Below are 57,671 nucleotides of genomic sequence, written 5' to 3' on the forward strand. Positions count from 1 at the left end.
TTGTCGCTTTCTTACTAGACCCTCTTCACCAAATTCTTGATAGGCATTGATCCAGCGCTTCACTTGTGATGGAGCCTTAATGGAATACTTCTTTGCCAGATAATCACTTCCGCCTTTACCATCCAAATAATCATGAACGATCTTTAATTTAAGTTCAAAAGTATACTTAGCCATAAAAAATACCGACCTCCAAAAGTTAGATTTTTTGGTCTAACTTTTGGGGGTCGGTACACACGATTTTTGTCACAGCCCTTTTTTTGCGAACATTCATTTAGCAATTTTTAGAAACTTCTGCCGCCACCGCCAAAAGTCCCGCCACCGCTAGAATGGGTAGTACTTCCGCCACCGCCGCTTCCAGGAGGTGGGCTTTTGGGGATTCTTCTTGTCGTGACAAAAGAATTTGTCAGACGATCGGTTTTTTCAGTTAATTTGATACTGGATTTTTCTCGGAATGGATATTTGTAGATGCCTGATTTCAATTGATAACGCGAAACAGTCACAAAATAAAAGACAAGACTAAGGATAAGAGCCAAAACAACAGCAATGATGATTTCTACTGTCGTCAAAACCTTATAGCGTGTAATTTTGCCAGTTTCTTCGTCTACACGATAATGTCCTCCTGGAACTCCGTCTTCCACATATGTTGCTGATTTAGACAGGTAAGCTTTTGCAGCATTGTAATAGGCAGCATTTGTCATCTGATCATAAACATCATCTAAGATCGAATCGATTCTGCTGTCAGTCAAATAATCGATCATATTACCAGAAGTCGAAATGTAGATTTCACGCTGTCCCATATCTAATAGCAATACTGAGCCATTTTGATCATTTCCGACTGCGTCTCTTAAGTAATTATCAGCAAAGTCTCTTGGTTCTTCTGAATTAGATGTAGTCGTTACGATCAAGACTCGTCCTTTGATTTTTTCATTCAGCTTTTCTGCCTGTTGTTCCAAAGATTGGATTTGATCTGTTGTAAATAACCCAGCCTCATCATTTACCGTAACTGTATCTGCATGAGTAGCCACCGGCCAGCCAACACTTACTAGCAAAAGAAAGAATAAAAAAATTTTTTTCATCATATCAAGTAACCTCCGATCAGAAAGAGGATCGCTAGCCCAGCGAAAATCCCAAGAGCGGTCAGTCCCAATTTTTTCTGGCTGATCGGCAGGACACCGCTGACCTTTCCTGTTTGTCCATTCATTGCATAGTAGTAGACTTTTTTACTTGAGTCATTGCTTCGATAAGTAACAAGCCATACCGGCAGTAATACGTAATTATTTACTTCGTTTGTGATTGAAGCAGAAGTTCGCACACCGGTCAATGTTGTATATCCATTTGCGGTATCTTTTAACAGCTTCTCTGAATAGTCTTTTAATTCAGATTGAATCTGTGATTTGATTGCCTCATATTCGATATCTCTTTTTTCTGCTTGGAAACCGGCTAAATACTGGCTTTTAAAATCAATTGCTTTATCTAACGGGAAAGGTTGCACGCCTTCGACCATCTTTTGTTGCGTATTTTTTGATAAGGCATTTTTTACTAGTTCTTTAAAAGAAAGCTTGCCTGCTCTTGAAACAGCAAATTGCTTCGTTTCTGTGTATTCGATGTCACCTATCCGCCATATGCGGATAACTGTACCATTCGCCTGCATGGCACCATCTACTTCAGCATCTGTAGCCCAATAAGGGAAATATACACCTGTCAACTTATCGATTTGATCCTTATTGAAAAAAGCTTTGGGAACAAACCATTTTTTCTTGGTCCAAGCGAGAAATCTGTTGATTGCTTCTTCTTTCTCGACAGCAAAAGGAAGTACTTTATTTGGCAAGAATTCTCCGCTTAAACGTCCCGATAGTACGACGGGATTATGGCAGTAGTAACAATAAGTCGCAGCAGTTGTCGCATCAGTCACGATCTCTGCACCACAGTTGGGACAAAGAAAAAGATCCATCGCTGCGGTATTATCTGCAGATTCGTCCGCTGTATCTGAAAAACCGCCTGCCTCGTCAACCGCTTTGCGCTCGGCTTCATTCATATCGGCAAGCTGTTCTTGAGCTGTAAAAGTAAAATCTTCGGTAGGTGAAGGTTCTTCTTTGCTTTCTTCGCCAGCCATACGCGCTTCTTTTTGCTTTTGCTCATATTGGCTGACTTCTTCTTCTGTATAGATATTCAGGCAGTATTCGCAATGAAATTTTTGGTCTTTGGGATCAAAAGTCAACGGACCGCCGCAATTAGGACATTTATGTGTAAGAACATCCATCAGCTGCACACCTTTCTAAATAAATTAATCAACGGGGATTCCTTTAAACGGTTTACCACAGTTTGGACAGAATTTAGGGATGCCGTTGGAAAGATCCACGATCTCATTGCATTCACTGCATCGCATTTGCAGCTTAGGCTGAACGTTTTCTACAGGTTTGGCAGCTCCGCAGTTGGAACAGAATTTTCCGGAATTTTCTGTCCCGCAAACTGGACATGTCCAAGTATCCGCATTTCCTTGTGCAGTTTGTTGATTTTGTTTTTCTGCTTGTTGTTTGATTTGTTCTTGGTTATTTTGAGCTGCTTGAGAAAGATAAGAACCATTTGCATTCATTCCCATACCTACACCCATAAAGCCGGTCATTGCTCCTGCTTCATTTTTTCCGGCTGCTTCCATACCACGTGCAATGGAACCTTGCACGTATCCTTCACGTACGCTAGGATCACCTAGCATCGCCCCTTCGTTACGCATATTGATCAGTTTCACAGAATCATCGGTGTAAGAAATGCTGGCTACAGCCACAGAAACAATCTCCATCCCACGTAATTCACGCCAAGAATCATCCAATGCAGTATCCATGTATTTGCTTAATTCCAAACTCTTAGATGGTACATAAGAAATCCGTTGACCATCTGCAGACATCTGATTGATTGCTGATTGCAGCGCTGTTAGGAATTCAGCTAAATACTGCTCATTGATATCATTGATTTCCACTTGTGTTTTGTTTTTAGGGATTGCGTTTGTATAAAATAAAATCGGGTCAACGACATGAATAGAATAAGTGCCATGTGCCCGTAAGAATAATTCTGCGTTATAGAAATTGTCAAAGTAGTTCAACGGCGCGCTTGTACCGAATTTGATTCCCTTTATTTCTTGGAGATTGATATAAAAAACTTGTTGTTTCTGCGGTGTGACGCCGCCAAATTTAAATCGGTCAAAAGTTTCAGCAATTGCTTCTTTCAGTGTTCCGTTGAACATGGAAGGAGCTGCGTCATTTTTAATGGTGTAATAACCTTCCTCAGCGGTATAATCGATGATTTTTCCACCATCGACCAAAAGCATCATCATGTTTGGATAGACATGGACGACTGTTCCGTCTGTTAAAACATCTTCTGTTCCTTTACGATTGGAGCCACGTTTGTCATCTTTGCGGACTTTGACACCTTTTGTCATGACCGTTGTATCACTCATATTGTCTGGTTCGATGACTTCTAGCCATTGATCTGCCAGACCGCCGCCAACCATACTTGTTGCTGCTTTGATAAGACCCATAAAAAATTCCTCCTCTGATTCAGCTAATGCCAAACAATTATTGTTTATTTATTATACCATAGGAAGATGTGAAACTTCTCGGACTAGAGACGGAATTGAAATGGAAAATTGCGTATTGTTTAAATACCTGAAAAAGCCGAGAAGGATAGTAGTTTTTTTACCTAATATCACGTATAATAAGAGATAGTGAATTTTTTAAAAAAGGGGGATCCTTATGGCATATCAAGCACTTTATCGAGTCTGGCGTTCGCAGCGTTTCGAAGACATCGTTGGACAAAAAGCTGTGACACAGACACTAAAAAATGCTATTGTTTCCCACAAAACCTCACATGCCTACTTGTTTACAGGACCCAGAGGAACCGGAAAGACGAGTGCAGCAAAGATTTTCGCAAAAGCAATCAACTGTCCGAACAGTAAAGACGGTGAGCCGTGCAACGAATGCGAAATGTGTCGATCAATTACTGCTGGCACGCAAGAAGATGTGATCGAAATCGATGCTGCCAGCAATAACGGAGTCGAAGAAATCCGATTTATCCGTGATCGGGCAAATTATGCGCCTACAAAGGCAGCGTACAAAGTGTACATTATTGATGAGGTACATATGCTTTCAACAGGAGCTTTCAATGCCTTGTTGAAAACATTGGAAGAGCCAAAAGAAAGTGTCATATTCATCTTAGCAACGACCGAACCTCACAAAATACCAGCTACGATCATTTCACGGACTCAGCGATTTGATTTTAAACGGATCAATACGGCAGATATTGTCGAACATCTTGAATTTATCTTGAAAGAATCGACTATCAGCTATGAACCAGCTGCATTGAATGTGATTGCCCGTTCTGCAGAAGGCGGGATGCGGGATGCATTGAGTATTCTTGATCAGGCAATCTCGTTTAGTGAAGGAACAATTACTTTAGATGATGCCATGCAAGTGACAGGTAGCTTAACTGACGAAATGATGGACAGTTACTTGAGTGCTTGCGTGAAAAAAGAAGTACCAGAAGCATTGGAAACATTGAACCAAATTCTCGCAGCCGGTAAAGAATCACGTCGCTTTCTAGAGGATATGTTACAATACTGCCGTGACTTGCTGATGTATCAGCAAGCACCTAATCTAGTTGAGGAACAATCGAGTACGATCAGAAGTACATTTACAGAATTGGCACAAACTGTTTCAGCGGATCAGCTGTTTTCAATGATAAAGATTTTGAGCGATACTCAAAATGAAATTCGTTTTACCAATAGTGCCGCTATTTATTTGGAAGTCGCTACAGTCAAACTTGCACAGCTACCGTCTGCTTCTGTTCCTTCAGCAGATGTAGCATTTGCAGATGATCAGATAGTAAAACAGCTACAACAAGAGATTAAGGAACTAAGAAACGAAATCAAGGAACTACGCAGTAATACAGGAATTGAGAATACAAAAGTACAGCCGGTACAGCAAACAAATCATAAAAAACAGACAAGTACCTATCGTGTACCGACGGAACGAGTATATAAAGTTCTGCGGGAAGCGACAAGACAGCATCTGAACCAAGTAAAAGAAGTATGGGAAGACTTACTGATGAGTCTATCTGTCACTCAGCGAGCAATGCTTAAAGCAAGCGAACCAGTTGCAGCTGGACCTACAGGACTAGTGATTGCGTTTGATTATGAGATTGTTTGTCAAAGAGCAGCAAATGACGAAGAATTGCAGCTTTCGGTACACAACAACTTAAGCCGAATGATCAAAGATTATGCGCCTGATCCTGTTTATATTACAAGAGAAAGCTGGCCAGAACTTCGAAGAAATTATTTGACGCAGGCACAAGAAGAGGGAACAGAAAACTCTTTTGCTTCTGAAGACTCAGAAGGAGAAATCGAGTTGCTTCCTCAAGAACAAGAAGTACCAGAAGAAACATTTGTAGTAAAAGCAGAGGAACTGTTTGGCTCCGAAGCTGTTACAGTGGTAGATGATTAATAAAAAGGAGTAGATAATTATGATGCGTGGAATGGGCAATATGCAAGGCATGATGAAACAAGTACAAAAAATGCAAAAAGAAATGGCAGAAGCACAAGAGCTGCTAAATAAAACAGAGTTTACAGGTAAAGCCACCAATGAATTGGTCAAAGCGGTTTTTACAGGCGATCGTCGCATGAAAGATATCCAAATCAATGAAGAAGTCGTTGATCCTGATGATATCGAGATGCTTCAGGATCTTGTCGTAATGGCAGTCAATGATGCGATCGCACAAATTGATGTGGAAACTGAGAAAAAATTAGGGAAATACGCAAAAGGTTTACCAGGATTTTAGTTTTAAACTGAAGGAGTAATGAATATGCAACATCCAGAACCAATTGCGAAACTGATCGACAGCTACATGAAACTTCCAGGAATCGGTCAGAAAACAGCGACAAGACTCGCCTTTTATACGATCGATATGAAAGATGAAGTAGTAAATGAATTTGCTAAATCTTTGTTAAGTGTAAAACGCGATTTGCATTTTTGTAGTATCTGCGGAAACATCACAGAAGAAGATCCCTGCGAAATATGTAGAAATCCTTCACGTGATCGAAGCGTTATCCTAGTGGTCGAAGAGCCGAAAGATGTAATGGCAATGGAAAAAATGCGAGAATATCACGGACTTTATCATGTTCTCCATGGTGTGTTATCACCGATGGAAGGGACAGGTCCAGAAGACATCAATATTTCTTCTCTGTTGCAGCGGCTGCATGATGCAGATGTAAAAGAAGTGATTATCGCAACAAATGCAACAACAGAGGGAGAAGCAACAGCTATGTATCTCTCACGTCTGATCAAACCCGCAGGTATCAAAGTGACTCGTCTAGCACATGGTCTGTCTGTAGGTTCTGATATCGAGTATGCAGATGAAGTTACTTTATTGAAAGCTGTCGAAGGAAGACGTGAGTTATAAATTTCTAATTAAGTGTTTTTTCAGATACAATATAAAAGCAGCACAAGAGATGGGGGCAACAATGTGAACGGACTATTTATTACAATCGAGGGGCCTGATGGTGCAGGAAAAACCAGCATCTTGAATGAACTTTACCCTCTTTTGAAAGAAGTAGCAAAAACAGAAATCATTCAAACAAGAGAACCAGGAGGCATTCCGATTGCTGAAGAGATCCGAGCAGTGATCCTTGATCCAAAAAATGATCGGATGGATGAACGTACGGAAGCACTGCTTTATGCAGCGGCAAGAAGACAACATCTAGTCGAAAAGGTTCTGCCTGCTTTGGCAAAAGGGAAAATCGTTTTATGCGATAGATTTGTCGACAGTTCTCTTGCTTATCAAGGTGCAGGCCGACGCATCGGCGTTACCGAGATTGCTCGGTTGAATGAGTTTGCTACAGAAGGTACTACGCCGGATTTTACCCTTTATCTTGACGTAGATTCAGACACCGGATTAAGAAGAATCAAGAAAAACAGACAAAATCAAATCGACCGTTTAGATTCGGAAGGTTTGGAATTCCACCAGCGTGTACGTCATGCCTATTTGAAGCTGGCAGAAGAGAATCCGGAAAGAATCCACAAAGTTGATGCAAGAAAAAGCTTTGAAGAAGTGCTGCAAACAAGTTATCATACAATTATTGAACAGTATCCGCAATTTTTTGAAAACTAGGAAGGTGAACGTTTATGAAAATTATTTTAGCGATTATCCAAGACAAAGACAGCAACCGTTTATCAAATGAATTGATTGATGCAAATATCCGTGCCACAAAACTATCATCGACAGGCGGCTTCCTTAAGGCTGGAAACAGCACGTTTATCGTGGGTATTGAAGATGACCGTGTAGAAGAAGCATTGGAAATCATCAAAAAAACGTGTGAATCAAGAAAGCAATTTGTATCTACACCTGTTACACTGGATATTTCGATGGATGGGGGCGTCCCTTATCCAGTAGAAGTAGAAGTAGGCGGTGCCACAGTCTTCGTCTTACCTGTTGAAGGATTCCATCAATTTTAGGAGGAGCTGAGCTATGAATCAAGAAATAAACTTGGCTCAAATGCAACCGATCGTGTATCAGCAGCTTCAACGGAGTTTTGAGCATGGGCGTATCGCTCATGCTTATCTTTTTGAAGGGGAGAAAGGAACAGGAAAACATGAAGTAGGTATATGGCTTGCACAGCACCTGTTCTGTACCCAAATGAAAGACAATCTGCCTTGTGGAAAATGCAACAATTGTCAGCGGATCGAAAAGAAAGAACATCCAGATGTTTTGGTTATTGAACCGGAAGGACAAACCATCAAAGTCGATCAGATCAGACGTTTGCAGACGGAATTCAGTCGCAGCGGTTACGAATCAAGAAAAAAAGTTTTTTTGATCAAAGAAGCTGAAAAAATGAATAGCAGTGCTGCAAACAGTTTGTTGAAATTCTTGGAAGAGCCCCCTGGAGATTTTTTAGCGGTGTTAGAAACAGATGCAGTAGGAAGAATTCTCCCTACTATTCAATCTCGTTGTCAAGTTCTGCATTTTCAAGAACTTTCGAAAGACGCACTGATCCATCGATTGCAAGAAGAGCAGATTCCATTGGAAAAAGCAAAACTTTTGGCTTTCTTAACAAACAGTTTAGGAAAAGCAGTTGAAATCTCTCAAGATGAATGGTTTAATGATGCTAAGGACTTGATTTATCAATGGTTCGTTTACTTGCAAAAGCAAGATACTCAAGCCTTTATCTATGTCCAAAAAAAATTGGTAAAATCATTTAAAGAAAAAACACAACAGTTTACAGGATTATCTGTCTTGATGTTTTATTATCAGGAAGCACAGCGTCAAGCAGTAGCAAACGGCGAATATGGCAAAGTGAAACAGATAAACCAGATAATTGAACGGATATTGATCGCAGAGCAGAAACTACGCAGCAATGTCAGTTTTCAGGCTGTTGCGGAACAGTTCGTTTTGCATACGATTTTTTAGCTTGCCGCAAAGGATGATGATCAAGGAGGATGGAAATGGTAGAAGTAGTAGGTGTCCGATATAGAGATGCAGGTCATATCTATTATTTTGCACCAGGAGACTCTGAATATGTTTATAATGACAAGGTATTAGTCGAATCTCAGCAATCCTTACATATTGCTACTGTTGTCCTTCCTAAAAAAGAGATTGATCCCAATGACCTTCCTGAAGCTATCCGTCCGATCTTGCATAAAGCGTCACAAGCTGAATTAGAAAAAGACAAAAAAAACAAAAAAGATGCTCATGATGCATTGAAAATCGCAAAAGAAAAAGTGCAGTTGCGTGAGTTGGAAATGAAAATGGTCAAAGCTGAATACACATTTGATCGAAATAAATTGATTTTTTCTTTCACAGCGGACGGGCGAATTGACTTTAGAGAATTGGTAAAAGATCTGGCCGCTGTATTTCGTACTCGTATTGAGCTTCGACAAATTGGTGTCCGCGATGAAGCAAAGATAATAGGCGGAATTGGTCCATGTGGGCGTCCATTATGCTGTTCTTCTTTTTTAGGCGATTTCGTGCCTGTATCAATCAAAATGGCAAAAGATCAAAGTTTATCTTTGAATCCAACAAAAATTTCCGGTTTATGCGGACGCTTGATGTGCTGTCTGCAATATGAGAGCGAAGAATACGAGACAGCGAAAAAAGAACTCCCTGACTTTGGAAAAGTAATTGCTACACCTGATGGTAAAGGGAAAGTCGTAGGGTTGAATCTGCTTAGCCGTATCGTTAGTATTCGGCTGACTGGACGGGAAAATCCTGTCGAATATGAATGGGATGAATTGAAAGAATTTATCCAAGTAGGTGAGATGAATGGATAAGAGATCATTATACGACGGATTGAATCAATTAGAATCAGAGTTGAGAAATACATTAACAGAACTTGTTGAAATGAAGCATGCTTTGCATGAGATCGTAGAAAAAAATACAACTTTGGAGATGGAAAATCAACGTCTGCGGGAACACCTGCGGGAATTGAACCAAGTTGCACAAGCTCCAGCTGAAAATGTGAAGCAGGAACTTTCTAAGTCTCGTATGAATCTTGAAAAAATTTATGAAGAAGGATTCCATGTCTGCTACGATTTATATGGATCAAGAAGGGACAATGACGAGCCTTGTGCGTTTTGTCTAGAAGTGATCTATCGCGAAAGCGGTCGATGACCAATAACAAGAGGAGACTGGAGCGGAGAAATACTGCTCCAGTCTTTTTATTAAGGAGATTGTGACAGATGTATAATCAAAAAAGTTTCAAGGGAAATCCGGTATATGGGGATTTATATCTTGTACCGACGCCAATTGGAAATTTAGAAGATATGAGCTACAGAAGTGTTCGTATGCTGCAAGAATCCGATCTTATCGCAAGTGAGGATACGCGTAATACACAAAAGTTATTGAATCATTTTGAAATCCATACACCCCAAAAAAGTTTACATGAACATAATTATAAAGAACGTGTCCCTCAATTGATTGCTTTGTTAAAAGAAGGAAAAACGATTGCTCAAGTCAGTGACGCAGGAATGCCTTCCATCAGCGATCCTGGACATGAGCTAGTTTTAGCCTGCATAAAAGAAGGGATTTCTGTGATCTCTATCCCAGGACCTACAGCTGGGATGACGGCTTTGATTGCTTCAGGGCTAGTGCCTCAACCATTTTTATTTTATGGCTTCCTTCCACGTAAGAAAAAAGAACAGAAAGAAACATTGAAAAAGCTAAAAGAACAGACAGCTACGCTGATTTTTTATGAGTCACCTTATCGGATCACTGCTACATTGACGAATTTCTTAGAAATTTTTGGAAATCGCCAAGTCGTTTTGTGTCGGGAATTGACAAAGGTCCATGAAGAATACCTTAGAGGAAGTACGGAAGAGCTACTCGCTTATATCGAAGAACATCCAGTAAAGGGTGAATGTTGTCTGCTTGTAGAAGGGAATTTGTTCGAAACGCCAGTGACGGAAGTTGATGAAGAGTTGGGAACGTTAAAGGAACAAGTAGAAGCAAAGATCGCTTCAGGCGAAAAACCAAATGCTGCTATCAAAGCAGTAGCGCTGAAAAATGGGCTGAAAAAACAAGAAGTCTACCGTCAGTACCATGAATTAGACTGAGATAGTATAAGTTGTCTATAATGAAAGACTAATGAGGAAATCAGCTACTAACTTTTCAAATCTCTTGAACGCGAACTAATGTTCTTGTATAATAAATAAGAGGTGAGGATGATGGAGCTGCAATTTCCTTTACATAATGATACATCAAGAAAAATCATTCATATTGATATGGATGCTTTTTTCGCTTCGGTTGAAGAACGAGATCATCCTGAGTTTCGCGGACATCCATTAGTAATTGCCAGACACCCCAGTGACACTGGTGGGCGTGGAGTAGTGACTACAGCAAATTATGAAGCAAGAAAATTCGGAATTCATTCAGCAATGAGTGCACAAAAAGCGTATGAGCTTTGTCCGCAAGCCATCTTTAAGCCTGGCGACCATCATAAATACAGCGATATTTCCAAACAAGTACGGGAAGTATTCTATCGTTATACAGATATTGTGGAACCAGTTAGTATCGATGAAGCGTATCTTGATGTGACCGAAAATAAAATCAATTGCAAGTCAGCCATCAAAATCGCCCGAATGATCCAAGCAGATATTTGGGAGAGTGTCCAGCTAACATGTTCTGCGGGAGTAAGTTACAATAAGTTTTTGGCCAAATTAGCATCAGACTATCAAAAACCTAGAGGAATCACGGTAGTTGCCCCTCAAGACGCTGTGCCATTTTTAAAAGCTTTGCCAATTGAAAAATTTCATGGGGTAGGGAAGAAAACTGTACCTAGAATGCATGAGCTAGGGATTTATACAGGAAAAGACCTATATGAATGCACAGAAATGATGTTGATTCGAAATTTTGGAAAAATGGGCTATTCTCTTTATCGTAAAGTCAGAGGAATCCATGATTCTCCAGTAAACGTTACAAGAGAGCGAAAATCTGTGGGAAAAGAGCATACTTATGGGCAGCCATTGCAAACGGAAGAAGCAGTGCTGACTCAGTTGCGCCAACTAGCTGAAAAAGTAGAAGAAGCACTGAGAAGAGTCCAAAAACATGGGAAAACAGTAGTTTTGAAGGTCAGGTACACGGACTATTCTACTGTGACCAAAAGAGTGACATTGCCAGAATATATCTATAAAAAAGAAGCACTCTTTTATCAAGCAAGCCTTATATGGGAGGAAATCTTGGGAGTAGAAAAAGGGATCCGATTGTTAGGGATTACTTTGACGAATCTGGACCCGATGACTTATGAAAACATCGTCCTTCCATTATGGGAAAATCAAGAAATATAAAAACAGCTTTGAGAGTTGAAAACGGAAATCCGTTTTCTCTCCCAAAGCTGTTTTTATATCAAGTCTTGCTTTTTGATTTGTTCATAGGTTTCTGTTGCATCCGTACATTTTTCCCAAATCACAACTTGATTGGATTCTAAAGATTTTTGGACGTCAATGATCCGCTGGTTGCTACTTCCGCGAAATTGTAGTTTTAGGTCACGTTTGCTTAATTCAAAGCGTCCGTCAACAAGGATATCGATTTGCGAAAGGAGTTCTAATTTATCTTCTGAATCTTGTAGCAATTCATCAAAGGTATAGCCTGTCCATGACCAGATATCTTTTGTCGTACCGAACTCTTTTCGGATACGTCGTACGACTTGCAGACAAACATCTGTATTCAAAAAAGGCTCGCCACCAAGTAAAGTTAATCCTTGCACGTAATCGTTGCGCAAGTCAGAAATGATTTGTTCTTCTAATTCAGGTGTGAATGGTTTGCCATATCGGAAATTTTGTGCAGCTTTGTTGAAGCAGCCTTCGCAGGCAAATAAGCAGCCACTAACGTAAAGACTGTTGCGGACACCTTCACCATCGACAAAATTAAACGGTTTGTAGTCAGCAATATAGTTTCGGCTGTAGTCTTTTGCTAACCATTCTTTTGGTTTTGGATTTCTCATAAAAAAACTTCTTTCATTTAAGGTTCAAAGATATAGCTATTGAAGATAAAATCTACTCGACCACATAAATAAGAACAAACTGACCTAAATCCATTGTTCAAGAAAGCTTGTTCTTATTTTGATAGAGGGCGTTCAAAGATACAAAGCCATCGAAAGAGGGTGGTGAAAAAAGACTTGTCACAGCCTCTTATTCTGAATAAACGGTGTTCACAAGCTTGCATCTGCAGTAATAAGCCCAACTAAACGAAAAATATGAGGAGCTATTTTTGTTTAGCTGTTCTTATTACTTGATGCAGAACAGCTTTTTCACAACCTCATTTCATGTGTTTCACACGTGAGGAAATTTCTTTATGGCGGCCATGTACCATCGGACGAGCTTGCGGATTTCCTAAATAGCCACAAGTACGTTTGACTACATCACATGTTTTTGGATCATGATTTCCACATTCTGGACATTCGAATCCTCGTTCTGTCGGTTTGAAATCACCTTCGAAACCACATTGATAGCAATGATCGATTGGCGTATTCGTACCAAGATACCCGATTTTGTCATATGCAAAATCCCATACAGCTTCTAAAGCTTTCGGATTTTGTTGGAGCATAGGGTATTCACAGTAGTGGATGAATCCACCTGAACAATATTTTGGATAATCCTTCTCAAATTCCAATTTTTCAAATGGCGTTGGGTTTTTACGCACATCATAGTGGAAACTGTTTGTATAATATTCTTTATCTGTGATATTTTCGATGATGCCGAATTTTTCTGTATCCAAACGGCAGAAACGGTCAGTTAGACTTTCACTTGGAGTTGAATAGACACTGAAATGATAACCATATTCATCCCCCCATGCATCTGCATTAGCTTTTAATTCTTTGACGATATCAAGTGTGAAAGCTTTTGCTTCTGGGTTTGTTTCCCATTCGCCACCGAAGAAAGCTGAAGCAACTTCATATAATCCAATGTAGCCTAACGATACAGTAGCTCGACGGTTTTTGAATAATTCATTGACAGAATCGGTACGTGAAAGACGTTTCCCGAAAGCACCATACATATATAAAATTGGTGCATTTGCAGGAATGGCTTCTTTACAACGTTCTACACGATAGAGAAGAGCATCTTTCATGATTTCTAAGCGGTCAGACAGTAACTGCCAGAATTTATTCTGATCTCCTTTTGATTCGATCGCGATTCTTGGCAAATTCAATGTAACAACACCTAAATTCATTCGTCCGACATTTACTTCTTGACCATTTTCGTCTTTCCACCCTTGCAAGAATGAACGACAGCCCATAGGTACTTTGAAACTTCCAGTTAATTCAACGATTTTATCGTAATTCAGAATATCAGGATACATTCTTTTCGTTGCACATTCCAATGCTAGTTGTTTGATGTCGTAATTAGGATCTTCAGGGTTTAAGTTCACACCTTTTTTCAAAGTGAAGATCAGTTTAGGGAAGATAGCTGTCCGCTTTTCACTCCCTAATCCATTGATTCGAATCTGTAAAATTGCTTTTTGAATTTCTCTTTCAAACCAGTTTTCTCCTAGTCCAAATCCTAATGAAGTGAAAGGAGTTTGTCCATTTGAAGTAAATAAGGTATTGATTTCATATTCCAAACTTTGCATAGCATCGAAGATATCTTTTTTGGTTTTTGCTTTTGCATATTCTTTTTGTCGTTCTGGCGAATCGATCCATTCTTCCGCATCTTTTAGATGTTTTTTATAGTTCAATTCTGCAAAAGGAGCAAGCAATTCATCTGTTCGGTCGGCAGAACAGCCACCATATTGACTTGACGCTACATTGGCAATAATCTGTGAGATTTGTGCTGTGGCGGTCTGGATAGATTTTGGCGATTCGACTTCGGCATTGCCGATTTTGAAACCATTGTTCAGCATGCCTTTGAAATCAATCAAGCAGCAATTCGTCATCGGTGTATAAGGATGATAATCCAAATCATGGTAATGGATATCGCCTTTTTGATGCGCATTTGCTATATGTGGTGGCAACATTTTCAGTCCGATTGATTTTCCAACGATCCCGGCTGTCAGATCTCGCTGTGTATTGAAAACATTACTGTCTTTATTTGCGTTTTCGTTCACGACAGTTTGGTCCTTGTTGATTAGCTTTTCAATCGAAAAGTTGATATCTGTTGCTTTACTGCGAGCAAAATCTCGTTTGGTACGATAATTGATGTACTCTTCTGCTAATTCATATTCGTTTTTTTCTAGTAATATATGTTCCACGATGTTTTGAATCTCATAGATTTTGACATTTTCAGCAAACCGGCTTTTGATTTCTTGGACAACCAAGTCTGCAATCATTTGAATTTTTTCGTAAGTAAGTGGTGATAATGAGCCGTGAATTTTCTTTTCTGCTTTGATCAGTGCTTCATTGATCTTTTGTTCATCGAAATCAACATGGCGGCCATCGCGTTTGATGACTTTCATCTGGGATGTCTCTGGCTGCTGAGTAACGACAGTTTTTTCTTCATAATTTACTTTCATTATCTTCAACTCCTGCTAAATTGTTCTTGTCTATCATAAAACAAAATCTGGGAAGGAGCAACTAAATATCGGCTATATATAGTATTCAATGTGCTGTATAATTGGATTTCTATACTATATGTAGTGTATATTTTATTGTGAAAAAAGGTGAAAACTTGTAGCTGGTGGATTTGTTTTTTGCATATTTAATTTTGCTGAATAAAATAATTGAATAAAATTTTTTATTCAGTCCAAGTAAAAGTGACAAAAACATAAGAGCAAATTATTCGTAGATATGCTACTATGCAAATAAATAGAAATGAAAAATGAAAGAGGAGGAGAAGAATTGGAAAAGATGATCGAAGTGAAACATCTAAGTAAAAGCTACGGCAGCAAACTTTCTCCCGTCAAAGCCTTAGATAATATCTCATTCACAGTAGAAGAAGGCGAGTTTGTTGGGATTATGGGCCCAAGTGGTGCAGGAAAGACAACGCTGATGAATATCTTGTCCACGATCAATTTGCCTACGATGGGCAGTGTCTCGATCCAAGGAAAAGAAATCACAAAAATGAAAAACAGTGAGCTCAGTGACTTTCGTCGAAAAAAACTAGGATTCATTTTTCAAGAGTTCAATTTGATCGATACCCTAAATGCAAAAGACAATATCCTATTGCCCCTAGCAGTTGAACGGATGACTAAAGAGGAAATGGAAAAGAGAGTAAGACATGTAGCTCAATTGTTGAATATAGAAGAACTGCTCAAACGGTATCCCGATGAACTTTCTGTCGGACAGAGACAACGAATTGCAGCTGCTAGAGCACTTGTTGTTCAGCCACAAGTGATTTTTGCAGATGAACCAACTGGCTCTTTGGACTCGAAGTCGGCTACAGAATTGTTGAACTACTTGAAGACCATGAATCAAAAAGAAAAAGCAACGATACTGTTAGTCACCCATGATCCATATACAGCAAGCTACTGCGATAGAATTTTATTTATTAAAGATGGTGTGATTTTTTCTGAAGTTGTCAGAAGAGGGACAAGAAGAGAGTTCTTTGAGAAAGTAATAGACATGCAGGCGACGATTGGCGGAGGAGGAAAAATGAATGCTGTATAAACTAGCCGTTAAAAGTTTTTTTCGGCAGTCACGAGGCTATCTTGTTTATTTTTTCAGTTTGACTTTATCCGTAATGATCTATTATTCCTTCAGCGCAATGACCTACGATCAATCTTTAGTCAGAAGAGCAAGTCAAGATACTTCAATAGATGGTGGATTGAGTTTTGGCGGATTTATCATTACTGTTGTTTTGCTTTTTTTCGTATTCAGTGCCAACCGATTTTTCTTGAATAGAAGGCAAAAGGAAATAGGCATCTATCAGCTTTTTGGTATGAATAAACTGCAGATATCAGGTATATATGTGTTAGAAATCATGATAATTGGATTGTTCGCCTGTATTTCTGGGATATTACTCGGTATTATTTTTTCCAAACTCTTTTCAATGATTTTGGTTCGAATGATGGATATGGATCTTACTAGTCCATTTTTTATCTCCATTCCATCAGTAGTAGATACTTTATTTGCTTTTTTCATCATCCTTTTAGCAGTATCTGTATATTCAATATGGAAAATATGGCGCTATCCAATGATTCGAAGTTTTGGAGAAAAAGAACAAGCAGATAGTTCAACAATGCGCTTCAGGACAAGGCACCGATTACTCGCAGTCATCGGGTTACTGCTTTTAACGAGCGGATATTTTGGAGCTAGTCATTTTAGGGAAATCACTTCATGGATGATCAGTTATCATTATCTTGATACATTAGTTTTCTTTTTTCCTTTTTTAATTTTTTTCGTTTGTGTGGTCGGTACTTATTTGTTTTTCTGTTATACATTTCGGTTATTTTTGATCATATTGAGTAAATGGAAGATTTATTACTATGGTATCAATTTTTTGATAATGGGTAACACGCAAGTTCATTTGCTCAAAAGTTGGCGTACAAATTCTCTGATTACAGTCATTCTCGGAATTTCTTTAATGACAATTGGCGGCACGGCTAGTATCTCTACTATTTTATCCTACCAGGAGAAAGTTTCCTCCCCGATGGACTATCAGTTTGATGTTGAGACAGAGAAAAAAATCAAGCCGATTCTAGCAGAGGAAGGGCAGAAGATAACTAAAGAAATCACCTTGCATTATAAAGTCATTGGGAGTATCTATAGTCAAAATCTCGAAGAACCTATGTTTCTAACTGCTAATCTGATCACGGAAACACAATATCAAGCCTTCAGAAAAGTTAATCCAGATTTGCCGAACATTTCTTTGAAATCTCCTGGTCATACTGTTTTGCTTGATCAAATGCAAACTCTTTTTCGGAATATTTCATTATATGGATCTAGTATTGGACTGCCGGATAATCAAGAATTGAAGATTCAACAAATGCTTCCAAGTGTATTAGGTGACAAAACAATGGTATATCTAAGTCCTGTACTGATTGTAGATGATACCGTTTTTGAAAAAGCAAAAGGTGTGGATTATCAAGTAGTCAATGTAGATGTATCAGGTGGAAATAATGAAAAAATAGATGAACGACTGAGCAATGACCTGTCGATAAAGTGGCTCAATGCTGTTTATTATTCTTATGATATCGTAAATGGAAGTCTACAAGGAGAAATTAGCACAAAGAAACTTCCGGATGACCAAATGAAGGAAGCACAATTTAGCCAAGAAAGCTCTCGTTTGAATTTCTCTTCCAGCTATTCGAAATTGCGTGCAGTCAATCGGCGAATCGGTATCAATATTTTTGTCACACTATTTGTCGGGATGATCGTGATTATTGCTACTGGTAGTATTTTGACAGTTCGGCAATTAGCAGAAGCAGAGGAAGAAAAAGAAAATTATCACCTATTGACTAAGCTGGGGATTCCACAAAGAAGGATCAGACGGATGATCTTCGAGCAAAACGCACTTACCTTCTTTCCACCCATGATATTAGGGATCACTCACGCAGTATTTGCAATCAATGTCTTCACTCAGTATATAAAAACTGCCGATTATTGGTTGGCTTATCTTGTGAGTGGCTTATTGATCCTTATCTATCTTTTGCTTTATGTCATTACGAGTCAGTTATATTGTCGGATTATCGAGGAATGATATACGGAATAAGACAAGATAATAAATAGAACTATATTTTGAATACCATTTATTTGGAATAAGAGGTTGTGACACGATTTTTGTCACAACCTCTTTATTTTTTATATTTTTTAAAAGTACGAGAAATTATAAAGAAAAAAGCAGTGATTTGATGTGCTATTTTTATAAATGCTATGTGACAAAACTGTTAGTAAAAAAACGGTTTCTGTAAGCTAGACACATGTTTCTTTTTGTCAAAATTAGTTACACTTTGTGTGAGGTTATATGAGGAGGGAATCCAATGAACAAATGGCGTTCTAATCCAAAATTGAATTATTGGGGAAAATTCATCATTCGAACAATTTTTTATAGTGCAGTACTGCTGTTCCTGATTTATCTGTATCACTATAAAAATATTCAAGGAGGAACTTTTATCTATAACGAATTTTAGGAGGAAGAGTATGGAAATCAAAACGATTATTGAAGCAATCGATGATTGGGGAATAAATGAACCTGATCGAGTTGCTTATCAGGCGGATGAGACGCATACTTTTGGTGAATTGAAACAAGCATCAGACGCACTTGCTTATTATTTAGAAAAAAAGGTAGAAGGTGATGGACCAATTGTCGTTTTTGGCAATTTGGAGTTTGAAATGATTGTCTCATTTCTAGGGGTTGTCAAATCTGGCCATGCCTATTTGCCGATTGAAGAGCATACACCCAAGGAGCGTATCCTGTCGATCTTTCGGGTGGCTAAACCATCTATGGTCATCAGTATCGGGGACTGGATAGAAGATATTCCTTCGGTTCCTGTCATAACAAAAAAAGAATTTCAAGAAATCAAGAAGATACCAGTAGGATTTTATCCCAGAAATAGCGTAAAAGGTACAGAAAATTTTTATATTATTTTTACTTCTGGTACTACTGGAGAACCAAAAGGCGTACAAATCAGTCATGATAATCTAGTCAGCTTTGTTCAATGGACGATGGAAGACTTTGGGATCAAGCCTGGTATGCATTTCTTAGCCCAGGCGCCATTTTCTTTTGATTTATCGGTATTTTCTATTTATCCTGCATTAGTTTCTGGCGGAATGCTGAAGCCGTTAAATAAAGCAGTTGTTCAAGACTTTCGTCAATTATTCGCGACATTGCCAGCCTTGAAGTTGAATGTGTGGGTTTCTACTCCATCATTTATGGATATTTGCTTGATGGAACCTACATTCAATGGAGAAAATGTGCCGGAATTGGACATGTTTTTATTTTGCGGAGAAGAATTGACGAAAAAAACTGCAGAAAGTCTACTTGATCGATTCCCAAATGCACGGATATATAATACTTACGGTCCAACAGAAGCAACTGTAGCTATTTCAAGTATTCAGATTGACCAGCATGTACTAGATAGTTATGACCGACTACCGATTGGCTACGTAAAAAAAGACACGAAAGTTTCTATTGTCCAAGAAGGCAAACCTGTTTCAAAAGGAGAAACGGGTGAAATCATTATTGCAGGACCAAGCGTATCAAAAGGTTACCTGAACAATCCCGAAAAGACAGCTGCTGCGTTCTTTTGTCAAAATGACTTAGCAAGTTACCATACAGGGGATGCAGGTAGACTAGATGAAGATGGGCTTTTATTTTATGAAGGACGTATGGATCAGCAGGTCAAATTACATGGATACCGGATTGAACTCGGGGATATCGAACATTATCTGCTCCAAGACAACCGAATCAAACAAGCTGTCGTCGTACCAAAATACCAAGGAACAAAAGTACAGCAGCTGGTTGCTTTTGTCGTATTAGAAGACAAAACGAAACAGCCGGATTTTCAGTTGACTAAATCTATCAAAGAACAATTACTAGAAGTTGTGATGGATTATATGATTCCTCAGAAGTTCCATTATGTCGATCTGCTGCCTCAGACAGTTAATGGAAAAATCGATCGAAAAAAATTAACAGCTGAGGTGAATCCTGAATGATGTTACCTCATATGATCCCTTATGCAGAGCCGTTTTATTTTTTTCTTTTAGCCATTGCGCTTGTACCGATCGTTCTATCTTTATTGATATGGGAAAAAAGATTACCAGTTTATCAATCAGCAGTGACACTTTTCTTTTTATTTGTCAGCTTTGGAGGTAATTATTGGCAACAGGGAGCGGCGCTGATTGGGTATGTTTTGTGGCAGACGATACTTGTATGGGGCTATTTTGTTTATCGGCAAAGGAAAAATCAGACAGGATGGTTTTTTGCCGCCGTTATTTTAGCGATAATTCCACTGTTTTTAACGAAAGTGACTCCTTTTTTTGAACATGGAAAAGCATCGTTACTTGGTTTTTTAGGAATCTCTTATTTAACCTTTAAATCTGTACAAATGATCATGGAAATAAGAGATGGCATGATCAAAACATATAAGCCATTTCGTTATATCCAGTTTCTGCTGTTCTTTCCAACAATCTCTTCTGGACCAATCGATCGCTATAGGAGATTTGAAAAAGACCAGCTCCATCCGCCTGTTCGTGATAAATATGTTGATCTTTTGGGAAAAGGCGTCCAAAATATTTTTGTCGGTTTTTTATATAAATTCATTATCGGCTATTATTTTGGTCAAGTACTGCTTCCTGTAGTGGGACGCATTGCCTTACAGCATGGTGGTATTTCATGGGCATTAGTAGGTTATATGTACGTGTACAGCATGTATTTGTTTTTTGATTTTGCTGGCTATAGCTTATTTGCAGTCGGTACAAGCTACATGATGGGATATCAGACACCAATCAATTTTAATAAACCTTTTTTATCATGGAATATCAAAGAATTCTGGAATCGTTGGCATATGACGCTGTCCTTTTGGTTCCGTGATTATGTATATATGCGATTGATGTTCTTCATGATGAAGAAAAAAATTTTTAAAAGCAAGATCGTAATGTCAAATATCGGTTATTTTGCTTTGTTTCTTCTAATGGGTGTATGGCATGGATTGACGTGGTACTACATCGTATATGGACTGTATCATGCTTGTCTGATCTGTCTGACAGATGCATGGATCCGATTTAAGAAGAAGCATAAAGAGCAGTTGCCTTCTAACAAATTTACGCATGGCTTAGCCGTATTTTTGACATTTCAAGCAGTATGTTTTAGCTTCCTGATTTTTTCAGGATTTTTAGATAAACTTTTTTTAGCTAACGAATAGTGACATATTAATTTATATAACAAAGGAGAAAAGGAAAATGGAAGAACAAATTTTATCAATCTTAGAAGAAATAACAGGAACAGATGAAGTAAGAAAAAATCGTGATATTGATCTATTTGATGAAGGGTTGCTTGATTCTTTAGCATCTGTTCAATTATTAGTCGAGCTAGACGGAGAGCTGGATATCCAAGTCCCTGTATCTGAATTCGAACGAGAGGATTGGAGCACACCGAATAAAATCATTCAACAAGCAACTGCATTGAAGGGTTGAGTATGAAAAAGAAACTTTTTGCTATTTTCGGCCCGGTTGTTTTAGCTGTTGGCTTACTGTTTGTGTTTTTTACCTCCTCCTATCAAGTAGATATCTCTAATCCAGAAACGATTAGACGTGCCTCTTCTTCCATGTCAGTGAACGTGTTGAAAGGAGATGCGATAAAAAATTATGCATTATCTGAAAAACAATATATTCCTTTTTTTGGCTCAAGTGAATTAAGCAGAATCAGTCCATTTCATCCGTCTGTTCTGGCAGAAAAATACCAGCGAAACTATCGTCCATTTTTGCTGGGAGCACCCGGGACACAATCGTTAAGCCAATATATGATGATGCGTTCTGCAGGAGATGCTATGAAAAACAAGAAAGTCGTCTTTATTATTTCTCCTCAGTGGTTCGTTAAAAATGGTGTAAAAACTGATTACTTTAATACGTATTATTCTGAACTTCAAACATACGACTGGTTGTTTTCAATGAAGAAAGTAACGCCTGCTGATCGCTATTTAGCTAGAAGATTATTAACTTTCTCAAAAGTAAAAGAGAATGATACGTTGACGGCGATTCTGCAAACGATCAAAAAAGGGAAGCTACCTTTACCTGAATCTTTGAATCAGCTGCGCAGCCAATGGAACATGCTGAAGAGAGAGGATGAAGTATTCAGCAATATTGGGTTGAAAGATCGACAGCAAAAAATCGATCATGAGTCAAAACGATTACCAAAACAATACCAAGAAACAGAATTATCCATTTTAGCAAATCAAATTGGAGAACGAGAAACGACGAATAATCCATTCGGGTTGAAAAACGATTTTTATACGCATCGTATCCGAGCCCACGAGCCAGAGCTCAAACAGTCACAAAAAAATTGGGATTATCGTTTTTCGCCAGAATTTTCTGATTTTCAGCTGGTCTTGGATCAATTAGCAAAAAACCATAACGAAGTATTGTTCATCATCCCACCGGTTAACGAGAAATGGAGCGATTATACCGGACTATCTCAAGAAATGTTACAAGGATTTGCCAAAAAGATCAAATTTCAATTAAATAGCCAAGGATTCAATCGAATAGCTGATTTTGTCAATCAAGCGGGTACCAACTATTTTATGGAAGACACGATCCATCTAGGCTGGAAAGGCTGGTTGGCTGCAGATCAACAGATCAGACCGTTTTTAGAAGAAAATCATATTACTGCTAGTAAGTATCATCTTGACGATGCTTTTTTTAGCAAATCTTGGCAACATCAAATACCAGATAAACTACAATTAAAATAAAGAAAACAGGCGAGTGTTGCTCGCTTGTTTTCTTTATTTTTGAATATTCTGAATAAAAGATAAAAATACCAAGTTTGCCTGAACAAAAATCATAAGCAATGGTATAATCACAATATGAATATAGAAATGGGGGAAAACATTTGGATACAAAAGAAGAACAGCTACTTATTGATTTAACTTCTGCAAAAGGAGTACCTGGAAATGAAGAAGAGGTAAGAGAAGTATTCAGAGAATATGCCAAACCATTCGCTGATGATATTTTTTATGACGGTTTAGGCAGTGTGATTGCCAAACATGGTGCTGGCGGAGGCCCCAAGGTCTTTATTTCTGGTCATATGGACGAAGTTGGTTTTATGGTAACAAAAATAACCGAAAAAGGCTTCTTGGAATTCCAAACTCTTGGAGGTTGGTGGGGGCAAGTCATGCTTGCTCAGCAAGTTGAAATCAAAACACGTGAAGGGAAAATCGTCCACGGTGTGATTGGTTCCAAACCACCACATGTTTTAACACCTCAAGTAAGAAATAAACCTTATGAAATAAAGGATATGTTCATTGATATTGGCGCATCAAGCCAAGAAGAAGCCAAAGAGTGGGGCATACGTCCTGGAGATATGGTCACTCCATATATTGAATACAAACGAATGAATGGCAGTAAATATTTACTGGCAAAAGCATGGGATAATCGTATCGGGACAGCTGTTTCTCTGCGAGTATTAGAGAATCTATCTAAAGAAGCACACCCAAATGTTTTATTCGCAGGAAGCGATGTGCAAGAAGAAGTAGGCTTGCGAGGTGCTCGAACAAGTACACACCTTGTAAATCCCGATATTGCTTTTGCTTTAGATACTGGTACAGCAGGAGACACTCCAGGAATGACACCAAAAGAAGCAGATTCGATTTTAGGAAAAGGCCCACAGATTTTGATTTTTGATGCATCTATGATCCCGCATAAAAAATTATTGAATTTTGTTATTGATGTAGCAGAGGAAATGGATATTCCATTCCAATATACAGTGATTTCTGGCGGAGGAACTGATGCAGGACAAATGCATTTGACAAGAGATGGTGTTCCGTCTGTAGCCATTACCGTTCCTGTTCGTTATCTGCATTCCCATACATCAGTGATTCATGAAGATGATTATTTGAATACAGTGAAACTAGTCACAGAATTAGTGAAACGGCTTGATAGTGAAACAGTTGAAAAAATTCGGAGTTATGAATAATGAATAATAGAATACCTATTTCTGAATATCGGAAAAAAGCACGAGTTTCTTTGGAAAATCAATGGGGAATCAATACTTGGCTTGTTTTCTTATCTATAATATTTACGAGCGTCATCCAGAACTTTTTTGACGGTTTCAGTCCTTTTCCGGAAGAAAGCATGCAGCAGCACTTATTGAGTTTTCTAGTCGATAATTTACTTTTATTCGCATTCAACTATGCATTGTTTTACATTGCGCTAGTAGTTGTACGGGGTGGCAGACCAAAAAGTAACCTTTTATTTTCAGTTTTCCAAAGAAAGTATTTTGGTTCGATACTTGGCATCAATTTGATCAATTCAGTCATCAACTGGCTACTCAACAGTTTAATCTTTCTGCCCATGTTTTTAATCAGCGGAGTGAGTACTTATATGCAGCTGCTTTTCAGTTCAAATGCGGTACCTACGGGTGTCATGCCAGAAGATTTTCTTGATATCAGCTTTGTTTTATCGATGATAGGGATGATTTTTGTTTCAGCACTCATCATGAGTATTGTTGGCGGTTTATTCCAATTTGCTGCATGGACAAAGTTCGACTATCCTGATTTGTCGGTTATTCAATGTTTGAAATATGGCTGGTTTTTATTGAAAGATAGAATTGGTACGTATATTTTGTTGCAGCTGTCTTTTATCGGCTGGTATTTGCTAGGAGCAATCGCTTTGTTCATCGGTCTTTTGTGGGTCATTGTTTATGTGAATGTGTCAGTTGCAGAATTTTATGAACAAGCACGGATTGAAAAAGGAGGTCCAGACGCCTATTTTACTTAGCATGTAAGCAGTTTATTCATCAAAAAAATAACTTTTGTGGTAGGATAAATCTTTGAGGGGGAATGTACGATGAAATTAACTGTTTTAGGATGCTTAGGAGCGTATCCTTATAAAAATCAAGGGACAACAGGTTATTTGCTTCAATCTGACGGGTTCAATTTGTTGATCGATGCAGGTAGTGCTACGCTGATCAAATTACAAGAACACCTTGATCCACTTGATCTAGATGCTGTGATCCTTAGCCATTATCATCATGACCATATTGCTGACCTTGGTGTATTACAGTATTACTGGCAACTTCATCCTAAGAGAAATCCGGAGACATTGCTTTCAATTTATGGACACACAAAAGATTCCATTCACTTTGAAGAATTGACGATGGAAAATGTCTCAAAAGGACATCCTTATTTTGAAGCTGAAGAATTAAAAATTGGTCCTTTTCTGATTACTTTTATGGAAACAATCCATCCAGTAGTATGTTACGCCATGCGTATCGTAGAAGAAACAACGGGGAAAGTATTCGTATTTACAGGTGATTCAGGTTATTTGGAAAGTTTCGCTGATTTTGCGAAAGATGCTGATTTGTTTCTAGCAGATACCTATCTTTTTGAAGAAAATGAACATCATCATGCCCATTTCACTTCAAAAGAAGCTGGAGAACTTGCGAAATCAGCTAACGTAAAGAAACTTGTACTTACACACCTACCTCAGTTTGGTGATTTAGAACAATTGAAAAATGAAGCGCAAAAGGCAGCAGGCAAAGGGATTGATGTAGAACTTGCTGCAGTTGACAAAGTGTTTAACATTTAGGAGGAAGAACATGATTTTTGTACCAAATGAAAACCACGACCCAAGAATCAATTTAGCAATTGAACAATATTTGCTGCAAGAAATACCTTTAGATGAACCTATTTTGCTCTTTTATATCAATGAACCTTCAATCATCATCGGCAGAAACCAAAATACGCTTGAAGAAATCAATCGAGATTATGTGGAAGAAAATGGCATTCATGTTGTCCGTCGCTTAAGTGGAGGCGGAGCTGTCTACCATGATTTTGGAAACCTGAACTTTAGTTTTATCATGCCTGATGATGGGGATTCATTCCGTGACTTTGCGAAAGTAACACAGCCAATCATCCAAGCACTTCATGAATTGGGTGTTGCTGGGGCGGAATTGAAAGGCCGAAATGATCTAGTCATTGATGGCATGAAATTTTCTGGCAACGCGATGTATGCTACCAACGGTCGGATGTTTGCTCATGGAACAATTATGTTCGACTCTGATATCAATGAAGTAGTCAATGCATTAAAAGTAAAAAAAGACAAAATCGAATCAAAAGGAATCAAATCGATCCGTTCTCGTGTAACGAATATCAAACCATTTCTTCCAGAAGAAAAGCAAAAAATGACAACAGAAGAATTTCGTCAAGAAATCTTGTTGAAAATTTTCGGCGTAGAGTCAGTAGAAGAAGTAAAAACGTACGAATTGACTGATGAAGATTGGAAAAAAATCAATCGAATCTCTGAGGAATATTATCGAAATTGGGATTGGAATTACGGGAAGTCTCCAGATTTCAATTTCTCTCGCCAAAAACGTTTTTCTATCGGTTCGATTGAAGTCCATTTGAATGTCTCAGAAGGAATGATCAAAGAAGCAAAAATCTTTGGCGATTTCTTCGGACTAGGAGATATCTCTGACGTGGAAAAAAAATTGGTTGGACAGAAATATGATAAAGCATCTCTATCAAAAATAGTCAGCCAAATTGATGTGAAGAAATATTTTGGTGCGATAGAACCAGAAGAATTGCTTACCTTACTTTATTGAAAATAAAAAATAGCGGAATCCACATATATGGATTCCGCTATTTTTTATACAGGATTCGGGTAATTTCGAGAGAGTTGAACAGTGATCCGATCCATGAAAGTATCTTTTTCCTGCGTTAGTGTTCCTGTGTAACGATCCGCTACGTCTTTCATCATCATTAAGTCAAAACGTTCCTGATCATCTAATTCTTCTGTGATGCCTCGACTAAATAAATTTGTATCGTAATGTGCACTATGTTCGCAACAAATGACGAAATGTTCCTCTTGTTCGTGTATCGACAAATAAATTTTTCGATACAGTGGATTTTCGATGGCATGAGTTTCTCTAAAGGAATGCTCTAAAGCGTGGATCAAAAGTTGAGACAGATCGTCATCGTTGATAGGAAGTTCTTCGGGAAGATCTGCTTGGAAGGTTATCTGAATATTCCGTTTGGCAGCTAACTTCTGGTAACGCGCTAAGATAAGATTTGTCACCTGGTGGTTGCAAAAAGAACACAGCATTTCGAAATTTTTTGCTTCTTCTAATATCTTTTCCACATAGTTTTTAGCTTTTGTTTGGTCCGTATGCATTAAATCTTGCAGATTCTCCATCTCTTGGACAAATTCCAGGCGAAGTGTATTTACTTCTTGGATATGCTGTCGAAGCTGCTCATAATGTTGCTCCAACAAATCATTTTTGATTTTTAAAAAATCTACTTGTCTCCGATCTTTGTCGGTATTTAAGATGTGATCGATTAGATTGTAGCTGATAATAACGATTAGAATGATAATATATAAAATCGTAGACCAATTGATCGTTGTTTGATAGATACCTAATGCTGTTTGGATGTAAATCAAGCAATGGATAATGGCTACCAAGACGATCCAAGGTGTACAAGCTACATAAAAACGGTTATTCTTATATGCTTCGCCAATGCATGCAAGTGAAGTGACTAAAGTGCTTATAACACTAGCAATATTAGCAATCGGCATTAATTCAGGAAGTTCTGCAGGAGTAAAAGTTGCATAAAGCAGAACGCCGATAAAAATCAAAAGTTGGAACGTACAAAAAATTCCGTACCATTTTTTATAGTAAAACATTCGGCTCCAATAATAGCAGATGATGAAAGCTGACGTTAAGATAATAAATAAATGAGATAAAAAAGAATGAACGAATGGTTCAAAAAGAATACCACTTAAAATATCTTCTGATACAGCTTCAAATCCTAATGCCAAAGCAAAGCAACTTAAGAGAATAAGTGAGTATTCAAGACGTTTTTGTTTATACATCAAGTAGATCGTATAGAAAAAGGTCCCTATAGCGATAAAAACAGCGATTATCATCGTCAATACTTGCGGCACTGATTGTGAATAAATAAAACTAATCAATGGTCCAGTTGTTCCTAGATAAACTTTCGGTGGCAACCCAGCATAGTTCTGATAAGGAGATGAGACTGTAAGGGTCAATTTTTTTCCGATGTAATTTGCTGGTAAATCTATCACAGCCAATGAGAGTCCGGGATTGCTTTCTTCCTGATAATCTTTCCGTTGGTATAAAATCTTTTCGCCTAGATATACAGTAATCCATTGATGGTTTCCTTTGATTAGTAAATTTGCTTCGTCCAACGGTTTTTCAAGTGTCGTTTCCATAATGAATGTTTCGTCTTTATCCACGGTAGGAATCGTACGAGTGTACTTGCTGTCAAACTTAAAATCAGGATCATCTTTTGTATAGAAAACCCACGAATCTTTTATTTCTTTCATTTGATTGCTGTCCGCAGGAGAAAAAATAAAATAAAAGAAATAAGCAATTCCTGTTAAAAATAACAATGATAATATAATGATTATGCTCCACTTTATACGTAAATAAAAAGATTTTTTTTTATTATATATGTTATTAAAAAAAGCCATAAAGGTATTCCTTTCTAAAACTTGTAATGTTAGGGTAAACGTTTTTTAAACTAACGTCAATTATTTATAATAAAAAATGAGATAAAGATGAGGAAATAGAATTAGAAACATGTAATTATTAAAGGGAAACATTTTTACAGCTATAATTTGAAAAAAATTTATCGTTATTATATGATTAAGAAGGATTGAATAAAGAAAGAAGTTGAAAACGATGCCTGATTACAAAAAAATAACTTTTATAAGTTCTATAACGTTGATTATATTTTTAATTCTTATTCTTCTCGTCGTCTTGGTTCCCCGAATTTTTGGTTTGACTCCTTATATTATTGAGGACAAAGAAATGAGTCCATATTACGCACAAGGAAATCTGATATATGTACGACCGAAAAATACAAATGAGATTTTAGTCGGAGATATTATTACATATTATGAAAATTCAGGAAAAAAAATCTCGACGCGTCGTGTAATAGCCGTTGAAAACAACCACGAAGATTTTTATACAAAAGCTGATACAAAGACTTATATTGAGCCTGGTGTAGTAAAAAAGAGAAATATTATCGGTAGTCCCATCTTTCAGATTCCATATATTGGACTAGTCCTTTCAAAAACGGCATTTGCATGGATTCAGGGGTTATTCTTTACGATTGCTTTTTGCCTAACAGGAATCACAGCATGGAATACTTTTGTAGAGTTGAAAAAGAAGCGGAGACGAACACAGAAATTGTTGTAAGAATGTTAAAAACATAAATGTATTCCAGAGATCCAACGACTCTTCTGAACATGAAACACGAGAAAACACTCATGCAGCTTGTAGATTTAGTCAGTTGTTCGTATAATGTGTAAAGAGGAGGAGTAGTATGCGCAATGAAATGATGCATCGTCCTGTAGTCAAAGAAGAACTATTGGATTTTATGCGTACCCAGCAAAAAAAATTACCGGGTGAGCTAGGCAAACTGGAAGAAGAAGCTCATGTAGCAGAAGTACCAGTTATTCCCCATGAAACAGTTGTATTTTTGAAATTTTTACTTGGACAGCTTCAGCCTGAACGAATCTTGGAGATCGGAGCAGCTATCGGTTTTTCATCAAGTGTCATGGCCACGACAATCGGAGAAAACGCTCATGTTACGACAATTGATCGTTTCGATGTCATGATCGAGAAAGCTAAAAAAAACTATGAACGTCTAGGACTGACAGATAAAGTGACTTTGCTTGAAGGTCAAGCAGCAGATATCTTGCCGGAGTTGTCTGGTCCGTATGACTTTATTTTTATGGATAGTGCAAAATCAAAATATATTGAATTTTTACCTGAATGCTTACGTTTGTTAAGAAAAGGTGGCGTTTTGATGGTAGATGACATCTTCCAAGGAGGAACGATCTTGCTCCCAGATGAAGAGATTCCCCGTGGCAAACGAGCTATCCATCGTAAATTAAATGAATTTCTTCATGTTGTGATGGATCATCCCGATTTGACATCGACAATCTTGCCATTAGGTGATGGTGTGATCTTAATGACAAAGGAATCAGAAACAATTGAGTTGTGATACATGATTATGGCAGCCTGTAGATAATCGATTGAATCGAGGGCTCAATTCGAACTTGATGTAAAAGTTTCTATATTTGTAAGTCAATTAAAGGATACAGAAAATCTAAATAAACAGGAGTAGCATGAAGTCAATGTAGCTCCTGTTTTCAATTGATAACCTTAGAACAGCTGAAGGAGAATGTCTCGTTTTAAAAGATTGATTTAGTAGTTGGGCCAAAATAATTCATTATTTGCTAATTAAATAACTATTTCGTATTGACAGAAGCAATTTAATTATCTATAATTATTGATGTTCCGCTGATTCTTGTCATAGTAGCTCAGCTGGATAGAGCATCCGCCTTCTAAGCGGACGGTCGGGGGTTCGAATCCCTCCTGTGACGCTAAAAAACCGTTAGAAACTGAGGTTTCTAACGGTTTTTCTTTATTTTTTGTGCCAATATTGTTTGTTTTCAAAGGCAAATAAAATAAAAAAACATCCTTATCGAGTACAATTATAAGGAGCAAAAAAATAAAATTCATCAGAAAAGAGGAAGAAGATATGACGATACTATCGAAAATTTTAGTGACTCTAGTTGCAATTGAATTTTTTTATATCATGTATATCGAAACGGTGAGAACTGATTCTGACACGACAAGTAGGGTTTTTAAAATGAGTAAAGAAGAGTTAAGCAGAAAATCTGTTCAAACATTGTTTAAGAACCAAGGAGTGTACAATGGACTATTAGGAGTGGGACTACTTTATGGAGCTTATCTTTCTTCTGCATCTAAAGAAATCACAAGTATGCTATTAATATCTATTTTTTTTGTTGCATTATATGGCAGTTTGACTAGCGATCGTTGGATTTTACTCAAACAAGGTGGGCTAGCGCTGCTGGCATTGCTTTCTATTTTCTTATAAATATAGAAAAAATAAGAATTTATCTAACAGGAAACTTTGTGAAAAATATTACTTTATCTCATGAAATATGATATTCTAATGAATGGTATTTTAGAAAATTTCATGAAAAAGGAGTTAGATAGGTGTTCAAAAATTATGTTTCCTCACTAAAAAAAGAATTTTCAGGTTATGATCTTTCAAGATTTCAGAAAGATCTTTTGGCTGGGATCACAGTAGCTGCTGTAGCATTGCCTTTAGCCTTGGCTTTTGGGGTGTCAAGCGGAGCTGATGCGGCCGCAGGTTTGATTACGGCTATCATTGCCGGTATCGTTATTGGCGGTTTATCAGGCGGTTTTTATCAAATATCAGGTCCGACAGGTGCGATGGCAGCTATCTTGATGTCTATTGCGGCAACAAAGGGAATGCAAGGTGTATTGCTTGCTACTTTTTTAGCGGGTCTATTTTTACTTGCAGCAGGACTTTTCCGATTAGGAACACTGACTTCTTTTATCCCAGCACCCGTAATTACGGGGTTTACTTCAGGTATTGCTATCATTATTGCATTAGGTCAGATCGATAATTTATTTGGTGTTCACTCGGAAGGTACAAACGTTATTGAAAAACTAAGTAGTTATCAAACGATAGGATTTCCGATAAACACAGCCTCTTTGATCATGGGAGGGCTAGTCATTTTAGGGATGTTTATCTATCCAAAAAAATGGGCGAAACGAATGCCTAGTTCGCTGCTGGCTATCATTTTGGCAACAGCAGTTATGCTATTGTTCCATTTACCAGTAGCAACTGTGGGTAAGATTCCACAAACATTGATCAGTAGTAATCGTTTGAATATGGGAGATTTTAGCTTTTCTGCCTTGCAACAAGTGGCAGTTCCAGCTGTTAGCATTGCTTTATTAGGAATGATTGAAAGCTTGCTATGTGGTGCTTCGGCTGGCCGAATGGCAAATAAGCCCTTAGATAGCAATCAAGAATTAATGGCGCAAGGAATTGGAAATCTGTTGCTTCCTTTCTTTGGCGGGATTCCTGCTACTGCGGCCATCGCCCGTACAAGCGTGGCCATCAAATCTGGTGCACAAACTAGATTAGCTGGTATGATACATGCAGTTGTCTTACTGCTCTCCATGCTTGTTTTTGCGCCAGTGATGTCACAGATTCCAATGCCAGCACTTGCAGGTGTTTTGATCGTGACGGCTTGGCGTATGAATGAATGGGAAACGATCAAGGAGCTATTTACTAATAAATATTGGTCAGCAGTTCTATTGTTTATCCTTACGATGATTTGTACAGTTATCTTTGATTTAAGTATTGCTATCGTGATCGGGGTGATCGGCGGCTGTGTATTTTTTGTTGTCAAAAGCGCTGCTATCACGATTTCATTAGAAACGATCGATTGGCAAAGAATGGGGCTGCCAGAAACGGAAAAGCTGAATAACTGGACAGTAGTGTATATTAGTGGTCCACTGTTTTTTATGTCTTCAGAAAAACTCAAAAATAAATTGGAAGAACTAAATCATCACGATGGTGTCATTTTCTCCATGCGAGGCGTACCAAGTATTGATTTGACGGCACGTGCAGTTTTTGATGAATTTCAAGAAAAAGCAGAGCAAAGAGGACAAACGATTATCTATACTTCCTTGCAGCCAGAAGTAGAAAAACAACTTTCTCACTTGTGGGAACATACATTCACGCATCAACATCAAACAGTTGCTCATGCGTTGACAGCTTTACATGCGAAATATACTGCAATTAGCCGTTAAAACAATGAAAAAGAACAGACAAGACTGTAAACTGAAGATTTTATGGTCTTGTCTGTTCTTTTTAATCTTGCTGTAAAAGTGAAGCTAGTACTTGCCAGTCTTGATGGATAACAGGTACAAGGGAGCGATTGTAGAAAATAGCTGCTGGATGAAAAAGTGGAAGAATTCGATAGTTTTTTTCTGACCATTCGTAGGCATCCTTTTGTTCTGTTAATTGTAAGACAGGCCCTGTATAGAGTTGACCATGATTTTTGGTAACCGTATATTCTTTGCCAAGTAAACGTTGAAGACCAATGTTTCCAAGTGTCGCAATTAATTTTGGCTGGACCTTCATCAGTTCGTAATCCAATATTGGTGCATGCGCAAATACTTCGGAACGAGTAGGTGTCCGATTTGGGTAAACAGTTTCTGACTGTTGTGTCCGTTTATTGATCCGATGAGTCACGCGATACGGGCGGCTCCTTACAGCACTGGTGATATACACCTCTTCTCGTGTTAAGCCAGTTGAAGAAAGTGCCTGCATCAATTCTTTTCCAGCTTGACCGCTAAAAGGAACATGCGTATCAATCTCTGTTTTCCCTGGGGCTTCTCCCACGAGCATCAGTTTAGGATGAAGAGGTCCTTGCCCAGCAACAAATCCTTCTACAGGACGGCCGTTCATTCTTAAAGAAGCTTCTTGTATCAGTTCTTTTGGGTATTCCATTTATGCTCCTCCTTTTTCTTTTATTATAAGAATAAAAGAAACACAATGCGACTATTTTATTTGGTAGAACTGGGAGGATAGAAAATCAGAAGTATTGCTTGAATTTTTGTTTTACTTTTTGATTTTAAATTTAGTTGACTAACGGTTGCTGTTCTGGTAAGCTAGTACTGTTGTAATTGTGGACTCCACAGCTACAACCGCTCAGAACAAGTAATAAGCACAGCATATGCTGTCACTTCGGATGGCGAGTCTAAGTATATCAGAAGGAGGTGCTTTATAGCATGTACGCAATTATTAAAACTGGTGGTAAACAAGTAAAAGTTGAAGTGGGACAAGCAATCTATGTTGAAAAACTTGACGTTGAAGCAGGAGAAAAAGTTGTTTTTGACGAAGTTATCTTAGTAGGCGGCGAATCTACAAAAGTAGGCGCTCCAACTGTTGCAGGTGCAACTGTTGAAGGTACTGTTGAAAAACACGGCAAACAAAAGAAAGTCGTTACTTTCAAATACAAACCTAAAAAACATTCACACCGTAAACAAGGTCATCGTCAACCATATACAAAAGTGGTTATCGACGCGATCAACGCTTAATAGCGTTTGAGAAAGAAGGCCTATATATGATCAAAGGAACATTTAAGCGAAATGACGCAGGTCAGATCGTTTCATTCACTTTGACCGGGCATGCTGATGCTGGTCCTTATGGAAGTGATATCGTTTGTGCAGGTGTTTCTGCGTTAGCGATCAGCACTGTCAACGGGATTGCCTCATTAGCCGGTTTTGAGCCGATTGTTGAAATGAATGAAGAAGAAGGCGGTTATCTTTATACCGAAGTCACTTCAGGAATGACACAAGAACAAAACAATATTGCTGAGATTCTATTAGAAAATCTTTTATTAGGATTACAATCGATAGAAGCTGAAAACTCAGAATATATCCAAATTAAAACAATTAATGATAAATAGGAGGTGCAGACCATGTTGTTATCTATGAATCTACAATTATTTGCCCACAAAAAAGGTGGCGGTTCTACATCTAACGGCCGTGACTCAGAATCAAAACGTCTAGGTGCTAAACGTGCTGATGGACAAACAGTTACAGGTGGATCAATTCTTTACCGTCAACGCGGTACAAAAATCTATCCAGGTGTAAACGTGGGTATCGGTGGAGACGACACTTTATTTGCAAAAGTTGATGGCGTAGTACGTTTCGAACGTAAAGGCCGTAACAAAAAACAAGTGTCTGTTTATCCAGTAGCTCAAGAAGCTTAATTGAATCTTGTGATTAAAGAGGTTGTGACAAGACTTTTGTCACAGCCTTTTTTTGTTTATAAAAATAAAAGTTGTAGTGGAGGCTACGAAGTTTACTTTGTCTTTTTACACTTAATATTTTTTTGCCATCTTGTAATCAGGATGTTTTGATAACTATTGTTTTTATTGATGAAAGCGTTATTGTTTGCTATCAGGAACATCATTGTAGGATAAATAGTGTTCTTTTTCTTGTTTCCGATATAAAAATGGAATTGATATTTTGTGTTCTTTTATCTTCATTACGCTTGTCCCTTCGCTTGTTATCAACAAAACAAAATCAGGTAAATAGTTGACGAAACAGAAATAAATACATAGTATTATGTTTTGAAGCCTAAGTACAACAGTCTATAGAAAAGGAGCGATACCATTGGCAAAACGCATGGACCGAATTTATATGTATGTCAAAGAAAAAACCGCTCATTTAACAAAGGCAGAATATGATCAAGGAGTAACAACACAGGAAATTGCTGAAGTGTTAGGGATTCAGCGAACAAATAGCAGTAAAGATCTGAATCAGCTAGTGCGTGAAGGAAAACTGATAAAGACAGACGGACGACCAGTACGTTACATATATCAAACACTCGTTACGCACGTAAAGCCAGTTACAAAACATGTAGTCAGTTACAAAGAAACGCCGGTCTCTGAAGAAAAAAATACACTCCAAATAGATACTAAGGATATCTTTGCAAAAATCATTGGAGCTAACGGCAGCATGAAAAATTCAGTGGAACAGGCAAAAGCTGCGATTTTGTATCCGCCAAGAGGATTAAATTGTTTGATTACAGGACCTACCGGATCAGGAAAGACTTATTTTGCACACGCGATGTATCATTTTGCAAAAGCGCATCATGTAATAGATGAGGAAACGGAACTGATTGTTTTCAATTGTGCTGATTATGCCAATAACCCTGAGCTTTTGATGAGTCATTTATTTGGGTACGCAAAAGGTGCTTTTACAGGCGCAGATGAAGAAAAAATGGGGATTATCGATCAAGCGGATGGCGGTATGCTGTTTTTGGATGAGATTCACCGGTTGCCGCCTGAAGGACAAGAAATGATCTTTTACTTTATGGATCACGGAACTTACAGTCGTCTTGGGGAAACAACGAAATCCCATGAAGCAAATGTACGGATCGTAGGTGCGACCACAGAAGACCCAGGTTCTTCTCTATTAGAAACTTTTGTTCGGCGTATCCCGATCAATATCAAACTTCCGGCTTTTGAAAAACGTCCTGCAAATGAGAAAGTCGATTTAGTAAAAATCATGATTGCCCACGAAGCAAACCGCACGCAGCGAAAGATTTCTTTGACAGAAGATGTAGCAAAAGCATTGATCGGCAGTGTGACCTATGGAAATATAGGACAATTGAAGTCAAATATCCAGTTAGTATGTGCACGAGGATTTCTAAATCATATGCAATCACCCGAAATCTCGATCACAATCGATGATTTGACAGAAGGGATTCGTAGCGGATTGATTCAATTAGCAAGCAACCGCAGTGCAATGGCAGAGCTTTCTAAAATATTGGAGCCAAAGATAACTGTAGCACCAAATGATACGATCATGAAAATCCAATCGGACTCCTATGAGTTACCTTATAATCTATATGATATCATCGGAGATAAAGCAGCTTTACTGAAGTCGGATGGTTTGGATCAAGAAGCAATCAATCATTTCATTTCTACAGATATCAACATCCATCTGAAGTCTTTCTATAAAGACCATGGTTTTTCTTTTAATGCAGACAGCAAATTAGCAGAATTTGTAGATCCGAAAATCATAGAAGTGACCAATCAGATTTATGTAATGGTCAAAAGATCTTTACCATATGAGTTTCAGCAAAACTTTATTTATGCTATGAGCTTGCATATCAGTTCTTTTTTGAAAAAAATCAACTTAGGAGAAGAACGGCATACGAATGATAACATCCGTGAGATGGCTTTTGATTTTCCAGATGAATATGCTGTTGCGAAAGAAGTGCGTAGTTATATCGAAACGTATTTTCAAGTGGAGATTCCAGAAAGTGAAGACTATTACTTGACCGTTCTACTCGTCTCGTTACGGGCAAATCAAGCAAGCGGCAGAATCGGTGTAGTCGTTGCAGCTCACGGAAACAGCACAGCAAGCAGTATGGTTCAGGTTGTCCAACAGTTGTTAGATGCAGAGAACGTACGAGCAGTAGACATGCCTTTGGATATGGATCCGAAAACAGCATTGGATCGAATTGAACGCAATGTACAAGAAGTAGATGAAGGAAGCGGGGTCATACTCTTAGTAGATATGGGGTCCCTTGCGTCGTTTAATTCGCAAATTCAAAGAGACACTGGGATTCCAGTACGTACTGTTGATATGGTAACAACTTCTCTAGTTTTGGAAACTGTACGAAAGGTCTCAGTATTAGGGACAGATCTAGATATGTTGCATGAATCATTGAAAAATTTTCGAGGTTACGCAGAAATATCTTCTGTAGAATCTGTTCAGGAAGCAAAACCTATTCATAAGAAAAAAGCTGTTTTGGCTATCTGCGCATCTGGCGAAGGTACAGCACAAAGAATCAAAGAATTGATCGAACGAGCGGTAAACAAGCGTCAAGAAACAGAATTAGAAGTTCTAGCTTTGTCGATTGTGGAAGTGAAAGAAGAACTGCCAGTTATCCAAAAAGAATATCAGATCATAGCTACTACTGGGATTACTGATTTGAATATCCAAGCCCCATTTATTCCTTTAGAACGTTTTATTGATCAAAATATCGAAGTCATTTTGGATCAGTTGCTGATGGAATCAGAATTGGAGGAAACTGAATTCATCTCCCTAGATGAAGAGTCAGCTAAAAATACGTGTGTTGAGTTTATCTCTGATAACTTCATCTTTATTAATGGTAGTAAGTTAATCGATCCAATGTGGCAATTTTCTACACAAATCTCTCAGACGACGGGAATCGGCGATGAAGAATATGGATTCAAAATCAACCTAGTGATGCACACAGCAGGAATGATCGAACGTATTATTCGGAATGAACCATTGACTGTGGAAGAAAACGAATTGACAAATACAACGAATGATCCTCTTTATAGCCAATTGGCAGCCTCAGTTGTTCTGTTGGAAGATCAGATAAAAGTAAAAGTGCCGATAGAAGAAATGTATTACCTGCTACGTCTAGTCCATAATCAGTTAGATAAAAAAGAATACACTGTGCCATGAATACACAAAAACGATACACTTTTATAGTGTATCGTTTTTGTGTATTGGTTAAGAATCCTTTAAATTCAATTAGTGTATCGTAAAAAAGTTGGCACGCTTTTTGCTTATAGTAGTGTGTGCTAGGAGGTGGTTGTTCACACAGAAATGATAGGGGTTTCTGTGAAGTAGTGAGGAAGAAGGAGTTTTGCAGATGGATATTCGATTGGCACGTATAGATGATCGTTTAATCCACGGGCAAGTCGCAACAGTTTGGTCGAAGCAAACAGGTGTTGAACGTATCATTGTGATCAGCGATGTAGTTGCTCAAGATAAATTGAGAAAGTTTCTACTAAAAGAAGCTGCACCGCCGGGGATCACAGCAAATGTAATAACCGTGCAGAAAATGATTCAAATCTATCATAGTGGATTATTATCACGAGCAAAAGTGATGCTTTTATTCACCAATCCCCAAGATGTTGAAGCGGTTGTCCGCTGCGGTGTACAGTTGAAGTCGTTGAATATCGGCGGTATGAGTTTTACTGAAGGCAAATCAATGATTACCAATTTTGTTTCAGTAAATCAACAAGATATTGATTCCTTTCGTTACTTGAACAGTCAAGAAGTGGAGTTAGAGATTCGAAAAGTACCTGCTGACAGGAAAATCCTTTTGATGGAACTACTAGCGAAAATCAAAAAGGTGTAGCAAGAATGGTTGTTGGAAAAGGTCAAATAATTCTGTTGTAATGGTTAGCAATTATTAATATTTTTGAATTTGTTACAACAAAAGTAAATAGGAGGTATAAATATGGTAGGGATTATCCTAGCAAGTCATGGACAATTTGCTGAAGGAATCTTACAATCCGGTTCAATGATCTTTGGCGAACAAGAAAACGTCAAAGCCGTGATTTTGAAACCAAGTGAAGGTCCAGATGACTTGAGAGCCAAATTGGAAGAAGCGGTTGCTTCTTTTGATAATCAAGACGAAGTGTTATTCTTAGTTGATTTATGGGGCGGAACACCGTTCAATCAATCAAACACATTATTCGAAGAGCACAAAGATAAATGGGCAATCGTCAGCGGTTTGAATTTACCAATGTTGATTGAAGCCTACGCATCACGCTTTTCAATGGAATCTGCTCATGAAATTGCAGCACATATCATTGAAACAGCAAAAGACGGTGTAAAAGTAAAACCGGAAGAATTAGAACCGGCAGAAGCACCGAAAGCAGCAGTTGAAGACGCACAACCTAAAGGAGCACTTCCAGAAGGAACTGTGGTCGGAGACGGGAAAATCAAATATGTATTAGCACGTGTTGACTCACGTCTGTTACATGGACAAGTTGCGACAGCTTGGACAAAAGCAGTGCAACCAAACCGTATTATCGTTGTTTCAGATGCAGTATCAAAGGATGATCTGCGTAAGAGACTAATCGAACAAGCTGCTCCTCCAGGTGTAAAAGCAAATGTTATTCCTATTAGCAAAATGATCGAAGTAGCAAAAGACCCTCGTTTTGGAAATACCAAAGCATTGCTTTTATTTGAAAATCCTGAAGACGTATTGACAGCTGTTGAAGGTGGCGTAGACATCAAAGAATTAAATGTTGGGTCAATGGCGCATTCGGTTGGTAAAGTCGTTGTAAGTAAAGTATTGTCTATGGGACAAGAAGACGTTGAAGCGTTTGAGAAGCTTGAACAAAAAGGTGTGAAATTCGATGTACGTAAAGTACCTAATGATTCACGCGATAACATGGATGATATTTTGAAAAAAGCAAAAGCTGAATTAGCAAAAGCGTAATAAATAATATTAAAATTTATAGGAGGCTTATCATGTCTATTATTTCAATAATTTTAGTCGTATTAGTTGCCTTTCTAGCTGGTATGGAAGGTATTCTTGATGAATTTCAATTTCATCAACCACTAGTGGCATGTACATTGATCGGTTTAGTTACCGGTAACCTCGAAGCTGGTATCGTACTTGGCGGTACGCTTCAGATGATCGCTTTAGGTTGGGCAAATATCGGTGCCGCTGTAGCACCAGATGCTGCATTAGCATCAGTAGCATCAGCAATTATTTTAGTTTTAGGTGGACAAGGTGTTAAAGGTGTTCCTTCTGCAATCGCGATTGCCGTTCCTTTGGCTGTTGCAGGGTTGTTCTTAACAATGATCGTACGTACAATCGCTGTTCCAATCGTTCATTTGATGGATGCGGCTGCTGAAGAAGGAAACATCCGTACGGTTGAAATGTGGCACATCATTGCTGTGTGTTTACAAGGGGTTCGTATTGCGATCCCGGCAGCAGCATTGCTATTTATCCCAGCACAAACTGTGCAATCATTCCTTGAATCAATGCCAGCATGGTTAACAGATGGTATGGCTATCGGTGGGGGAATGGTCGTAGCTGTAGGTTATGCTTTGGTAATCAACATGATGGCTACAAAAGAAGTATGGCCATTCTTCATTATCGGCTTCGTTGTAGCTGCAATTTCTCAATTAACATTGATTGCTCTAGGTGCTTTAGGTGTTGCATTAGCTCTTATTTACTTGAACCTTTCTAAAATGGGTGGTTCATCAAATAATGGAGGCGGAAGCAACTCTGGTGACCCTTTAGGCGACATTTTGAATGACTATTAATCTTGAAGGAGGAAAATAAAATGGCAGAAGAAAAAATCAAATTATCAAAAAAAGATCGTTTAGCTGTTGCGTGGCGCTCTACCTTCATTCAAGGTTCATGGAACTACGAACGTATGCAAAACGGTGGCTGGGCATTTTCTATGATTCCAGCAATCAAAAAATTATACAAAACAAAAGAAGAACGTTCTGCAGCATTAAAACGTCACTTGGAATTCTTTAATACACACCCATACATTGCTTCTCCAATTTTAGGGGTTACATTGGCACTGGAAGAAGAACGTGCGAATGGCGCACCTGTTGATGATGTAGCGATTCAAGGGGTTAAAGTAGGTATGATGGGTCCTTTAGCTGGTGTTGGTGACCCAGTGTTCTGGTTTACAGTACGTCCAATGCTAGGTGCACTAGGTGCTTCATTAGCTATGGGAGGAAATATCCTTGGACCAATCATCTTCTTCTTAGGTTGGAACATTATTCGTTGGGCATTCATGTGGTATACACAAGAATTTGGCTACAAAGCTGGTTCTAAAATTACTGATGACCTTTCTGGCGGATTGTTACAAGACGTAACAAAAGGTGCTTCAATTTTAGGGATGTTCGTATTAGCTGCCCTTGTACAAAGATGGGTATCAATCAAATTCTTACCAGTTGTATCAACTGTAAAATTAGATAAAGGTGCTTACATCGAATGGGATAAATTGCCTTCAGGTGGTGAAGGAATCAAGAGTGCATTTGAACAAGTTAATAATGGCTTAGCCCTTTCTCCTGAAAAGGTAACAACATTACAAGACAACTTAGACCAATTGATTCCTGGTTTAGCTGCATTAGGATTAACATTGTTATGTATGTGGTTGCTTAAGAAAAAGGTTTCTCCAATCGTTATCATCCTTGGTTTATTCGTAGTCGGTGTTGTTGGACACGTCATCGGACTTTTATAATCCATAAAAATATAGCTCGGGCGTTGTCCCGAGCTTTTTTTATATAGTATACTGTTCATAAACAAATATCTGGAGGGAGAAAATGGTTCAATCAATCAATACAAAAGTAGACTTGGTAATTGATGCTACTTCGTTTACGGGTCTGACAGATTACGGGCAAATCATGATAGGTGATAATGGTTTTGAGTTTTACCATGCGCGAGATAGACGCAAATATATCCAAATTCCATGGGAAGAAGTGGATTATGTACTAGCATCAGTCATGCTAAAGGGAAAATGGATTCCTCGATATGCCATTCAAACGAAAAAAAATGGTACATACACATTTTCTTCCAAAGAACCTAAAAAAGTGCTTCGTGCGATCAGAGAATATGTAGATGAAGATAGAATGGTACAATCATTGAGTTTCTTTGATGTAGTGAAACGTGGTATTCGTAGTATGTTTAAACGCAAGTAAAAAATAAAGAAAACTTCTAAGAGGAGGTTTTCTTTATTTTTTTACTTTGCAGAAGAAAATATGAAATAGCAAAACCAATTATTTGTCCCCTTTAAATCCCATATGCTAAAATTGATTAGCAAAGAAGGAGGTTATATTATGAGTTGGTTATGGACATTGATTGTTGGAGCCGTGATCGGAGCAATTGCAGGTGCAATCACCAGTAAAGGAAATTCGATGGGCTGTGTAACGAATATCATTGCTGGACTAGTCGGTTCAAGTATTGGACAAGCAATTTTCGGCGAATGGGGACCAAAAGCTGCAGGTATGGCACTTATTCCATCTATTTTAGGCGCAGTGATTTTGGTAGCAGTTGTCTCATTTTTCTTTGGAAAACGATCATAAGTTTTTACAAAATAGTAAACTAAAGGAGTTGCAGCGAGACTGTGACTCTTTTTTCTTTACTTGTTTTTAAGAAAAAGAAGTTTTCCAGAAATTTTTATTTAACTGTCGTGTATGAAGAAAAGTTTGCTATAATAGAAAAAAGCGTGCAAAGAAAGAGGGAGTTTCATTATGATGCTACGTGTAGAAAAATTGCGCAAAAAAATGCAAGAAGAAAATTTGGATTCATTTTTGGTTACCAGTCCGTACAATCTTCGTTACTTAACGAACTTTACAGGTACGACAGGATTAGCTGTTATTACTTTGGAAAAAGCATTTTTTATTACTGATTTTCGTTATACCGAGCAGGCGGCAGCGCAGGCTCAAGGGTTTGAAATTATTAAAAATGTCGGACCTATTTTTGATGAGGTAGCAAACTTAGTACGCAAAGAAGAACTGCACTCATTAGCTTTTGAGGAAACAACAGTCTCATTTTTAGAATATTCGGTTTTAGAAGAAATCATCGATGCGGAATTAGTACCTGTTTCACAGATGATCGAAGAACTCAGAGAAGTGAAAGATGAAGAAGAAATCGCTATTATCGAAAAAGCATGTCATATTGCGGATATGGCATATGATCACATCCTGAAAATGATCCAACCGGGCATGACTGAGATTGAAGTCGCAAATCAACTAGACTTTTATATGCGTTCTCTTGGCGCTTCAGGTGTTTCTTTTGATACGATCGTTGCTAGCGGATTGCGTTCGGCTATGCCGCATGGTGTAGCAAGCAAAAAAATCATCGAACAAGGCGACTTGATCACATTGGACTTTGGCTGCTATTACGAAGGGTACGTTTCCGATATGACACGTACATTCGCTATTGGTGATCCTGGGGAAAAATTAAAAGAAATTTATCAAATAGTCTTAGATGCTCAATTAGCAGTTATTGATGCTGCAAAACCAGGAATGACTGGTGTCCAATTAGACGCAGTTGCTAGAGATTATATTTCAAAACATGGTTACGGGGAAGCATTTGGACATTCTACAGGACATGGGATCGGTCTAGAGATCCACGAAGGACCAAACGTTTCTTCTCGTGCAGAAAAGCAATTTGTACCAGGAAATGTGATCACTGATGAACCAGGAATCTACTTACCAGGAATCGGTGGAGTACGTATTGAGGATGACTTGTTGATCACAGAAGATGGAAATCGTGTGTTGACTCGTTCACCAAAAGAATTGATCATCTTATAGTTTCATCAATAGAAGAAGTAAGCGTAAAAATCAGTGTTCACAGACTTTGTTATAGAAAATCACTCGATTTAATGATACACTATAGAAGAACTTTTAAGCTGTAAGAGATAATAAAGTTGGGTGTTTTCTCCAATTCATAGCAGTTTGCAGCTGATCGGCGGCAGTTTTCTTACCACGTGATCACTATAGCCGCATCATAGAGAATTCGGATGTATCTCGTGCTTAGGCAAAGGGAGGAATAAATAAATGGCAGATGAAAAAAATTTGATTTTAAACGCAAACCAAGATTTAGGAGAGATCGTGATCGCTCCTGAAGTCATCGAAGTAATTATCGGGATTGCAGCTTCTAAAGTAGAAGGCGTATACGGAATGCGCGGAACTTTTGCCAGCAATGTCACTGAATTATTAGGACGTGCAGCTCACGGAAAAGGTGTTTACTTAGCAAACGAGGAAGATGGCTTGAAAGTAGATCTTTACTGTTATCTAGAATATGGTGTTTCAGTTCCTAAAGTAGCAATGGAAATGCAGGAACGGGTCAGCCAGCAAGTCCTTTTCATGACGGATATCGATTTATCTGAAGTCAATATCCATGTAGTAGCTGTTGTTCCTGAAAAATTAGAACAACCAACAATCGAAGAACTTTTTGAAGACGAAGAGGAAGAGAATGAATAAAGAATTATCAAGACACGAGATTCGGGAAATGGCATTGCAGGCTTTATTTCCATTAGACTTCAATGCAGACCTAACAAAAGAAGATGCGATTTTCAACGCAATCGAATTAGACCACCGCGACATGATCAACGAAGATGAATCAGAGTTTGTTCCTGTTTATCTTGATACGCTAGTTGGCGGTGTCTGTGCAAAAAAAGATGAATTGGATAAAGTGATTGAAAAACATTTGAAAAACAATTGGCACATCAATCGGATCTCAAAAATGGATTTGGTGATCTTGCGTATCGCGATTTTTGAAATGACTTATGTGACAGATGTACCAGCGGCTGTTGCTTTAAATGAAGCAATCGAGTTGGCAAAAACATTTAGTGATGACCGTTCACGTAAATTCGTCAACGGTGTTTTATCCAATGTATTGAAAGAATTAGAAGCTGGGGCGTAAGTCCTAGCTTTTTTCTATGAATCATCATAAACCTGTTATAAATCGGGAAAATTCTATGGTAGAATGAAAACACAAAAAATATCTGGGAGTGGTTAGATGGCAGAATTGATTAACGGAAAAGAATTAGCTGAAAAAATGCAGGAAGAGATTGCTGAAAAAATCCAAAAATTGAAAGATAATGGTATCCATCCCGGATTAGTCGTTTTATTGGTAGGGGAAAATCCAGCCAGCCAAATCTATGTAAGAAATAAAGAACGTGTAGCAAAAGAAATCGGAATCCATTCATTGGTAGAGCGTTATCCTGAGACGATTTCTGAAGACGAACTACTTGCAGAAATTGAAAAATACAATCAAGATCCTAGTTTTCATGGTATATTGGTCCAATTACCATTGCCAAAGCATATAGATGAAGAAAAGATCCTGTTAGCTATCCGCCCTGAAAAAGACGTAGACGGTTTTCATCCGATGAATTTAGGCAGACTCCTTGCGGGTAAACCGGACAAGATTCCTTGTACTCCATACGGCATCATGAAAATGTTTGAAGCTTATTCTATCGATCCGGCGGGTAAACGAGCAGTAGTTATCGGACGAAGCAATATCGTCGGTAAACCGATGGCTCAGCTACTCTTGATGGCAGATGCAACTGTTACTGTTGCTCATTCTAAAACCGAAAATCTGGCTGAACTGGCACAAGAAGCAGATATTTTAGTCGTAGCAATAGGACGTGGACATTTTGTCACAAAAGAATTCGTAAAACCAGGTGCTGTAGTGATCGATGTAGGGATGAACCGTGATGCTAACGGTAAGCTGATCGGTGATGTGAAATTTGATGAAGTGGAGCCTGTTGCAGGCTGGATCACCCCTGTGCCAAAGGGTGTAGGGCCAATGACCATCACGATGCTGATGTATCAAACCGTAAAATCTGCCGAAGCTTTTGGAGCAGGTGAATAGATGGCACAAGAATATTTAACTGTCACTACATTAACGAAGTATTTGAAACGTAAATTTGATGCCGATCCTTATTTAGAACGCGTATATTTAACAGGCGAAATATCGAATTTCCGTTTACGCGCCAATGCCCATCAATATTTCAGCTTAAAAGATGACCATGCAAAAATATCTGCTATTATGTTCAAAGGAGCATTCCAAAAATTACGCTTCCAGCCAAAAGAGGGAATGAAAGTCCTTGTTATTGGGCGTATTGCATTATATGAAGCGGGAGGTTCTTATCAAATCTATGTAGAGCACATGGAGCCTGATGGAATAGGTGCTTTATATCAAGAATTGGAAGAACGAAAAGAAAAGCTGATGAAGGAAGGCCTTTTTCAAGGGCCTAAAAAAATGCTGCCACGTTTCCCAAAGCGAATCGCGGTCCTTACCAGTCCAAGCGGAGCGGTTATCCGCGATATCATCACGACGGTGAAAAGAAGATATCCAATTGTCCAATTGGTTTTGTTCCCAACAGTTGTACAAGGAAACCAAGCAGCGGACAATGTTGTCAGGAATATCCAGAGAGTAGAAGAGATGGGCAATTTTGATACAATGATCATCGGTCGTGGGGGTGGTTCGATTGAGGATTTATGGCCGTTTAATGAAGAGCGGGTTGCTCGGGCGATTTATCAAGCTAATACGCCGGTGATTTCATCTGTAGGACATGAAACAGATACCACGATCGCTGATTTAGTAGCAGATGTTCGGGCTGCTACTCCAACAGCAGCTGCAGAATTAGCTGTTCCTGTTTTGTCAGAAGAGTTGATGCGCATTCAAGAACGGCAAGCTAGATTGCAGCAGGCGTTTGTACGCCAGATCCAGCGCAAACAAGAACGGTTCGAGCGTGCTCGACGTTCCTATGTATTTCGGCAGCCTGAAAGATTGTATGAAGGTCAGACCATCAAATTAGACCAGTTGAAACAGCGATTATATCAAGCTACACAGCAAATTTATCATGCGAAAGAAAAACAAACGATCGCATTAAGCCACCAATTGGAACAAGTGGCTCCGCTTTATCGAGTTAAAGCAGCTCGCCAAGAAACTGCTTATCTAGAAAAACGCTTAGAAGAGAAAATCCAACAATATATGAAACAACAGCAGCAGCGTTTTGCTCAAGCTGTTCAATCTCTTGATTTGTTGAGTCCATTGAAAATCATGGGAAGAGGCTACAGCTATACGACGTTAAATGATCAAGTAGTAAAAAGTGTCTCCGAGATTCATCAAGGGGATTTGCTGACGATCCATTATCAAGATGGAATCGTTAAAGGACAAGTACAAGAGATAGACAAAGGAGAATAAAAATATGGAAAATCCAACTTTTGAAGAGTCACTGCAAGAATTAGAAAAAATTGTCATGCAGTTAGAACAAGGAGACGTTCCATTAGAATCAGCTCTAGATTCGTTTAAACGAGGAATGGAATTAAGCAAACATTGCCAAGATACATTAGCTAAAGCAGAAGAGACCTTGACGAAAATGATGACAGAATCAAATGAAGAAGTTGATTTTGACGGAAACGAGGAAAGCTGAGATGAGATTAACTGACTTTTCAGCTATTCATCTACCTGCTGTAGAAAAAGAAATCTTGTCTTTTTTAGATGAGCATACAACGGATAGAGGACTCTATAATGCGATGAGTTATTCAGTGAAAGCAGGCGGGAAAAGAATACGTCCCTTATTACTTTTAACGGCCGTTGCTTCCTTTGATGAGCCTATCGATGTTCCCGTCTATCAAGTAGCAGCTGCTTTAGAAATGGTGCATACGTATTCCTTGATCCACGATGATTTGCCTGCGATGGACAATGATGATCTTCGTAGAGGAAAACCTACCAATCATAAAGTATTCGGCGAAGCATTAGCTATATTGGCCGGAGATGGTTTGCTTACAGGAGCATTCCAGCTAATCAGTATGGCACACTTAGGTAATTCTCCTAAGCTTCTGCTGCTTCAGCAATTAGCTGTTTGTGCGGGATCACAAGGTATGGTTGCTGGGCAAGCTGCAGATATCGAGGGCGAATCGAAAAAGCTTTCTTTAGAAGAATTAGCATTTATTCATGAAAGAAAGACAGGGCATTTGATTCGTTATGCGTTGCTGGCTGGTGGCATATTAGCGAAGCAACCTGAAGAAATCTTATTGCTACTTCAACGATTAGCCGAACATTTAGGTTTAGCTTTTCAGATAAGAGATGATCTACTCGATGTGATTGGTACAACGAAAACATTAGGGAAAACAGCTGGTAAAGATGAACGTATGGAAAAAAATACTTACCCGCGTTTATTAGGCCTAGAAAAGACACGTGAGGCGTTGGAGATTGAGCTGTTATCCGCCAATAAGATCATAGACAAATTAGAAGAGGACGTTTTTTCTTTTGATGGTGGGCTGATGCGCCAGATGATCAAGCAATTTGATGTGGAGAAATGAGGGAAAGAATGGAAAAAGAACGCGTAGATGTATTAGCGGTCAAACAAGGATTATTTGAAACAAGAGAACAAGCCAAACGTTCAGTGATGGCTGGTTTGATTTACAACGAAAAAAACGAGCGGTTTGATAAACCGGGAGAAAAAATTCCAGTGAGTAGTGAATTAAGAGTCAAAGGTAAAAAACTTCCTTATGTTTCTCGGGGGGGATTAAAATTAGAAAAAGCACTCAAAGCATTTGATCTATCAGTTGAAGGAAAAACATTGTTAGATATTGGTGCTTCCACTGGCGGATTTACTGATGCAGCTTTGCAAAATGGCGCAAAAATGAGTTATGCTTTAGACGTTGGCTACAATCAGCTAGCTTGGAAAATAAGACAAAATCCTAGAGTCGTCGTAATGGAAAGAGTGAATTTTCGTTATGCAAAACCCGAAGACTTTACCTTAGGAATTCCAGAAGTTGCTGTTATCGATGTTTCTTTTATTTCACTAAAACTGATGCTGCCTCCATTACATGCTATTTTAAAAGAAGAGGGAGAAGTGATTGCTTTAATCAAACCCCAATTCGAAGCAGGCAGAGAAGCTGTAGGGAAAAACGGAATTGTTCGTGACCCTCAGACCCATCAAAAAGTTTTAGAAGATATTTTGTCATTTGCGGCACAAGGTGGATATGATGTGCTGGAATTAAGTTATTCTCCGATCACGGGGGGAGAAGGAAATATCGAGTTCTTGGCTCACTTGAGGAAAGTACCCGAAAGCGGAACAATCAATTCAGCTATTAATATGGCAGAAGTGGTTTCAAATGCACACGAACAGTTTGACCATAAATAAATTATAACTGTGAAAATCAAGTGAGAAGTATGCGGATTCTTCTTTATTATACCAAGGAAATAAGCTATCATTGATTAAGAAGAATATGCTAAGGAGCGAAGACGTAATGAGAAAAAAAGATCGGCATCGTTTGATTACTCGATTGTTGAGTGAGCAAGATATCCGAAAGCAGGAAGAATTTGTTGAAATCCTGAAAAGCAAAGGAATATCTGTTACTCAAGCTACGATTTCCAGAGATATAAAGGAACTGAAACTGATCAAGGTACCGGCCTCAGATGGCGGCTACCGTTATAGCATACCAGCTGAAACAAACGAAGATGTAAATACTAAATTGGAAAAACTATTAAAAGACGCTTTCGTGGCAGTTGACCAAATGGAAAAATTTGTTATTTTGAAAACATTGCCGGGAAATGCTTCGGCAGCAGCAAATTTGATTGATAAACGTTACAAGAAAGAATTATTTTCGATTATCAATGATGACGATAATGTTTTGATGATTACACGAACTGAAGACCAGGCAGTTTTATTGAAGAAAGACTTCCTGCATTACCTTTAAGTTGAGGAGCGAATGTGATGCTACAAGAAATCAGTATTACTAACTTTGCGATTATTCCGGAATTGCGGCTTTCTTTTCACGAAGGAATGACTGCGCTGACCGGAGAGACTGGTGCGGGTAAATCCATTATTATCGATGCTTTAGGTCTGTTAGCAGGAGGAAGAGGTTCAAGCGATTATATACGTCAAGGAGCAGAAAAATGTGTGCTTGAAGGGTTGTTTGAACTACCAAAACAAGAAGGATTCTCTGAACTGATGGTTGAATTAGGGATCGAAACAGATGAGGACAATCTGATTGTTCGACGGGATATGTCCTTAACTGGAAAAAATGTTTGTCGAGTGAATGGTCATATTATCACATTAGCTAATCTGAGAAGAATCGGCAGTTATTTAGTAGATATCCAAGGACAAAACGAACATCAGGAACTGCTCCAGCCTGAATCACATCTTGCTTTATTGGATCGTTTTGGAGATGTAGCTTTCCAACAGAAGAAAAAGAGTTATCAGCAAGAATATATCTCTTATCGTGAGCTGGAAAAAAGGGTACGAAAAGTGCAGCAAAATGAAAAATCCTATGTTCAGAGAATAGATATGCTCCATTTCCAGCAAGAAGAAATAGCTGCTGCTGATTTGCAAGTCGGAGAAGAAGAGAAATTAAAAGAAGAAAGAGAAAAACTTAGCAATTATCAAAAAATTGCTGATGGATTAGCTGCAGGTTACGGAGCACTGACGAATAATGAACAAAACAGTGTAGATGGTGTTGGCTTGGCCGTTTCAGAACTGCAAGGGATCGCCCATCTAGATGTGGAGTATGAAGCAATTTATGAAAATATCCAAAGTGCTTACTATTTGCTGCAAGATGCAATCGGCGATATGAGTCGTCAGATTGATTTATTGGAGTTAGATGAGAGTCGTTTAGAAGAAGTGACGCAACGTTTAGAATTAATCCGACAGTTGAAACGTAAATACGGCGAATCCATTGAGTCAATATTGGCTTACTATGACGAAATCACCGAAGAGCTAGCTTCTTCTGATTTTTCAGAAGGTCAATTGGACAAAATGAAAGAGGAACTAGAGCAAAAAGAGCTTCTACTTCAGCAACAAGCCGCAGATCTTCATGAAGCGCGTAAAAAAATCGCAAAAGAATTGGAAAAATCCATTCTGCATGAATTGAAAAGTCTGTATATGGAAAACACTGAGTTTGAGGTACGTTTCTTAAAAGAAGAAAATAGACAATTGAATCATGATGGATTTGACCAAATCGAATTTTACATTACGACCAATCCAGGAGAGCCACTGAAGCCTTTGGTGAAAGTCGCTTCTGGTGGCGAACTGTCTCGGATGTTGCTTGCTTTGAAAACTATTTTTTCTTCTGAGCAAGGTGTGACAAGTATTATTTTTGATGAAGTGGATACAGGTGTGAGCGGAAGAGTTGCACAAGCCATCGCAGATAAAATTTCTCAAATATCGAAATACTCTCAAGTTTTGTGCATCACTCATCTGCCTCAAGTTGCTGCAGTCGCCGACTATCAATATTATATTGTGAAAGCAGTGATTGATGGACGTACGCAAACTTCTGTTTCAGAGTTGAAAACAAAAGAAAGAGAAGAAGAAATTGCACGTATGCTGGCTGGAAGTGAGATTACAAAACTCACACTTGAACATGCAAAAGAACTATTGAAACTCGCAAAAAGGACCTGAGCCACCTCGCAGTGGTTCAGGTCCTTTTCAGCAGCTGATAGCTATATTTTATTTTTACATGACACTCATTACAGCAGTCAATACAACAGATCCAATCGTTAAAATCAGCATTGTCCAAATGACAAATTTTGTTACTTTAGCAAAAGTACTTGTTTGTTTTTTTTCACGCATTGTTTTCAACCTCGTCATTAATTAGTTGATTCAAGTGTACAATCTTTTTGCCATTTCCACAAGAGGGCTTTTTTATAAAAACTTCCCTTTTTTTAAATAATAGGTAGTTACGATACAAATAAATAATGTTAATAGAACTAGCCATATAAAGGCATCATCCCTTTCAGCAATAGGTAACTTAATGTTCATTCCATAGATACTGCCGACGATTGTCGGTATAGTTAAAATAATCGTTAAAGAAGTTAAAATTTTCATAATATTATTCAGATTATTCGATACGATTGCTGAAAAAGTCTGATTCATTTGTTCTACTAGTTTTAATTGAATGCGAGAAGTAGTCATTGCCTGCTCTGTTTCCACCAATACATCACGTAAATGATTTTTCAAAGCATGATTTTCTTGGAAAAGTTTATTTTGCGCTAGTTCTTTCAATGCATCTAAATTAGCAGAAGTCGCTTCTCTGAAATAAACGAGGCTTTTTTGGATATCCATGATTTGATAAAGTTGTTTGTTTTCAGTGGATACTTGAAGTTTGGCTTCCAAAGTATCGCATTGAGATTGAAGCGTAGCTAAATAACTGTTGTAAGAGAGTGTGACCTGCCAAATGAATTGAAAGAAGATATTGAGATTAGGCGAAATATCACTTTTTGGAAAGGTCTGGCTAAAGACTTTCTTTAAAAACAGTGGTTCATGATTCGTAATTGTGATAAGCTTCTTTTTGGGCGTCAAAATGATAGAGAGCGGGTATGTATCCACTTGAAAATAACCGCTAGGACTTGTTTTAGCAAAAGGATATTGTAACAATAATAACGCTGGCTTTGTCAACTTTGATTGATTGAATTCTTCTGTACGGGAATTTTCTGCATCATCCAATATGGAAGTGATGTAATCTGACGGAATTTCAAATTGATGTGTCAGCTGATGAATCTCTTCTTGATTAGGACGTTCTACACAATACCAGATCGTTTGGTCAGTTTCCTTTCCGGTATTACGCAGTTTCTCATTATCTAATGTAAAATATTTGATCATGATTTTCCTCCTGTTGCCTGTTTCTTTTATTATAACGGATAGGGAATTGGAATACATGGAATGTGTTTGTAAGATATAGAATATAACTGCATAAATTTAAATAAAATGAAATAGTTGTGTAAAGTATATACAGTATACTTGAAGCAATGATAAAAAAGGAGTTTACGTTCATGGGCACATTCACACCACTTATCTTGTTTTGGTATATTTACCCGGTAATCGTTTTGTTTGGTTGCCAATTTCTTGTAAAATTATTTTCGTTAAATCGTCGTTTTAAAATAAAAGCCCCTGATTTGGCGATTCCTTTTTTGTGGGGCGGTATGCATGCATTGTCTAGAAATACAGGGACAATTTCTATCTTGCCGTTTTTCTTTATTTCTGTTTTGCTAATGGGAATTTGTATTGCTGTTTTTCAAGCATATTATTATGAAGAAATTATTTATCCGCGTTATTTCAAGATGACTTGGCGTTTGGTTTTTCTGTTGACAATCGTCTTGTACGCTGTCTTGATCATTGTGAACATACTTTCTTACCTATGAAAAAAATAGAAAAGCTGTAAAAAGTCTTTTAAAAGGCTTTTTGCAGCTTGATTTTTAAAAAAATGTTTATGAATAAAAAAAGTTGTTCCCGGATTTCCCAGAAAAGGTGGTAGAAAGTGGGGGATTGTGGTAGACTAATTTTAGTTAGTGGAGGAATGGGGGGCTTTCAATGTTGATGGGTGAATTCCAACATAATATTGATGCAAAAGGACGTTTAATCGTGCCCTCAAAACTTCGTGAAGAACTTGGCGAAAAGTTTGTTCTGACACGCGGATTGGATGGCTGTCTTTTCGGCTATCCGATGAGCGAATGGGAAAATCTGGAAGCTAAATTGAACGAAATGCCGTTGGCTAAAAAAGACGCACGTACTTTTGTGCGATTCTTCTATTCGGCTGCCACTGAATGCGAACTTGATAAACAAGGACGAATCAATATACCCGGCACGTTAAGAAATTATGCAGCTTTGACAAAAGGTTGCGTAGTCATCGGTGTATCTAACCGAATTGAAATTTGGGATGAGACACGATGGCAAGATTTTTCTGCAGCAGCAGAAGATAACTTTGACGAAATTGCTGAAAGTATGATTGATTTCGGACTATAAGAATAGGAAGAGGCTGACTAATGACTGAAACATTTCAACACTATACAGTCATGTTGAAAGAAACGGTAGATGGATTGAACATCAAACCGGATGGCGTTTATGTAGACTGTACACTCGGCGGTGCCGGACATAGTGAATATTTATTAAGCCAACTAAGTTCTAAAGGGCATCTGTATGCGTTTGACCAAGATCAAAAAGCAATCGATCACGCCAAGCTGCGTTTAGCTTCTTATGTCGAACAAGGTATGGTCACATTTATCAAAGCGAATTTCAGAGAATTAGAAGAACGCTTGAGTGAACATGTAGATAAGGTAGACGGCATTTTGTATGATCTAGGGGTTTCCTCTCCTCAGCTAGATGAAGCAGAACGTGGATTTAGTTATCATCAAGATGCACCGTTGGATATGCGCATGGATCAGTCAGCTCCTTTATCCGCTTATCACGTAATTAATGAATATTCCTACCATGAATTAGTAAAGATTTTCTTCCGCTATGGCGAGGAGAAATTTTCCAAACAAATTGCTCGTGAAATCGAACGAGTACGAAAAACAAAACCAATCCAAACAACTGGTGAGCTTGTCGAAATCATTAAACAAGTCATCCCAGCTCCCGCAAGAAGAAAAGGCGGGCATCCTGCAAAAAGAATTTTTCAAGCTGTGCGGATTGCAGTAAATGACGAACTCGGTGCCGAAGAGGCCTCTTTAGAACAGGCAATCCGGTTATTGAAAGTCAATGGAAGAATCAGCGTAATCACCTTCCATTCATTGGAAGACAGAATTGTCAAAAGTATGTTTAAAGAATATAGTACGGTACAAGATCTACCACCGGGACTTCCTGTCATACCTGACGAATTCCAACCAGAACTGAAAGTCATTACTCGTAAACCAATCCTTCCTTCAGAGGAAGAGCTAGCAGAAAACAATCGATCACGCAGTGCAAAGTTACGTATTGCAGAAAAAATAAGAATGAAAGAGGAGTAGAATGATGGCAGAATTAAAGAAAATGCAAGATTACGAATATGATTTACCTGAATTGGTGGATCAGCCAGAACAACAAATGCCTGATTCTTCTTCGAATCAAGAAATCATTCTTCCACAATCACCGGCAAAACGATTGAAGCAGATTTCTGCTTTGGAAAAAATTGCTGTGGCAAGCGTGGCGATTGCTATTGTTGCTTTATGTGTTTTAACAGTTATGCTGCGCACAAATATCAGCGGAGCTGAAAAAGAAATCACGTCAATACAAACAGAAATCAATGATAAAAAGCAAGAAAAAACGAGTTTAGAACAAGAAAAAAACGAACTTTCTCGTACTGAACGGATTAAACAAATCGCAGAAGAAAAAGGATTGTCTATTAATGACGACAATTTAAGGAAAGTGAAGTAAATGAGTCTTAAAAATAAAATTCGGCGGTTTATGGAAAAGAAAAATCTAAATCCGATGAACAATCGCAAAAAAGTAGGTATCATTTTATTTGCTACGAGTATTGGATTGTTCTTTTTATTTGCCGTCCGTTTCTCGTATATCGTTATTGGAGGTCATGTTGCTGGTACCTCATTAGCTGAAAAAACAAAACAGTTGTACCAAGGAAGTGAAGTAGTAAAAGCAAAAAGAGGAACGATTTATGATCGTAACGGTGTGGCGCTCGCAGAAGATGCCTCCTCTTATTCAATTAAAGCGATACTCTCAAAAACATATACCTCTGGGGATAAAAAACTGTATGTTGAAGAAAAGAATTTTGATAAAATAGCAGAAATCCTGCATAAGAATCTTTCTATAGACAAAAAAGATGCACTGAATATTTTAGAAGACGGCGCAAAAAAAGAGCTGTATCAAGTTGAATTTGGTAGCTATGGGAAAAATATCTCCCAAGAAACCAAGCAAAACATCGAAGCGGACATGAAAAAAGAGGGTGTCGCTGGTCTTTACTTTGTCGACCATCAGGCTCGGATGTATCCAAATGGCGTCTTTTCTTCTCATTTTATTGGATACGCAGTTCCAGACAAAGATGAGAATGGCTTAGTTGGTAAACTAGGTTTGGAGTCTGCTTACAATGATATCTTGAGCGGTAAAGATGGTAAGATTATTTATCAAAAAGATAATTTTCAAAATCCTCTGCCAGGTACAGTGGCAGAAGAAGAAAAAGCTGTCGACGGACAAGATATCTACACGACTTTAGACAGCAGACTACAAAGTTATTTAGAAACACTGATGGATCAAGTAAATGAAGAATATCAGCCAGAAGAATTGACAGCAGTCCTGATGAAAGCAAAAACCGGAGAAATCTTGGCAATGGGACAACGACCTACTTTCAATCCTGAAACAATGGAAGGATTGACTGGAAAAGATGCTATCTGGCGTAATTTCTTGGTACAAGATAGTTATGAACCAGGATCAACCATGAAAGTTTTCACTACTGCAGCTGCTATCGAAGAAGGAGAATTCAACGAGAATGAAACCTTCCAATCTGGAAAAATCCAAGTAGAAGATGCTACGATCAATGACCATGACTTTGGTGAAAAAGGTGTGCTGACCATGCGTCAAGCTCTTTCATGGTCAAGTAACGTCGGGATGGTCATACTGGAACAGCGATTAGGCGGACGATGGTATAACTATTTACAAAAACTGGGATTTGGACAAAGTACTCATTCTGGATTAGATGATGAAGTAAACGGTGCTTTACCTACATCAAATATTGTCGACCGAGCAATGAGTGCTTATGGACAAGCGGTAGGTGTGACGAATTTCCAAATGATGAAAGCTTTCACTTCTATTGCGAATAACGGTACAATGATTCAACCTCGATATATCAGCAAAGTGGTGGATCCCCAAACTGGAGAAGAGCGAACAACTCAAACAGAAGTTCTAGGGCAACCTTTTTCAAAAGAAACAACAGAAAAAGTCCGTGAATATATGAGAGATGTTGTCGAAAGCGAAAACTACGGTAGTGCTTATGGTGTATATAGTGTACCTGGATACAATGTATCGGCAAAAACCGGAACAGCCCAAATCGCTTCTGATACAGGGGGATATCAAACAGGAGATACAGCCTACCTGTATTCGATTGTGGAGATGGTTCCTTCTGAAGATCCAGACTATGTCTTGTATCTAACAATGAAACACCCTAAGACATATGATCGAATGGCCTTGGCTAAAATCGCAAATCCATTGATGAAACGGGCAATGGATTTTAAAGAAACTGAAGAAGATTCAGATACAGAAACAAAAACAGAAAAAGTATCCGTAGCCGATTATCGTAATCTTGAAGCGGACGTTGCAGCAGCTGATGCTCAAAAAAGTGGACTGCAACCTGTAGTGATCGGTAATGGTAAAAAAGTACAAAAACAATCTACTGCCAACGGTGATCAGTTGATCTCTGGAGAAAAACTGATCCTATATACTGGTGGTGATAAGCTGATGCCTGACGTAACAGGATGGTCAAAAGCAGATATCATGAAGCTGGGGAAAATCCTCGGTATTGAAGTTAGTTTTGATGGAGATGGTTATTGTGTCAAACAAGAACTTGCTCCATATGAAAAAATCACTGAAGACAAACTTAGTTTTACTTTAGAAGAATAAGAAGAGAAATAGGAGAGAAAAGAGCATGGAATGGACACAAGCATTGATTCCCATTGTCAGCAGTTGTGCAATGACGATTGCCGCAATGCCGCTATTTATTGGTTACTTTCAAATGAAAAAGCAAGGTCAGGCGATTCGTGAGGAGGGACCAAAGTGGCACAATAGCAAAGCCGGAACTCCTACAATGGGCGGCTTAGTGTTTCTGATCGGCTCTATTTTGACAGGAATTTGGGTTGGAGCTTGGCAAAAACAGCTAACTCCTACTCTTTTCATCTTGCTTTTTGTATTAGCGTTATACGGAGTAATCGGCTTTCTTGATGATTTTATAAAAATATTCAAGAAAAGAAACATGGGACTGAACTCGAAGCAGAAATTGATTGGACAGATTCTAGGGGGAATCATCTTTTATCTTGTTTACCGTTCTGAAGGTTATCCAGGTGTATTGAATTTCTTCGGACTAGATCTACCTTTAGGAATCATTTATGGTATTTTCGCTCTCTTCTGGCTTGTTGGATTTTCAAATGCGGTAAACCTGACAGATGGCATCGATGGATTAGTTGCTGGCTTA

General features: G+C 38.4%; 61 protein-coding genes, 1 tRNA gene and 1 other annotated feature (1 of these 63 running past the window's edge). Of the genes, 52 read left to right on the top strand and 10 right to left on the bottom strand.

Going from position 1 to position 57,671, the window contains the following annotated elements; all coding sequences use genetic code 11:
• The 4 genes from OS138_RS06275 to OS138_RS06290 form a co-directional block, all read right to left on the bottom strand.
• The coding region (locus tag OS138_RS06275; RefSeq protein ID WP_143353310.1) for a helix-turn-helix domain-containing protein at positions 1-174 on the bottom strand (174 nt) is incomplete at its 3' end.
• 107 nt (positions 175-281) lie between these two features.
• Complete coding sequence (locus tag OS138_RS06280; protein WP_142652132.1) at positions 282-1,079, bottom strand: TPM domain-containing protein; 798 nt, start codon at positions 1,077-1,079, stop codon at positions 282-284.
• Positions 1,076-2,260 carry a hypothetical protein gene (locus tag OS138_RS06285; protein ID WP_002298878.1) on the bottom strand — a complete coding sequence of 395 codons (1,185 nt, stop codon included), beginning with the start codon at positions 2,258-2,260 and terminating at the stop codon, positions 1,076-1,078. The genes OS138_RS06280 and OS138_RS06285 overlap by 4 nt, the downstream gene beginning before the upstream one ends.
• 24 nt (positions 2,261-2,284) lie before the next feature.
• Positions 2,285-3,532: an SPFH domain-containing protein gene (locus OS138_RS06290; protein WP_002294044.1), complete on the bottom strand. Its 1,248-nt coding sequence runs from the start codon at positions 3,530-3,532 to the stop codon at positions 2,285-2,287.
• 214 nt (positions 3,533-3,746) lie between these two features.
• On the opposite strand from OS138_RS06290, the gene dnaX reads away from it, so the two are divergent.
• The 10 genes from dnaX (at position 3,747) to dinB (ending at position 11,822) form a co-directional block, all read left to right on the top strand.
• Entirely contained in the window at positions 3,747-5,492 is a 1,746-nt protein-coding gene (dnaX, locus tag OS138_RS06295) for a DNA polymerase III subunit gamma/tau (protein WP_123838775.1), read from the top strand.
• Between the two features lie 19 nt (positions 5,493-5,511).
• On the top strand, positions 5,512-5,826 hold the full coding sequence (locus OS138_RS06300) for a YbaB/EbfC family nucleoid-associated protein (protein ID WP_002292337.1): 315 nt from the start codon (positions 5,512-5,514) through the stop codon (positions 5,824-5,826).
• Between the two features lie 24 nt (positions 5,827-5,850).
• Positions 5,851-6,447, top strand: coding sequence for a recombination mediator RecR (gene recR / locus OS138_RS06305; RefSeq protein ID WP_325069857.1), 597 nt, complete (start codon positions 5,851-5,853; stop codon positions 6,445-6,447).
• 63 nt (positions 6,448-6,510) lie between these two features.
• Positions 6,511-7,155, top strand: a complete 645-nt coding sequence (tmk, locus tag OS138_RS06310) for a dTMP kinase (protein ID WP_002294039.1) — start codon at positions 6,511-6,513, stop codon at positions 7,153-7,155.
• Between the two features lie 14 nt (positions 7,156-7,169).
• Complete coding sequence (locus OS138_RS06315; protein ID WP_002292340.1) at positions 7,170-7,499, top strand: cyclic-di-AMP receptor; 330 nt, start codon at positions 7,170-7,172, stop codon at positions 7,497-7,499.
• 13 nt (positions 7,500-7,512) lie between these two features.
• Positions 7,513-8,451 carry a DNA polymerase III subunit delta' gene (gene holB / locus OS138_RS06320; protein WP_087626488.1) on the top strand — a complete coding sequence of 313 codons (939 nt, stop codon included), beginning with the start codon at positions 7,513-7,515 and terminating at the stop codon, positions 8,449-8,451.
• Positions 8,452-8,486: 35 nt separating this feature from the next.
• Complete coding sequence (locus tag OS138_RS06325; protein ID WP_002298875.1) at positions 8,487-9,311, top strand: PSP1 domain-containing protein; 825 nt, start codon at positions 8,487-8,489, stop codon at positions 9,309-9,311.
• Complete coding sequence (locus tag OS138_RS06330) at positions 9,304-9,651, top strand: DNA replication initiation control protein YabA (protein WP_002288076.1); 348 nt, start codon at positions 9,304-9,306, stop codon at positions 9,649-9,651. The genes OS138_RS06325 and OS138_RS06330 overlap by 8 nt, the downstream gene beginning before the upstream one ends.
• A gap of 68 nt (positions 9,652-9,719) precedes the next feature.
• Positions 9,720-10,592, top strand: a complete 873-nt coding sequence (gene rsmI, locus OS138_RS06335; protein WP_002318291.1) for a 16S rRNA (cytidine(1402)-2'-O)-methyltransferase — start codon at positions 9,720-9,722, stop codon at positions 10,590-10,592.
• A 108-nt stretch (positions 10,593-10,700) separates the two neighbouring features.
• Positions 10,701-11,822: a DNA polymerase IV gene (gene dinB, locus OS138_RS06340; RefSeq protein ID WP_002294035.1), complete on the top strand. Its 1,122-nt coding sequence runs from the start codon at positions 10,701-10,703 to the stop codon at positions 11,820-11,822.
• 53 nt (positions 11,823-11,875) lie between these two features.
• Here the strand turns inward: dinB and nrdG are convergent, their stop codons facing one another.
• Together nrdG and nrdD are read right to left on the bottom strand one after the other, a co-directional pair.
• Positions 11,876-12,478, bottom strand: coding sequence for an anaerobic ribonucleoside-triphosphate reductase activating protein (nrdG, locus tag OS138_RS06345; RefSeq protein WP_087626490.1), 603 nt, complete (start codon positions 12,476-12,478; stop codon positions 11,876-11,878).
• 314 nt (positions 12,479-12,792) lie between these two features.
• Positions 12,793-14,982: an anaerobic ribonucleoside-triphosphate reductase gene (gene nrdD, locus OS138_RS06350; protein WP_002288083.1), complete on the bottom strand. Its 2,190-nt coding sequence runs from the start codon at positions 14,980-14,982 to the stop codon at positions 12,793-12,795.
• Between the two features lie 325 nt (positions 14,983-15,307).
• Between nrdD and OS138_RS06355 the strand changes: the two genes are divergently transcribed.
• The 11 genes from OS138_RS06355 to OS138_RS06405 all read left to right on the top strand — a co-directional run bounded on the left by OS138_RS06355 (position 15,308) and on the right by OS138_RS06405 (position 26,663).
• Positions 15,308-16,075, top strand: coding sequence for an ABC transporter ATP-binding protein (locus OS138_RS06355; protein WP_002304285.1), 768 nt, complete (start codon positions 15,308-15,310; stop codon positions 16,073-16,075).
• Positions 16,065-18,107: an ABC transporter permease gene (locus OS138_RS06360; protein ID WP_193815990.1), complete on the top strand. Its 2,043-nt coding sequence runs from the start codon at positions 16,065-16,067 to the stop codon at positions 18,105-18,107. Before OS138_RS06355 ends, OS138_RS06360 begins: the two co-directional genes overlap by 11 nt.
• Positions 18,108-18,387: 280 nt before the next feature.
• Positions 18,388-18,537 carry a teichoic acid D-Ala incorporation-associated protein DltX gene (locus OS138_RS06365; RefSeq protein WP_002288113.1) on the top strand — a complete coding sequence of 50 codons (150 nt, stop codon included), beginning with the start codon at positions 18,388-18,390 and terminating at the stop codon, positions 18,535-18,537.
• A gap of 10 nt (positions 18,538-18,547) precedes the next feature.
• A complete protein-coding gene (dltA, locus tag OS138_RS06370; protein WP_002317605.1) occupies positions 18,548-20,062 on the top strand; it encodes a D-alanine--poly(phosphoribitol) ligase subunit DltA in 1,515 nt (504 codons plus the stop codon).
• The gene (gene dltB / locus OS138_RS06375; protein WP_142652128.1) at positions 20,059-21,270 is read left to right on the top strand and encodes a D-alanyl-lipoteichoic acid biosynthesis protein DltB; all 1,212 of its coding nucleotides are present in this window, start codon (positions 20,059-20,061) and stop codon (positions 21,268-21,270) included. The genes dltA and dltB overlap by 4 nt, the downstream gene beginning before the upstream one ends.
• A 37-nt stretch (positions 21,271-21,307) precedes the next feature.
• Positions 21,308-21,541 (top strand): D-alanine--poly(phosphoribitol) ligase subunit DltC, encoded by a 234-nt coding sequence (gene dltC / locus OS138_RS06380; RefSeq protein ID WP_002288092.1) that lies wholly within the window; start codon positions 21,308-21,310, stop codon positions 21,539-21,541.
• Between the two features lie 2 nt (positions 21,542-21,543).
• Positions 21,544-22,812 (top strand): D-alanyl-lipoteichoic acid biosynthesis protein DltD, encoded by a 1,269-nt coding sequence (gene dltD, locus OS138_RS06385; protein ID WP_002288094.1) that lies wholly within the window; start codon positions 21,544-21,546, stop codon positions 22,810-22,812.
• A 140-nt stretch (positions 22,813-22,952) separates the two neighbouring features.
• Entirely contained in the window at positions 22,953-24,035 is a 1,083-nt protein-coding gene (locus tag OS138_RS06390) for a M42 family metallopeptidase (RefSeq protein WP_002288096.1), read from the top strand.
• Positions 24,035-24,838 carry a DUF975 family protein gene (locus OS138_RS06395; RefSeq protein WP_002288098.1) on the top strand — a complete coding sequence of 268 codons (804 nt, stop codon included), beginning with the start codon at positions 24,035-24,037 and terminating at the stop codon, positions 24,836-24,838. Before OS138_RS06390 ends, OS138_RS06395 begins: the two co-directional genes overlap by 1 nt.
• A 69-nt stretch (positions 24,839-24,907) precedes the next feature.
• A complete protein-coding gene (locus OS138_RS06400; protein WP_087626496.1) occupies positions 24,908-25,648 on the top strand; it encodes an MBL fold metallo-hydrolase in 741 nt (246 codons plus the stop codon).
• 10 nt (positions 25,649-25,658) lie between these two features.
• Positions 25,659-26,663 (top strand): lipoate--protein ligase, encoded by a 1,005-nt coding sequence (locus OS138_RS06405; protein WP_325069860.1) that lies wholly within the window; start codon positions 25,659-25,661, stop codon positions 26,661-26,663.
• A 44-nt stretch (positions 26,664-26,707) separates the two neighbouring features.
• Here the strand turns inward: OS138_RS06405 and OS138_RS06410 are convergent, their stop codons facing one another.
• The gene (locus OS138_RS06410; protein ID WP_325069861.1) at positions 26,708-28,552 is read right to left on the bottom strand and encodes a hypothetical protein; all 1,845 of its coding nucleotides are present in this window, start codon (positions 28,550-28,552) and stop codon (positions 26,708-26,710) included.
• A gap of 211 nt (positions 28,553-28,763) precedes the next feature.
• Here OS138_RS06410 and OS138_RS06415 point away from each other — a divergent pair, with 211 nt between their 5' ends.
• From OS138_RS06415 to OS138_RS06435, 5 genes are all read left to right on the top strand, one after another.
• On the top strand, positions 28,764-29,282 hold the full coding sequence (locus tag OS138_RS06415; RefSeq protein ID WP_061343702.1) for a signal peptidase I: 519 nt from the start codon (positions 28,764-28,766) through the stop codon (positions 29,280-29,282).
• A gap of 127 nt (positions 29,283-29,409) precedes the next feature.
• Positions 29,410-30,093: an O-methyltransferase gene (locus OS138_RS06420; RefSeq protein WP_087626498.1), complete on the top strand. Its 684-nt coding sequence runs from the start codon at positions 29,410-29,412 to the stop codon at positions 30,091-30,093.
• Positions 30,094-30,401: 308 nt separating this feature from the next.
• Positions 30,402-30,475, top strand: a tRNA-Arg gene (locus tag OS138_RS06425).
• Positions 30,476-30,633: 158 nt separating this feature from the next.
• Positions 30,634-30,993 (top strand): DUF1304 domain-containing protein, encoded by a 360-nt coding sequence (locus OS138_RS06430; RefSeq protein ID WP_002323271.1) that lies wholly within the window; start codon positions 30,634-30,636, stop codon positions 30,991-30,993.
• 122 nt (positions 30,994-31,115) lie between these two features.
• Positions 31,116-32,747, top strand: a complete 1,632-nt coding sequence (locus OS138_RS06435) for a SulP family inorganic anion transporter (protein WP_087626499.1) — start codon at positions 31,116-31,118, stop codon at positions 32,745-32,747.
• A gap of 61 nt (positions 32,748-32,808) precedes the next feature.
• Here the strand turns inward: OS138_RS06435 and OS138_RS06440 are convergent, their stop codons facing one another.
• Positions 32,809-33,450, bottom strand: coding sequence for a uracil-DNA glycosylase (locus tag OS138_RS06440; protein WP_086324948.1), 642 nt, complete (start codon positions 33,448-33,450; stop codon positions 32,809-32,811).
• Between the two features lie 185 nt (positions 33,451-33,635).
• Positions 33,636-33,712 (top strand) — a sequence feature (ribosomal protein L21 leader region).
• A 19-nt stretch (positions 33,713-33,731) separates the two neighbouring features.
• Here OS138_RS06440 and rplU point away from each other — a divergent pair.
• From rplU to recN, 20 genes are all read left to right on the top strand, one after another.
• Positions 33,732-34,040, top strand: coding sequence for a 50S ribosomal protein L21 (gene rplU / locus OS138_RS06445; protein WP_002289450.1), 309 nt, complete (start codon positions 33,732-33,734; stop codon positions 34,038-34,040).
• Positions 34,041-34,066: 26 nt separating this feature from the next.
• Positions 34,067-34,411, top strand: coding sequence for a ribosomal-processing cysteine protease Prp (locus OS138_RS06450; protein WP_002289451.1), 345 nt, complete (start codon positions 34,067-34,069; stop codon positions 34,409-34,411).
• Between the two features lie 12 nt (positions 34,412-34,423).
• A complete protein-coding gene (rpmA, locus tag OS138_RS06455; protein ID WP_002289452.1) occupies positions 34,424-34,717 on the top strand; it encodes a 50S ribosomal protein L27 in 294 nt (97 codons plus the stop codon).
• A 433-nt stretch (positions 34,718-35,150) separates the two neighbouring features.
• Positions 35,151-37,958: a sigma 54-interacting transcriptional regulator gene (locus tag OS138_RS06460; protein ID WP_002320929.1), complete on the top strand. Its 2,808-nt coding sequence runs from the start codon at positions 35,151-35,153 to the stop codon at positions 37,956-37,958.
• Between the two features lie 190 nt (positions 37,959-38,148).
• The gene (locus tag OS138_RS06465) at positions 38,149-38,640 is read left to right on the top strand and encodes a mannose/fructose/sorbose PTS transporter subunit IIB (protein ID WP_002289455.1); all 492 of its coding nucleotides are present in this window, start codon (positions 38,149-38,151) and stop codon (positions 38,638-38,640) included.
• Between the two features lie 102 nt (positions 38,641-38,742).
• The gene (locus OS138_RS06470; protein ID WP_002289456.1) at positions 38,743-39,732 is read left to right on the top strand and encodes a mannose/fructose/sorbose PTS transporter subunit IIB; all 990 of its coding nucleotides are present in this window, start codon (positions 38,743-38,745) and stop codon (positions 39,730-39,732) included.
• Between the two features lie 32 nt (positions 39,733-39,764).
• The gene (locus OS138_RS06475; protein WP_002324432.1) at positions 39,765-40,568 is read left to right on the top strand and encodes a PTS mannose/fructose/sorbose transporter subunit IIC; all 804 of its coding nucleotides are present in this window, start codon (positions 39,765-39,767) and stop codon (positions 40,566-40,568) included.
• A gap of 20 nt (positions 40,569-40,588) precedes the next feature.
• Positions 40,589-41,503: a PTS system mannose/fructose/sorbose family transporter subunit IID gene (locus OS138_RS06480; protein WP_002286670.1), complete on the top strand. Its 915-nt coding sequence runs from the start codon at positions 40,589-40,591 to the stop codon at positions 41,501-41,503.
• An 82-nt stretch (positions 41,504-41,585) separates the two neighbouring features.
• Positions 41,586-41,960 (top strand): DUF956 family protein, encoded by a 375-nt coding sequence (locus tag OS138_RS06485; protein ID WP_002286668.1) that lies wholly within the window; start codon positions 41,586-41,588, stop codon positions 41,958-41,960.
• A gap of 138 nt (positions 41,961-42,098) precedes the next feature.
• Positions 42,099-42,344: a GlsB/YeaQ/YmgE family stress response membrane protein gene (locus OS138_RS06490; protein ID WP_002286666.1), complete on the top strand. Its 246-nt coding sequence runs from the start codon at positions 42,099-42,101 to the stop codon at positions 42,342-42,344.
• 168 nt (positions 42,345-42,512) lie between these two features.
• Complete coding sequence (locus OS138_RS06495; RefSeq protein WP_002286665.1) at positions 42,513-43,577, top strand: M24 family metallopeptidase; 1,065 nt, start codon at positions 42,513-42,515, stop codon at positions 43,575-43,577.
• Between the two features lie 246 nt (positions 43,578-43,823).
• On the top strand, positions 43,824-44,249 hold the full coding sequence (locus tag OS138_RS06500; RefSeq protein WP_002286664.1) for an Asp23/Gls24 family envelope stress response protein: 426 nt from the start codon (positions 43,824-43,826) through the stop codon (positions 44,247-44,249).
• Entirely contained in the window at positions 44,242-44,691 is a 450-nt protein-coding gene (gene nusB, locus OS138_RS06505; protein WP_002286662.1) for a transcription antitermination factor NusB, read from the top strand. The genes OS138_RS06500 and nusB overlap by 8 nt, the downstream gene beginning before the upstream one ends.
• A 96-nt stretch (positions 44,692-44,787) precedes the next feature.
• Complete coding sequence (locus tag OS138_RS06510) at positions 44,788-45,642, top strand: bifunctional methylenetetrahydrofolate dehydrogenase/methenyltetrahydrofolate cyclohydrolase (protein ID WP_087626502.1); 855 nt, start codon at positions 44,788-44,790, stop codon at positions 45,640-45,642.
• Positions 45,643-46,980 carry an exodeoxyribonuclease VII large subunit gene (gene xseA, locus OS138_RS06515; RefSeq protein ID WP_087626503.1) on the top strand — a complete coding sequence of 446 codons (1,338 nt, stop codon included), beginning with the start codon at positions 45,643-45,645 and terminating at the stop codon, positions 46,978-46,980.
• 4 nt (positions 46,981-46,984) lie between these two features.
• A complete protein-coding gene (locus OS138_RS06520) occupies positions 46,985-47,209 on the top strand; it encodes an exodeoxyribonuclease VII small subunit (protein ID WP_002286657.1) in 225 nt (74 codons plus the stop codon).
• Between the two features lies 1 nt (position 47,210).
• Positions 47,211-48,101, top strand: coding sequence for a polyprenyl synthetase family protein (locus tag OS138_RS06525; RefSeq protein ID WP_325069863.1), 891 nt, complete (start codon positions 47,211-47,213; stop codon positions 48,099-48,101).
• 8 nt (positions 48,102-48,109) lie between these two features.
• Positions 48,110-48,928, top strand: a complete 819-nt coding sequence (locus tag OS138_RS06530; protein WP_087626504.1) for a TlyA family RNA methyltransferase — start codon at positions 48,110-48,112, stop codon at positions 48,926-48,928.
• Between the two features lie 106 nt (positions 48,929-49,034).
• A complete protein-coding gene (locus tag OS138_RS06535) occupies positions 49,035-49,484 on the top strand; it encodes an arginine repressor (RefSeq protein WP_002286653.1) in 450 nt (149 codons plus the stop codon).
• A 17-nt stretch (positions 49,485-49,501) separates the two neighbouring features.
• Positions 49,502-51,184 (top strand): DNA repair protein RecN, encoded by a 1,683-nt coding sequence (gene recN / locus OS138_RS06540; protein WP_002286651.1) that lies wholly within the window; start codon positions 49,502-49,504, stop codon positions 51,182-51,184.
• Positions 51,185-51,238: 54 nt separating this feature from the next.
• Here the strand turns inward: recN and OS138_RS06545 are convergent, their stop codons facing one another.
• A complete protein-coding gene (locus tag OS138_RS06545; RefSeq protein WP_002291876.1) occupies positions 51,239-51,355 on the bottom strand; it encodes a DUF4044 domain-containing protein in 117 nt (38 codons plus the stop codon).
• A gap of 72 nt (positions 51,356-51,427) precedes the next feature.
• Positions 51,428-52,384 carry a magnesium transporter CorA family protein gene (locus OS138_RS06550; protein ID WP_002286649.1) on the bottom strand — a complete coding sequence of 319 codons (957 nt, stop codon included), beginning with the start codon at positions 52,382-52,384 and terminating at the stop codon, positions 51,428-51,430.
• Positions 52,385-52,554: 170 nt separating this feature from the next.
• Here OS138_RS06550 and OS138_RS06555 point away from each other — a divergent pair, with 170 nt between their 5' ends.
• From OS138_RS06555 to mraY, 6 genes are all read left to right on the top strand, one after another.
• Positions 52,555-52,923 (top strand): DUF3397 domain-containing protein, encoded by a 369-nt coding sequence (locus OS138_RS06555; RefSeq protein WP_002286647.1) that lies wholly within the window; start codon positions 52,555-52,557, stop codon positions 52,921-52,923.
• A 169-nt stretch (positions 52,924-53,092) separates the two neighbouring features.
• On the top strand, positions 53,093-53,524 hold the full coding sequence (gene mraZ, locus OS138_RS06560) for a division/cell wall cluster transcriptional repressor MraZ (RefSeq protein WP_002297995.1): 432 nt from the start codon (positions 53,093-53,095) through the stop codon (positions 53,522-53,524).
• Between the two features lie 20 nt (positions 53,525-53,544).
• Positions 53,545-54,504, top strand: a complete 960-nt coding sequence (gene rsmH / locus OS138_RS06565) for a 16S rRNA (cytosine(1402)-N(4))-methyltransferase RsmH (RefSeq protein WP_002297994.1) — start codon at positions 53,545-53,547, stop codon at positions 54,502-54,504.
• Positions 54,505-54,508: 4 nt separating this feature from the next.
• On the top strand, positions 54,509-54,910 hold the full coding sequence (ftsL, locus tag OS138_RS06570; RefSeq protein ID WP_002294542.1) for a cell division protein FtsL: 402 nt from the start codon (positions 54,509-54,511) through the stop codon (positions 54,908-54,910).
• Complete coding sequence (locus OS138_RS06575) at positions 54,911-57,103, top strand: penicillin-binding transpeptidase domain-containing protein (protein ID WP_002286640.1); 2,193 nt, start codon at positions 54,911-54,913, stop codon at positions 57,101-57,103.
• 25 nt (positions 57,104-57,128) lie between these two features.
• A protein-coding gene (mraY, locus tag OS138_RS06580) for a phospho-N-acetylmuramoyl-pentapeptide-transferase (protein ID WP_002286639.1) crosses the window boundary here: on the top strand, positions 57,129-57,671 show its 5' portion. The gene runs 420 nt beyond the window's last position; the window shows 543 of its 963 coding nt (coding positions 1-543); the start codon lies at positions 57,129-57,131; its stop codon lies beyond the right edge, outside the window.

Origin of the sequence: Enterococcus sp. E5-37 (genome assembly GCF_035726925.1) — a bacterium.
Lineage (GTDB): Bacteria > Bacillota > Bacilli > Lactobacillales > Enterococcaceae > Enterococcus_B > Enterococcus_B faecium.

Bases quoted from the DNA above. Each gene is read 5' to 3' on its own strand.
- nrdG (WP_087626490.1), bottom strand. From the start codon at position 12,478: ATGAGAAATCCAAAACCAAAAGAATGGTTAGCAAAAGACTACAGCCGA.
- OS138_RS06290 (WP_002294044.1), bottom strand. From the start codon at position 3,532: ATGGGTCTTATCAAAGCAGCAACAAGTATGGTTGGCGGCGGTCTGGCA.
- rsmH (WP_002297994.1), top strand. From the start codon at position 53,545: ATGACTGAAACATTTCAACACTATACAGTCATGTTGAAAGAAACGGTA.
- OS138_RS06525 (WP_325069863.1), top strand. From the start codon at position 47,211: ATGAGATTAACTGACTTTTCAGCTATTCATCTACCTGCTGTAGAAAAA.
- OS138_RS06440 (WP_086324948.1), bottom strand. From the start codon at position 33,450: ATGGAATACCCAAAAGAACTGATACAAGAAGCTTCTTTAAGAATGAAC.
- rpmA (WP_002289452.1), top strand. From the start codon at position 34,424: ATGTTGTTATCTATGAATCTACAATTATTTGCCCACAAAAAAGGTGGC.
- OS138_RS06490 (WP_002286666.1), top strand. From the start codon at position 42,099: ATGAGTTGGTTATGGACATTGATTGTTGGAGCCGTGATCGGAGCAATT.
- OS138_RS06545 (WP_002291876.1), bottom strand. From the start codon at position 51,355: ATGCGTGAAAAAAAACAAACAAGTACTTTTGCTAAAGTAACAAAATTT.
- OS138_RS06460 (WP_002320929.1), top strand. From the start codon at position 35,151: ATGTATGTCAAAGAAAAAACCGCTCATTTAACAAAGGCAGAATATGAT.
- recR (WP_325069857.1), top strand. From the start codon at position 5,851: ATGCAACATCCAGAACCAATTGCGAAACTGATCGACAGCTACATGAAA.
- OS138_RS06395 (WP_002288098.1), top strand. From the start codon at position 24,035: ATGAATAATAGAATACCTATTTCTGAATATCGGAAAAAAGCACGAGTT.
- OS138_RS06400 (WP_087626496.1), top strand. From the start codon at position 24,908: ATGAAATTAACTGTTTTAGGATGCTTAGGAGCGTATCCTTATAAAAAT.
- OS138_RS06500 (WP_002286664.1), top strand. From the start codon at position 43,824: ATGGCAGATGAAAAAAATTTGATTTTAAACGCAAACCAAGATTTAGGA.
- xseA (WP_087626503.1), top strand. From the start codon at position 45,643: ATGGCACAAGAATATTTAACTGTCACTACATTAACGAAGTATTTGAAA.
- dltD (WP_002288094.1), top strand. From the start codon at position 21,544: ATGAAAAAGAAACTTTTTGCTATTTTCGGCCCGGTTGTTTTAGCTGTT.
- OS138_RS06510 (WP_087626502.1), top strand. From the start codon at position 44,788: ATGGCAGAATTGATTAACGGAAAAGAATTAGCTGAAAAAATGCAGGAA.
- OS138_RS06535 (WP_002286653.1), top strand. From the start codon at position 49,035: ATGAGAAAAAAAGATCGGCATCGTTTGATTACTCGATTGTTGAGTGAG.
- dnaX (WP_123838775.1), top strand. From the start codon at position 3,747: ATGGCATATCAAGCACTTTATCGAGTCTGGCGTTCGCAGCGTTTCGAA.
- rsmI (WP_002318291.1), top strand. From the start codon at position 9,720: ATGTATAATCAAAAAAGTTTCAAGGGAAATCCGGTATATGGGGATTTA.
- ftsL (WP_002294542.1), top strand. From the start codon at position 54,509: ATGGCAGAATTAAAGAAAATGCAAGATTACGAATATGATTTACCTGAA.
- nusB (WP_002286662.1), top strand. From the start codon at position 44,242: ATGAATAAAGAATTATCAAGACACGAGATTCGGGAAATGGCATTGCAG.
- OS138_RS06555 (WP_002286647.1), top strand. From the start codon at position 52,555: ATGGGCACATTCACACCACTTATCTTGTTTTGGTATATTTACCCGGTA.
- OS138_RS06405 (WP_325069860.1), top strand. From the start codon at position 25,659: ATGATTTTTGTACCAAATGAAAACCACGACCCAAGAATCAATTTAGCA.
- recN (WP_002286651.1), top strand. From the start codon at position 49,502: ATGCTACAAGAAATCAGTATTACTAACTTTGCGATTATTCCGGAATTG.
- OS138_RS06465 (WP_002289455.1), top strand. From the start codon at position 38,149: ATGGATATTCGATTGGCACGTATAGATGATCGTTTAATCCACGGGCAA.
- OS138_RS06365 (WP_002288113.1), top strand. From the start codon at position 18,388: ATGAACAAATGGCGTTCTAATCCAAAATTGAATTATTGGGGAAAATTC.
- OS138_RS06300 (WP_002292337.1), top strand. From the start codon at position 5,512: ATGATGCGTGGAATGGGCAATATGCAAGGCATGATGAAACAAGTACAA.
- OS138_RS06430 (WP_002323271.1), top strand. From the start codon at position 30,634: ATGACGATACTATCGAAAATTTTAGTGACTCTAGTTGCAATTGAATTT.
- OS138_RS06485 (WP_002286668.1), top strand. From the start codon at position 41,586: ATGGTTCAATCAATCAATACAAAAGTAGACTTGGTAATTGATGCTACT.
- OS138_RS06280 (WP_142652132.1), bottom strand. From the start codon at position 1,079: ATGATGAAAAAAATTTTTTTATTCTTTCTTTTGCTAGTAAGTGTTGGC.
- OS138_RS06410 (WP_325069861.1), bottom strand. From the start codon at position 28,552: ATGGCTTTTTTTAATAACATATATAATAAAAAAAAATCTTTTTATTTA.
- OS138_RS06520 (WP_002286657.1), top strand. From the start codon at position 46,985: ATGGAAAATCCAACTTTTGAAGAGTCACTGCAAGAATTAGAAAAAATT.
- OS138_RS06495 (WP_002286665.1), top strand. From the start codon at position 42,513: ATGATGCTACGTGTAGAAAAATTGCGCAAAAAAATGCAAGAAGAAAAT.
- OS138_RS06470 (WP_002289456.1), top strand. From the start codon at position 38,743: ATGGTAGGGATTATCCTAGCAAGTCATGGACAATTTGCTGAAGGAATC.
- OS138_RS06530 (WP_087626504.1), top strand. From the start codon at position 48,110: ATGGAAAAAGAACGCGTAGATGTATTAGCGGTCAAACAAGGATTATTT.
- dinB (WP_002294035.1), top strand. From the start codon at position 10,701: ATGATGGAGCTGCAATTTCCTTTACATAATGATACATCAAGAAAAATC.
- OS138_RS06475 (WP_002324432.1), top strand. From the start codon at position 39,765: ATGTCTATTATTTCAATAATTTTAGTCGTATTAGTTGCCTTTCTAGCT.
- OS138_RS06480 (WP_002286670.1), top strand. From the start codon at position 40,589: ATGGCAGAAGAAAAAATCAAATTATCAAAAAAAGATCGTTTAGCTGTT.
- OS138_RS06325 (WP_002298875.1), top strand. From the start codon at position 8,487: ATGGTAGAAGTAGTAGGTGTCCGATATAGAGATGCAGGTCATATCTAT.
- holB (WP_087626488.1), top strand. From the start codon at position 7,513: ATGAATCAAGAAATAAACTTGGCTCAAATGCAACCGATCGTGTATCAG.
- OS138_RS06285 (WP_002298878.1), bottom strand. From the start codon at position 2,260: ATGGATGTTCTTACACATAAATGTCCTAATTGCGGCGGTCCGTTGACT.
- OS138_RS06360 (WP_193815990.1), top strand. From the start codon at position 16,065: ATGCTGTATAAACTAGCCGTTAAAAGTTTTTTTCGGCAGTCACGAGGC.
- dltA (WP_002317605.1), top strand. From the start codon at position 18,548: ATGGAAATCAAAACGATTATTGAAGCAATCGATGATTGGGGAATAAAT.
- OS138_RS06330 (WP_002288076.1), top strand. From the start codon at position 9,304: ATGGATAAGAGATCATTATACGACGGATTGAATCAATTAGAATCAGAG.
- OS138_RS06450 (WP_002289451.1), top strand. From the start codon at position 34,067: ATGATCAAAGGAACATTTAAGCGAAATGACGCAGGTCAGATCGTTTCA.
- OS138_RS06420 (WP_087626498.1), top strand. From the start codon at position 29,410: ATGCGCAATGAAATGATGCATCGTCCTGTAGTCAAAGAAGAACTATTG.
- dltC (WP_002288092.1), top strand. From the start codon at position 21,308: ATGGAAGAACAAATTTTATCAATCTTAGAAGAAATAACAGGAACAGAT.
- OS138_RS06575 (WP_002286640.1), top strand. From the start codon at position 54,911: ATGAGTCTTAAAAATAAAATTCGGCGGTTTATGGAAAAGAAAAATCTA.
- OS138_RS06315 (WP_002292340.1), top strand. From the start codon at position 7,170: ATGAAAATTATTTTAGCGATTATCCAAGACAAAGACAGCAACCGTTTA.
- OS138_RS06550 (WP_002286649.1), bottom strand. From the start codon at position 52,384: ATGATCAAATATTTTACATTAGATAATGAGAAACTGCGTAATACCGGA.
- rplU (WP_002289450.1), top strand. From the start codon at position 33,732: ATGTACGCAATTATTAAAACTGGTGGTAAACAAGTAAAAGTTGAAGTG.
- dltB (WP_142652128.1), top strand. From the start codon at position 20,059: ATGATGTTACCTCATATGATCCCTTATGCAGAGCCGTTTTATTTTTTT.
- OS138_RS06415 (WP_061343702.1), top strand. From the start codon at position 28,764: ATGCCTGATTACAAAAAAATAACTTTTATAAGTTCTATAACGTTGATT.
- nrdD (WP_002288083.1), bottom strand. From the start codon at position 14,982: ATGAAAGTAAATTATGAAGAAAAAACTGTCGTTACTCAGCAGCCAGAG.
- mraZ (WP_002297995.1), top strand. From the start codon at position 53,093: ATGTTGATGGGTGAATTCCAACATAATATTGATGCAAAAGGACGTTTA.